The organism is Gordonia sp. OPL2, assembly GCF_003797825.1.
Taxonomy (GTDB): Bacteria; Actinomycetota; Actinomycetes; order Mycobacteriales; family Mycobacteriaceae; genus Gordonia.
The window spans coordinates 1-57,671 of the sequence record NZ_RKME01000028.1; the positions used below are offsets into that span (position 1 = coordinate 1).

Genomic DNA, 57,671 nt, shown 5'->3' on the forward strand with positions numbered 1-57,671 from the left:
GCGGTTGACCAAACGCCGGTCACCGACCACGACCGGCAAAATCGAACGATTCCATCGCACATTGCGCCGGGAGCTTCTCGACGAGACTGGCGCCTTCGACACCATCGAGACCGCGCAAACGGCTATCTGTCAACGGCGGCCGAAAACTGACCCCTTATCGACGGTTGAAATTTGACCCCCTTTTGGTGTGGTTACTGGTCGGCGTTGACGAGTTGTCGTCGGGTCTTGGTGCGGTAGGAGTCGCCGTCGATGGTGATGACCTCGGCGTGGTGGACGAGGCGGTCGATGAGTGCGGCGGCAACGACATCGTCGGCGAAGACTTCGCCCCAGCGGCCGAATGGCATGTTCGAGGTGATCAGGATCGAGCCTTGTTCGTAGCGGCTGGCGATGAGTTGGAAGAACAGGTTGGCGGTATCGGAGTCGAACGGCAGGTAGCCGATCTCGTCGATGATGATCAGCCGGTAGCGGCGGAGCCGTTTGAGTTCGGAGACCAGGCGGCCGGTGGTGTGTGCCTCGGTCAGGTGTGGTTCCCCCGGAATCGTGGAGGACTCCTCTATGCGGCTTCGGGCTCGGTGACTGCGGTGTTCTCGTAGTCGACCGGACTCATCATCCCGATCGCGCTGTGGCGACGCTGGTGATTGTAGAAGCCGTAGCACCACTCCAACACGACCGCCTGCGCCTCCATGATAGTATGGAACTCGTTGCGTGACAACACTTCCCACTCCAAAGAAGAGAAGAATGCCTCCGCTGCGGCGTTGTCGAAACACGATCCGACCCGGCCCATCGACTGCCGGATACCCATCTTCTGGCACAGCCTGGTGAACCGTTTCGCGGTGTACGTCGACCCACGATCGGTGTGGAAAATCAGCTTCTGCGCATCGTCATCACGCCATATCGCCTGCATACCGCCCCGCGTGGCGACCCCCATCTCGATCGCCGCACACGCCAACGCTGCATCCGGGTGACGACTGGTGGCCGCCCCCAGCAGGCGGCGACTGTAGAGGTCGATGACCGTGGCCAGATACAGCTTGCCCGCCGCGGTCGGGATCTCGGTGATGTCGCCGACCCACCGCTGATCGGGGCACTGTGCGGTGAAATCGCGACCCAACAAATCGGGGAACTTCGGGGCGGTCTTGTCCTGACGGGTCAGCCCGTTGCGCCGGCGGATCCGCCGCGCGACCAGGCCCTGACGACACATCGAATCAGCGACAGTCTTCTCGGTCACCGTCCACCCGTCAGCACGCAGATCCGCATGCAGGCGCGGTGACCCGTGCAGGCCGCGGGCCTTGTCGAACGCCACCGCCACGGCCCGGTCGATGGTGTCCCGGCGATAGTCGCGGGTGGTGTGCAAACCCGTTGCCGCACCCGGCGATTGGGTCCGCTTATGCCATTTGTAGAACCACGCCTCGCTGCCCCCGAGCAGCCGGCAGGACACCGCGTGTGGCACCCGATAGTTGGTCCTCTGGTCGGCGATAAAGCGTGCCACGCTCACTTCGTCGCCTCCTTCACCCACAGGACCACTGATCGCTTGAGACCTCCGATGTCGCGATCGTGTCAAGCAGCAACTGCGCCGGCGGGTTCGGTGGCTGCGTGCGGGAAGGCCTTGATCGGGTCGTAGAGTTGGCCGGAGGCCAGACAGTGATGCAGCTGGCCGAGCATCCGATTGAACAAGTGCCGCAGCGCGGCCGGGTGGCCGTCGCCGCGCTCACGGCGGCGTAGGTAGTGATCACGTGTCGGTGACGGTCTCGCGGCGGCGGTGAACGCCCAGGAGTAGCCAATGCCGGCGAGCCGGTTGTTCTTCGTCCGTCGGCGGACCACCGTGCGAGACTTGCCCGATGCTCGGGTGACCGGCGCGGAGCCGGCAAATGCCTGCAACGCGCGGTCGTCGACGAAACGATCTCGGTCGTCGCCGATCTCGGCGAGCACGATGGCTCCCGAGATATCAGCCAGCCCTGGAAAGCTGGTGATGATCTCGTAGTCCGGGTGCTGCTCGAACGCCTCGCGAAGAGCGGCGGCGAGCTGGTCGACCGAGTCGCAGACCGCGTTGAGCACCCCGAGCATCGCCAGCGTCTCGATGCGCATCGCCTGCTCCACCACGGGTTCTTGCCGTAGCTGCGGGACGCGCAGCGCGACGAGGACACTCTCGGCCACGCTGGCGATCCGCCGCTGCCGACCGCCGCGGCGCAGCGCCGTCTCGATCCGCGCTCGCGACAGCTTCTCTGCCTCGGCCGGGCTGGGCGCGATAGCCAGCACCGCACGCGCATCGGCGCTGGCCAGCCGGGTAGTTGACAGTCCGCGCCCAGAGCCCGATCCGGCAGAAAACGCGGCCAGAAAACCAGGGTGATACTCACACAGCCGAGCGCGCAATTCCTGTACCAGCTTTGGTGCGCCGCCACACCGCGTCCTGATAGGCGCGGGCCAGCACAGTGATCGAACGCGCCAAAGCGGTGTCTTCGGGCAGCATCCGATGCAAATGTGCGTCAGTGCGCAGAATATTTGCCAACGCCATCGCATCCACGTGATCACTCTTCTTGCCCGAGACCGACGTCCGTTCCCGATAACGCGCCACCGCCAGCGGATTGATCGGATAGATCGGCCGGCCGGTCGCGCGCAGCACCGCGACCAGCAACCCGCGTGGAGTCTCGATCGCGATCGGGATCGGCTCGTGCACCGTGTCGCCGGCCGCGGCCAACATCGCGGTCAACTCAGCAACGCCATCGATGCTCTCGTCAATGCGCCGCTTGCCGACCAGTGCGCCTTCGTCATCGATCAGGGCGATGTCGTGATGCCCTTCGGCCCAGTCGATCCCGCAGTAGATCGCCATCCAGTCTCCTTACGCAGTAGTGGAATCCGTTACTCCGGTCCGAGGACCGGTGACACCGCGCGGCGACCTAATAGCAAGGCTCGAGGGCCTGACCTCCGATAGAGCCGTTCGCGATCCCAGCAACCAGCGGGGATGTCAATGATCTCAGCAAGAGCTCGCGGCTCAGCACATCAAGGACCTCACCCCGCGGGCGGGCTCGAACCACGACCGACCCTCGCCTACCGCGGTGCCAGAGCCGGACCCGACACGCCGGGCTGCGTCGGTCTCAAGCAAAACCTCAACGGGCTACGACATCACCAGACGTCGTTCCTCGACCTGACCGGACCCGTGCTCTGACACGTCCTATTAGGACATCACGCTCCATGCGCAGCTCAGCGACCTCGTCACGCAACCGTTTGAGCTCAGCAGCGTCATCAACGGTCAGCTCGCCGCGGCCCTCCCGCTCGGCGCGCGCCCGGTTGACCCAGTTACCCAAGGTGCCCTCGTTGACCCCCAGGTCTCGAGCGACCTGGGCGATCGGCTTACCTGTCTCCTCGACGATCCGGACCGCCCCATCACGAAACTCCCGGTCGTACTTCTTCCGCTTCTCTGGCATCGTGCTCCTCATTATCGATGCCTCTACGGTTCGGGGGGAACCTCATTGACCGAGACCACGCAGAACGTCCCGACGACCCCGGCGATGCCCATCGGAATCAGCATCAGCAGATGGCGTCGAGGCGGCATGCGGTCCCAGCCGTAGAGGTAGATCCCGAGGAAGATCGCCTCGACGAAGAACGACAGCCCTTCGAACGCGAATGGCAATCCCAGCACGTCACCGAACCGGCCCATCAAACCGGGCCACAGCAGACCCATCTCGAAGCTGAGGATCGTGCCCGAGACCGCGCCGATCGCGAACAGCACTGCCGACACCTTGGCCCACCGTCGGGCCAGTCCCATTGCGACAGGGCCGTCGCGCACGATGCCGCGACGGCGCATCACGAAGATCATCGTCGGGAACGCCACCCCGAAACACGCAAGGACGATGTGCCAGCCCAGGGACACCGCCATCTGCTGCCGGGCCGGCATCAGACCCGGAGGTTGCTGACCCTCCGCCACAACCAGCAATGCCTCGGCCAGGTACACGGTCGTCACCGTCGAGCAGGGCCGGTTGTTCCAGCCCGACACGTCGTCATCTGTACCGAAGGTAATCGCACGCAGATGAGGTTCCCGCCGGGGGTGGCCGGTAAACGCCACTGCCCCGCCGCCGGCTCGAGCTCGTGTCCGCAACGACGAGGGTGGGTCCGAGTTGCTCGACGACGATGAACAGCGCGTCGGGGACGGTCCGGCGGGTCAAGTCAGCGGCGGGATACGGTGTACCGGAAACCCGATTTCCGGGTGAAAAACTTTGTTTCGTACTCTTTTCCCCGTGAATCCCGCTGCTGCCGATGCGTTCGTGACCGAAACCACTTCGAGTGTTTGCGTGTGGTGCTCGTCCACCGACGAAATCGCGGAGTTCCGCGGCGAGAGGCGCGGACGGTGCTCAACCAGACGCGCACGCAGACTCCCCCGCGTGCTGCTTCCCGGCGGCGAAGCGTCGAACCGCGACGACGACTGCCCACGAAGGCAGGCGGGAAGGCGGTGGCCACCAAGCCGCAGAATGTCAGGTCCGGCGTCGCCGGGCCGGCGAACGTCTCACGACCCGACCGCGCCGAGCTCATGAGCCGGGCGCAGAGCCTCCTGGCGCAGCTCACCGAGATCGAGGAACGTCTGCAGGTCGCGCAGAAGGATGGCGGCTTGAGTGGCAAGGCCAAGGTGTCCGACCTGACCGCGAAGCGCGACTCCGTGTTGCGCACGCTCGCCGCGTTGGAGAAGGCCAAGCGGGCGCTCGAGCCGGCCTGAGGTGGACGCACCACACCCCGTACGCTTCGTGACGGGGCACCTCGCTGCGCGCGGTGCGTCAGCCGCGTAAGGCGGACGCAAAGAGCGACGGCAGCCGGGTGGCCTTCGGATCTGCCGCGAATGCAACCATCTTTCGGCCTACATGGTGCGCATGCGTGTTCCTGACGAACCACGCCGGCTTCGGCGTGATCGACAGCTGGCCGGTGATCAGAGATCGGCTCAGCGGGCGGAACGGGCCGGTCACGACCGTGCGCTCTGTGTCGTCCACCAGTGATGCGTTGTGTACCAATCCGATTCCGCTCTCGACATCGACGAGGGTCGCACCGGGAAAGCCGCCCCATGGTGCTGCTGCGGTGAGATAACCGACCCCCGTCCACGCGTTGATCGCAATCGTGCCGTAGCGGAGCGATTCCACGAACCACTCGAACTCTCGACCGAGCTTGCGGCGGTATCTCGGGTGCACCAAGACGTTGGCGCCGAGAGTGCCCTCGAGCCGCTCATTGACGAAGCGGCTCGCTGCCCGGAGGTAGGCAATCCCGTCTCCGGGGATCTCCACGACGGCCAGCACGGGCGAGAAGTACTCCACGGTGAAGGCCTCGGCCACCTGGTCCGGTGAGAGCCCCTCGATCAGCAGCCGGCCGTTCTCGCGTGCGTTGGCCGTGGCGTGCCGGTCGGCTGCCGCGGCGACCCGTTGGTCGCTTCCGGGGTAATAGGCTGGCCGCGCGGGAGCCTTGTCGATCTGGTCGCGGAGTTCCCGGAGGAACTCCCCTTTCTTGGACCACTCGGACGGGATCACGGCAACCTGGGCGGCGATGCAGTTGTAGCCGCCGTTGTGCAGACGCTGGGTGGCCAGGTGCTCCGCCTGGAAACGGATGTCCTTGGCCGACCACCCGGTGGGGACGACGACGGTGGGTGATACGCCGCCGAGTTCACTGGTGATGGTCTTGCCGAGCTTCGGTACGCCGGCCCGGCGACGGGCCTCGCCTTCCGGGCCGGTGCCGAAGACGATGGCGTCGTGACTTGCCGAGCTTCCGGTGATGTGGACATGCGCCACATTCGGGTGATCGACGAGATACGAGCCGACCTCGACACCGCCCCTGACGACCTCCACGAAGCCGCGCTCGGACAGGGGTCGCAGGACGGCGTTGATCGCGTCGAACATCTCGCCCAAGACGGGGTTCAGTTTGAGGATCACGACGCGATTGTGCGCGATCAGCTCGTACAGGGTGTCCAGCACGGCGATCGAGGTGATGTTGCCGGCGCCGAGGACGACTGACATGCCGTGCGTCGTCGCGGGGTCGAGTTGCGCCAATCCCGCCGCCGACCGCGCCTGGGTGACACTCACCCCCGGCTTCAGCCAGACCTTGGCCGAGACGCCCGACAGCAGTAGCCGATCCCAGATCTGATGGGGAAAGACGTCGAGCGCAACACGACCGCCGGGAGCGACGGAAGTCGGTACGTGGGCGATGGGACTGTCGCCGCTGCTCAGGTCGCGCAGAGAACGGGCCAGCGTGGCAGCGTTCGTGATGACCGGGTACGGCCCCGACAGCCATTCTTCGCCTGCGAGCGGCGATGAGGGCGAGATCCGCTTCGCACGGCACGCGGCCTCAACCCAATCCGATGCCTGCTCGGCCGCCTGGTGCGCCACCTGTTGCAGAAGGTCGGCGCGCCGGGTCAGCGGGAGGTCTGCCCACCGGCGCTCGCCTGCGCTGAGTCGTAGCAGCGCACTGTCGAGCTCCGCGACTGTGGTGAAATCGGTGGTGAGAGTCATGAGTTGTTCTCCATGGTGTGGTGTGGATGGCTCAGGGTTTCCGCGGCTACACCGGTGTGAATTCGGAGATCTTCCAGCGATCGCCGTCCTTGGCCATCTGGACGCGAATGCGGCTGCCGTCGAGTCGCGGCCCCTCAGCGTCCTTCTTGGACGTCGTCTGGTTGACGAAGAGCAGGACGGTTGCGTGATCGGCGTCCGACGCGACGAGTGCGGCGTCGACCACCTCGGCGTTCGTGACGATCTGCTCCTTCTTGGCAGCAGGTTGAATAACTGATTCGCCCAGTTGGGTGTATTCGTCGAGGAACCTGCCGGTCAGCATGGTCTCGGCAGCTTCGGGCAGCGCGGTGTCGACTGTTCGGTAGTCATAACTGAGCAGTTTGGGGATGTCGGTACGTGCCGATGCAAGCGCGGACTGCCCCGCCGATGCCTCCGTCGTCGCCGCGCTCGTCGCGAACCACACGTAGCCGAGTCCACCGGCGCCGGCGATCACGAGTGCCGCCAGCACCCTGACCAACCCGTTACGCGCCTTTGTCGAAAGTCTGGCGGGCCAGCTCACAACGACGGGGCCGAGTCGTTTGACATGACCGCCGCGCACCTTGTCCTGCTTCTCGGCGCCGTCGGTAGGCGCCGCGTCGGTGTCGACGTCGCGATCCACCTCCGCCTCGGCGAACTCGGATGAGATATCTTGCTCCACAACCTTGTTCATGGCTTCCTCCTCGGTTCTGCCGCCTTCGCGTCGGTCGACGCCTCTTGGTCCGCGCTCCCCGCGTTCATGACACGAACTCCACGTTGCTGACCTTCCACGCATGGTCGGCGGCCGTCAGATCCACCTTCATCCGATAGACGCGTTGCTGCCCGTCGGGTGCCTCGGTGTTCTTGACGATCGAGCTGACCGCGGCCAGGACCCGCGCGGCGTCGTCGTCGGCGGTGATGATCCCCGCCTCCTTGACCGATCCAGTCGAGAGGACCTCGCCGGAGGAAAGGACCTGCTCGAACGACGTCGCCAGCTGTTCAAACTGCTGCTGAAAGGATCCGGTGGCGACGGACTTGATCCGATCCAGGTCGGCCTTCGACCGGCGGTAGTCGAGGCTGACGAGTCCGGCGACCACCTCGCGGGTGACGTCGAGTACCTCAGAGTTCCGCTTCTCGTCCTGCTTGGCCTGATAGAGATCGGTGCCCTTCACGCCGAGCAGCGCGAGCACCGCCACGAGGGCCGCCACCAGCGCCCACACGGTGACCACGGACCGGAGTGGAGCAGTGCCCGCCCCTTCGCCGGCGCTCTCCGGGCCGACCGCGTCGTCGTCGACTTCCGGACCGGTGGCCTCTACTTGATCAGTAACGACTGCCATGTCGCCTTTCCTTTCGCCGAAGCTGAGTTGGTGGGTGTTCCCACGAAGTACGTCACCCCGTCGGGCCCTCGGAACCTTCCGGTGGTCTCCGAATACGGCACCGGCTTCGACGCTGTACGTAAGCGCTTCGGCACCCTCTTCGCCCCTGGGTCACCGCCGGCGTCGCCCATAGAGTGCGGACGCGACAACATCTCCGGCCACGTGGACGGAAGTCCCCCGGGGCAATCGGCCACTAAGGGAGTCCTCACGCGGGGGTCGGTCGCGCACGGGACGTTCCGGGCGCCACGCGCCACCTTCGGGTTGTCGGGGCGCGCGTCGCAGTACTGGTCCGGAACCACCGGCACAGTCCGCATGTCCGATGCGTCACGACGTCGGCTGCCGCCATATCCCTCGGTGCACGGGGGCGGGTTCAGCGTGTTTCCGAGCTTGATGTCGAGTGGAGCCTGCGGACTCTGGCCGAGCGCGTAGCCGTCGACCGAGTTCAGGGTTCCCGACGTGAACGCCGGATAGACGGTCAGGATGTGCCGGAGGTTGGGGACGTTGACGCGCAGCACCTGTCCCACGGACTGGAGGTCGGCGAGCAGCGTCGGCAGCGTAGGCGTCAGCTCGGTCAGGGTGGCCGACACCTGGTCGGCTGCCGACGGGGTCTGGGTCAGCAGAGTCCGCAAGTGTTCATCGCTCAGCGCGAGCTGATCGGTGAACGACGCGAGGTTCGCCACCGCAGAGGTCAGGTCGGCGGCCACCCGGTTGCCAGTGGTCAACAGCGGTTCGGCGTCGTCGATCAGCCGGGTGGTGGGGCCGATATCGATCTGCGCCAACTCGAGCAGCCGCTGTGATGCGTCGATCAACCGAGCCAGGCGATCACCGGTCTGTCCTAGCCCGTCGGACACCTCGTCGACGGTCGTCTCCAGATTCTGGGGCGAGATCGTCGCAACGAGGTTCATGGTCCTCTCCAGGACGTCTTTGGTGGGCGTGGGCGCCTCATTGCCCTTGGCCGACAACACGTCTCCGTCCGTCAGCGCGGGCCCGCCGTTGTCGCGGGGAATCAGATCCACGTATTGTTCCCCGACCGCAGACTGACTCCTGATGTGCGCCGCACTGTTTCGCGGGATCGTGTTGTCCGAATCGATGCGCAGGGTGATGCGAACCGGCGCCGACAAGTCGGCCAGATCGACGTCTACCGAATCCACCCGTCCCACGGTTACACCTCGATAGGTCACCAGTCCGGTCTCGTAAATGCCGCCGGCGGTGTCGAACTCGGCGACCACGCGATACGATCCGATGCCGGTGACCCGACCGATGCCGACGTAGGTGACAGTCCCGTAGACTACGCTGACCACGGTGAGGACAGCGAATACGACGAGCTGCCATCGCACCAGTCTGGTGAGTTTCATCGGGGGCCCCCCATCCCGGCGGGCTGCGGTGAGGTCTTTTTCGATGGGCTGTGATCCGTTGTGGGGGTGCGCAGTCCGAATGGAGCGCGGAGTGGGTCCGCGGCTTGCCGCGAGGTCGCCATCCTGGCCAGGGCCACCTTGGGAATACTGCCGAGCACCTTGTCGCGTATGGCGCCCACCGACAGGTCGAGGGTCAGGAAGAGGTTCTGGTAGTCACCCTTCATTCCCTTGTCGATGACGGTCACCGGGAACGGAACGGTGAGCCCGACGATGAGCGAGCCGACCAGGTCGTCGCCGGACTCCTCGAGCCCCTTCAGTGCGGGACGGAGTTCCGCGGCAATGGAGTTCAGATCGGCGTTGCTGCGTGCGATCACGCTGCCCACCTTTGCGCCGAACACTCCTACGCGATCGAGCATCGTGACCAGCTCCTCGCGTTGGTCCGCCAGCACGGTCAGGGCGGGTTCCAGGTTGTCGATGCCCTCCGCCACGGTCGAACTCTGATCGGCCAGCGTGGCGCTGAGCTTGCCGAGCGAATCGATGGCGCGGCCGATGTCATCACGTTGCTTGTGTAGTCCGGAGACGAAGGTCTTGAGTTGAGATATCGCTCGGTTGGCAGCGGCTGTGCGGCCATCGGTGGCGTCGTTGAGCTCGGTCATGATCGACCGGAGCTGTTCGAGGCCACTGCCGTTGAGGATCAGCGACAAGGCCGCCAGCACCGACTCGGTCGACGGATAGGCTGCGGAGCTGTTGACATCGAGTGTGTCGCCGGGCAACAGCTTGCCCGGCGTCTGCTCCGCGGGAGGAATGAACTCCAGGTACTGCGCGCCCAGCACCGAGGTCTGTGCCAGCTTCACGGTCGAACCGTTCGGGATCTCCACTCCCTCGGAGAGCTCCACGTCCACTTCGGCGAACGACTCGCGCACTGTGATGGACCGGATCTGCCCGACATTCGCGTTGTCGAGCTTGACCAGGGAGTTCGACACCAGGTTCTGCACGTCGGCTAACTGGACGGTGATGCTGTAGCTGTCACCGGAGACGGCGTCGCCTGGCAGTGACAACGAGTTGGCGCCGTCGAACCGACAGCCCGCCACCGTCGACATCGCGACGGCCGCCGCGATCAGTCCCGCGCCGACGTGAAAGCGCTTGTGTCCCATCAGCGTCCTCCCTCCTCGGGGCGACCGGTCGAGCGTGCCATCTCGGACGTGATGACCCGGGTCAGGGTGGTCTCGGCCTTCTGGCATTCCGACTTGGGAGCGTCCACGGTTGTCAGCAGTGCACAGATGAGCGACACCGGATCCGGGAAGTCGGCCACCGCGAGACCGGCCGTCAGTGAGTTCGAGTCCGGGTCGTAGATGTTGTAGAGGTTCGACAGCGCGGTCGGCGCCGTGTGCAGGATCTGAGCCAGATCGTCCTGCCTGTCGACGAGCAGTCGGGACACCCTGGTGAGGTCCTTGACGTCACGGCTTAGCGCACCCTGGTTCTGCTTCAAGTAGTCGCGCAGGCGTGGGGCCATCGAGTTGAGGGCACGGATCGCGGCATCGAGTTGCGTCCGATTGTCGTCGAGCACGGCCGACGCGTCGTCGAGTTGCGAGGCGAAACCGACGATCTGCTGGTCGGCGGTGCGCAGCGCGGTGACGACCTGCTGGAGATTGCGGACTGTGCTGAACAGGTCGGGGCCGGCCGCGGAGAGCGTCCTCATCGCGTCGGAGAGCGCATCGACCGACTTCCGGAGTGAGCCGCCGCTGGTGTCGAGCGCACCGGCCGAGGTGTCGATGAGTCGGCTGAGCGCCCCCTTCTCATCGCCGGTGGAAGGTCCGAGTTGGTGCGCGAGGTCGGTCACCTGCTTCTTGATCTCGTCGTACCCGACCGGGACCGCGGTCCGGCCGACCTCCACCACGGCATCGTCTTTCAGCGCACCAGCCGGCGATCGCTTGACCGGGTTGACGAACTGAACATACCGACCGGAGACGAGGGTCGGCGCCACGATCGCCGCCCGTGCCTCGGAGTCCACGTACGCCGAGTCGTCGTACGAGACCTCGACGCGAACCTTCGCCGGTGTGGCCTCCACTGCTTCGACAGTGCCGATGGTGACGCCGCGCATCTTGACCGGATCGCCGACGAACAGCCCGGTGCCGTCCGTGAACCAGATTGTGGCCCGTGAGGTGTGCGTGCTCTCCCATACCTTCGCCGCGGTCACGGCCACCATGGCGACGATGACGAGGGCGATGACCGCGGGCCCGCCGAGTCGGTTGACGGCTGATGACGTGCTCATCGCCCGCCTCCCGGACTGCCCGGCTGCTGGCCGCGGAGATTGGCCGGCGTGATGTTCTGGAGCAGTACTGAGAAGAACGGTCCGCTGCCCAGGACGTCGGCGAATTGCATGACGAATGTGCGCATCCCCTTGATCGACTTTTCGAGGTTGGCGTAGTTGGCGTTGAGCGTGGCCGTCACCTGACGGACCTCCTCGAGCATCTGTGGGGTGGACGATCCGGTGTCATGGACGAACGTCTCTATCTCGGTGGATACTGCGCGCAGGCTGGTGAGCAGCCTGCGGATCACCTCGGCCCGATCGACGAGGGTCTCGAACAGCACCGACCCGTCGTCGATGAGCCTGGTGATGTTGCCCTTTCGCTCGGCCAGCACGTCGGAAACCGAATCGGCCTTCTGCAGAAGCGTCCGGATTCCGGCATCGCGCGACGACACCGTCCGTGCCGCAGCGGCGACGTTCTCCAGGGAGCCGCCGATGTCGGACGGGAGATCGTTCATGACCTTGTCGAGGCTCTCGACCGCGTCGACGACGCTCTTCTTGTCGGTGTCTCCGACGGTCTCGGTGAGCTGGTCGAGTGACTCGGTGAGGTCGAAGCCGGAACTTGTCCGCGACACCGGGATTCGGTCGCCGAGCTCGCCGGGGCCGGCGGTCGTGAGTTGGACGAAGCGACGCCCGAGCGCGGTCTCGACCTTGATCGAGGCCGTGGTCTCGGAACCGAGCTTCTCCCAGCCGTCGGTGAGCCGCATCGTCACGTCGACGTGGTCCTCGGCGAGCTCGATCGACTGCACACTCCCCGCGGCCACGCCGGCGATGTGCACTTCGTCGTCGGGATTCAGGCCACTGGCGTCGGAGAACTCGGCGACCACGACGGTCACGCCGGGCAGGAACGGAATCGAGCGGTAGTTGAACGCGAGCGCGAGAACCGCGAGTATCGCCCCGATTCCGATGAGACCGGCCCGGATTCGACGGCGGGAGTCGTCAGATCTCATGATGTTTTGACCTCATCTGGTTGTCTCCCTCACTTACAGCGCCGAGCTGGGACTTGGACCATCGGTGTGTCCGCATGTCCGCCGTCGAGCGTCGGATAGCGGATCGCGAGGCCGCACACGAAGAAGTTCACAAAACTGCCGTAGCCCGACGACCTGCCCAGAAGCCGATAGGCCTCCGGCATCTTCGCGAGCAGCATGTTGATCGTTGAAGTGTTGCTGTTCAGGTTCTGGGCCAGACCGCGCAGATGCTCGATGTCGGAGGTGAGATCGGGGCGGGCTCGGGACAGCAGCTCGTCGAGCTCGGTGGTCGCGCCCGCGATGTTCGTGAGGCCGTCGGCGATCAGCCGGCGATCACCGGCAAGCTCGGAGACCAGCTCCTGCAACTGGACGACGACGCTGCCGAAGGCCTCCCGGCGATCCGCTACCGTTACGAGCACGGTGTTCAGATCGGTGACCACCGATCCGATCGTCGCGTCGCGATCGGCGATGGTTTCGCCGAGTTCACCCATTTGGGTGATCAGATCGCTGATATCGGCTGTGCGGCCGTTGAGTACCGAGACCAGCGCAGCGGACAGCTTGTTGGTCTGCTCTGGATTCACCCCGGTCAGTAGGGGTTTGAACCCGTTGACGAGTGCATCCATGTCGAGAGCCGGCTTGGTCTGCGATACCGGGATCACGCTGTCGGCTGACCGCCTCCTACCCACGTCTCCGGGGTCGGTCTTCAGCTCGAGGTACCGATCACCGATCAGGTTCTTGTACCTGATGTAGGCGTTGGTGGTGGTCGTCACCGGGATGTGGGAGTCGACGTCCATACGGACCTCTGCTCCCAGACCCGTCTGCGCAGCCGCACCGGAGTCCACGATGTCCACATCGGTGACCTTCCCGACCACCACACCGGCCACCTTGACGTCGTCGCCGGTCCGCAGGCCGGATGCGGACATGAACTGAGCGCGGAAAACCGTTGTCGGACCGAAACGCAGGTCGCCGACGATCACGAACAGAGCCGAGGTGATCAGCGAGCTGACAGCGAGAAAGATCCCCAGCTTGATGGCCGGTCCGGTGATTGTCATTTCGTCATTCCGTAGATCATCGAGGCGAACGGGTTTCCGATGACGTCTTCGATCGACTTCACATCGCGGTACGCGTGACTGCCGTCGTCGAAGTCGACGTGCCCCGGCCCCTTTTCGCCGGGTGCGCGCGGGTAGCCGTAGCAGCTCGGTCCCGCCGTTCCTGCCGTGTGTTCGGGCGCGTCGATGCCCGGTCGGTATGGCGGGTCGCCGATGAGCAGGGTGCCGACGATGTCGAGGCCCGGTCTCGCTCCGCCGAACGCCCGCTCGAGATATTTGCGGCTCGTGTTCAGTCCGTCCAGGAAGCACGGGTAGATCGGTCCGTAGTCTCCGAGCACCTGCGCCGGCGGCGCCAGGGCGTCGGCGGCCTTCACCAGTGGCGTGCCCGCGTTAGTCATGAACCGGTTGCCGGTGTTCCCGAACTCGGTGAAGCTCAACAGGAACGCAGTCAGCTGCGACTGGTTCTCCACAATCGTCTTCGAGGTGGTGGTGAGGTGACGGACGGTGGCCATCAGGTCCGGTGACAGTCCGGCGAATGTGTCGAGATTGTCCGCACCGAGCTCGAGATCCCGTTGCAGAGTTGGCAGTGACTTGTTGAAGGTCGCGAGGTAGGTGTTCACCGAGTCGACCAGCTCGCCGAGCTTCTCGCCCCGATCGACGGTGCCGGTCTGCACAGCGGTCAGGGTTGCATTCACCCGCGCCGGGTCCACACGGTCGAGAATTCCGACAAGCAACTCGAAAGTGTCGTAGACCTCGACCGGCGTTTGCGAGGTGTCGATGGTGGCACCGGCGCTCAACGTCGATGCCGCCGGCTGCTCCGGCATCGTCAGCGCGACGTACTTGCGGCCGAAGAGCGTGGTCGGCTCCATCTCCGCCCGGACGTTCGTCGGCAGATCGCCGAGCTGGTCTTCCTCCACCGCCAGCTCGATGCGAGCGTGATCGCCGTACACGTCGACAGATGCGACACGACCGATCACTACGCCGTACAGCTTGACGTCCGATCCAGGCACCAGCAGCAGCCCCGTGCGCGGGGCGTTCAGGTAGATGGACCCGGTGGCCTGGAACCTGCCGTTGTACGACATCAGCGCAGCCACGACGACGCCCACCACCACGGCGAAGGCGACGAACGCGTACAGCAGGTGTTGTCTGCGTGAGTGTTCGATCATCCCGACACCCGCACAGTCGCGTGGACGCCGCCGTACAAGGCGATACCGACGATGAAGTCGACCATCATGATGATGATCAGTGACGTGCGGACGGCGTGGCCGACAGCGACGCCGACCCCGGCCGGTCCACCGCTGGCGTTGTAGCCGTAGTAGCAGTGCACCGCCATCACGGCGACCGCCATGACGATCACCTTCAACAGTGAGATCGCGATGTCACCGGGCTGCAAGAACAGCCGGAAGTAGTGGTCGTAGGTGCCCGGCGACTGGTCCGACAGGAACACGCTCACGAACTTGGTGGCGGCGTACCCGGTGAAGAGGGCGATCGCGTACAGCGGCACCACAGCGGCGAGTCCCGCCGCGATCCGCGTCGACACCAGATAGGGCAGCGACTGAACCGACATCACCTCGAGCGCGTCGATCTCCTCGCTCACGCGCATGGCACCGAGTTGCGCAGTGAAACCGGAGCCCACCGTCGCCGTGAGTGCGACGCCAGCAATGACCGGGATCGCTTCGCGGGTGTTGAAGAAGGCGGAAATGAAGCCCGACATCGCTTCCACACCGACGCGCCCCAGTGAACTCGATCCCTGTTGACCGACCTCGTATCCGGCTGCAGCCGTGAGGAATCCGATGATCACGACGGTCCCGCCGATGATGGCGAGTGCACCTGCGCCGAGCGACACCTCAGCTAGCAGGCGCAAGGTCTCGCGACGATAGTGGGTCATCGCCTTGGGTACCGCCCGCAGCGCCACCCCGTAGAACGCCAGTTTCTCTCCGAAGGATTCGGCGGGCTTCAGCGCCTTCCCGGCGTCCAACCGGTCGGTCAGTCGCCGCGACGGTTCGGTGGGCATCTGAGTCGATGTCAACGTGGTCCCTGCTCTTGTGTTCGCGCAGTCATGTCGAGGCCTTCAGTGCAGTGCGAGCGTGGTGATGACCGCGTTCGCGAGGAACAGCAGCACAAAGCTGAAGACAACGGTCTGGTTCACGGCGTCGCCGACACCCTTCGGTCCGCCTCCCGCGTTGAAGCCGAGATGGCAGGCCACCAGTGCGGCCAGCAGACCGAAGATGCCGGCCTTGAGCTCGCTGATGAGTAGGTCGGGAATTCCGGTGAGGATCGGGATCGCGGTGATGTATTGACCCGGCGTGGCACCTTGGAGGAAGACGCCGTACACGTATCCCCCGGCCAGGCCGATGGCGGTCACCAGGCCGTTCAGGAACACCGCGACGCCGCAGGAGGCGATCACGCGCGGAACTGCGAGTCGCTGGATCGGGTCGATACCGAGCACCTTCATGGCGTCGATCTCTTCGCGGATGGTGCGCGAACCGAGATCGGCGCAGATCGCGGTGGCACCTGCGCCCGCGACGACGAGAACCGTGACGATGGGTCCGATCTCTCGGATGACGGCCACACCCGCGCCCGCACCGGACAGGTCGATCGCACCGATCTCGTTCAGCAGAACGTTGATCTGGAACACCACCATGACGCAGAACGGGATCGACATCAGCATGGTCGGGACAATCGATACGCTCGCGATGAACCACGCCTGCGCCACCAGCTCACGCCACTGGAAGGGACGCCGTGGGAGCATCTTGACGATGCCCCAGAAGGTGAGGAAGAAGTCGCCGACCATTTCGGTACCGTGGCGCGCCTTCTTGAGAACCGGTGCGAGCGTTGACGATTGGCGTCGTTCCGGGAGCGCTGTTTCGGGGGCGAGTGCGCTCATCGGGCGTCGGAGCTCTCACGCGTTGCGGCCCGCGAGATCTTCTCGTCTGCCACTCGACGGACAGGAATGATGGGCAGTCGCAGCGCTCCAGGCGCCGAGACCGGCACGATCGGCGACCGGGGTTCGGTGGGCTCGATGCGCCGATAACCCGAACCCTGGATCGGGCGAAGGTCCTTCTCCCCCTTGTTCGGCCACAACGCGGCGGCCCGCTCGGCCTGAGCAGCTATGGTCAGCGACGGGTTGACGCCCAGATTCGCGGACACGGCCGAACCGTCGACCACACTCAGCGACGGATAGCCGTACACGCGGTGATATGGGTCGATCACACCGTTGTCCTCATCGTCCCCGATCACGCATCCGCCGAGGAAGTGTGCGGTCATCGGCACGTTGAACACCTCGCCCCACGTTCCGGCGGAGGTGCCGCCGATCTTCTCGGCGATGCGCCGCGTGGCTTCGTTGCCCGCGGGGATCCAGGTGGGATTGGGCTCGCCGTGCCCCTGCTTGCTGGTGAGCCGGCGACCGAACAGACCGCGCTTTGTGAAAGTGGTGATCGAGTTGTCGAGGTTTTGCATCACCAGTGCGATCACGGTCCGCTCGCTCCAGCCCTTCACCGCCAGGACACGTGCTGTGGCGAGTGGATCCCGGAGCGCGACGCCGATGAATCGCAGCCATCGCGGCAACCGTCCGTCGCCGTCGGTCATCGGCGCCTGCAACAACCCCATCGCGTTGGAGCCCTTGCCGTATCGGACGGGTTCGACGTGGGTGTCCGGCGTGGGGTAGAACGACGACGTGATCGCCACGCCCTTGGTGAGGTCGAGGGATTCGTCGACGCGGTAACGGGTGGCCCCGAGGATCGACTCGGAGTTGGTCCTGGTCAACTCGCCCAGTCGCGTCGAGAGCTCAGGAAGGCGGCCGGAGTCCTTGAGCTTGTGCAGCAACTGCTGGGTACCCCAGGTACCCGCCGCGAAGACGACATTGTGAGCGGTGAACGCCTTCTCGCGCTTACGAATCCAGGCACCGGTCTTGACTGTGTCGACTGTCCAGGAGCCATCGGGTCGCTGACGCACGTCGGTGACGGTGGTCAGCGGATTCACCACCACTCCAGCGCGTTCGGCGAGCCCGAGGTAGTTCTTGAGCAGCGTGTTCTTGGCACCGTGACGGCAACCTGTCATGCACTCGCCGCACTCGATGCAGCCGGTGCGATCCGGTCCGACCCCACCGAAGTAGGGATCCGACACGGTACGACCGGGCTCGCCGAAGTACACCCCGACCGGAGTCTGGACAAACGTGTCGCCGACACTCATGTCGTCGGCCACCGACCGGATGATCTCGTCGGCAGGCGTCATGTGCGGGTTGGTGACCACGCCCAGCATGCGACGCGCCTGGTCGTAGTAGGGCGTCAGCTCGTCTTCCCAGTCTGTGATGTGCGCCCACTGCGGATCGCCGAAGAATGCTGATCCCGGCTGGTAAAGGGTGTTGGCGTAGTTGAGAGAGCCCCCCCCGACTCCCGCCCCGGCCAAGATGACACAGTCGCGAAGTAGGTGGATGCGCTGAATCCCGTACGCACCCAGCTTCGGCGCCCACAGGAATCGTCGAACGTCCCAGCTGGTCTTGGCGAAGTCCGCATCGTCGAATCTGCGGCCGGCTTCGAGAACGCCGACCCGGTAGCCCTTCTCTGCCAGGCGAAGGGCGGTGACGCTGCCGCCGAACCCGGAGCCGATCACCAGGACGTCGTAGTCGGTGTCTTTCTCGCTCGCCTCAGCGTTCATTGGATGCTCGCAATCGTCTGTGGGCGTGGGTATTACGTGGCTGATTGAGCCTCTACAGGAACACGTCCCTGTGATGACCGTGTGCCGGTCGCCGCTTCTGTCCGTCCTGGCCAAGCGGGGCGGTGCGGTCGGACACAGTGTGTTGACACTGTGAGATGAACTGTATTGTTTCTACACATAATTGCCTAATGTGTCAAACACTCAGGCGGGCGCCTTAGGCCTGCATGCCAATTCGGGCATGATGGACACATGGCTACGCCCCCGAGCTTCCACGACGAAGTACGCGACCTGCTGCGCGATCGCATACTCGACTCCGCTCGCGATCTCGTGGTGGAACGGGGATGGTCCGCGGTGAACATGTCCCGGGTGGCGCGCGAGGTCGGAATCAGCCGTACGACCCTCTACAACGAGGTCGGGACCAGGGATCAGCTTGCGGCATCGCTGATCGCACGCGAGGCAGACCGCTTCCTCCACGGGGTCGTCGAGGGCATCGCGGACGAACAGGACATCGTTGACGGACTCACAGCCGCCGCGGAGCGCACACTGACCCTTGGTGAGGACAACGAGCTTCTGATGTCGATCATCTCGGGCAGACTCCAGGGCGGCGAACTCCTGTCGCTGGTCACCGTCGACTCAGAGGTCGTCCTCGGGCGGGCGACGCAGGTGGTAGCCGATCAGATCCGTTCTCGGAAGCCCGATCTCGACGAATTCGCGCTGGAGTCGATCACCGAGATCTTCGTACGACTCACCGTGAGCCACCTGCTCCAGCTCCGGGGTTCGCGTGCCGAATCCGTCGTGCAGATCCACGCTGTCATTCTCGCCTTGTTCGCAAGCCCGCCAGCTCCCCCGGCGGGATGACGCGTGGACGGAACAAGCCAAGCCGAGCGCTTTGAGAACACTGATCCCCATCTTCGGGAATCGCTTGTGCAGCCAGGTGGCCAGCGCCATTCCCAGGGAAAGATGGCCTCACGCCGGTTGGTGCGTATCGCCCGGACAGTTCGTCGAGCGACGTCTTCGGGCTCCAGAACCGGAAACCACTGCGACATCCGGGGGTACCACCCCATGTCTGCATCGTTCCGTTCGAAGTAGTCGGTGTTGACCTCCGAAGGGCAGACGAGTGAGACTCCGATGCCATAACGACCGACTTCCTCGCCGAGACTGTTCGAGAACCCCACCATGGCGGCCATAACGGTGGCTAGAACGAACCGGCTGGTGTCCTCGGCGAGGCGGCAGACGTTGAGGTGTGGCTGAGAATTGCCGCGTAGGCGATGCTGGCTGACTTGTAACGACCGTGCGCTTCGGACGGGGCGGGCCCGGGTTACCGTATCGAAACGTTATGAACCAGTCGCGAAATTCGTTGTGGTGTAATCAGCTGACGCCCCGATTGGGCTGGTCGAGCATTCATGCGGCTGGCGGGCGTGCACGTCGAAGTCGAAACTGCGACGGGGAGCAGCCGACCCACCGAGCAAACGCATGAGAAAAGCTTGCGACGTCGCAGTACCCCAGTTCGGTAGCAATCTGGCCGATTCCGACGCCGGGATCGAGAAGTCGGAGGATGGCGTGCTCCTGCATGAATTGCTGTCGTAGGCGGCGCAGGGTGGTGCCCTCGGCGTGTAGGTGCCGTTTGAGTGTGCTTACCGATACCGACAGCTCTGCTGCGATCCGACTAGCGTTGACTCGAGCAGGGTCTGCATCAAACTGGGCTCGGACGCGCTGCGTGTACGAGTTGTGACGCCGCTGATCGCAGAGCCGTCGCAGTTCGGCGGTACCGATCCGGTAGGCGACGGGATCGGAAAAGCGGCACACCTCATGAAGCGCCTCGGCTGGTATGCGAACAAATGACGCTGGCGCATCGAAGACGACTCGATGCCCTATCTCTCCCACGTTCAGCGGCTCGGTCGGCGCCGGGCAGGTCAGGTGTAACTCTGCTGAGGACACATCTCCTGTGAGTATTTTCACCAGACGCAGAACGGTCAGGCCCCCATAAGTGACGGCAAAGCAGTCGGTACCCGCGCTGTCGGTGCGCCCTGCGAGACCGATGGTAAGACCACTGGCGCCATGATGAAAGTCCGCACTTAGCGCCGTCGAGATCAACGGCAGAAAACGAAGCAACTCGACGATGTCAACGACCGACCCGGCACTGACCAGCGGCAGGCTCAGTGGACCGAAGGAGGTCAGCTGAGCGTGCTCAGCGAATGCGAGGCCCAGCCGAAACCCGTCGTGCGGCCCCATCGTCGGATACACGTCATGAAACCATTGCATCGGCACCTGCGCTTCTTGCGTGATCAACGTTCTGAGGTCGGTGCCCTCCTGGGCCATTATCCGACCGAATGCGCTCGTCGCCTCCGTGCCCAGCGCACCGCTGTCGAGAAGCTGTGCAAACGCCAACGGGGGCACACCGGATTCACCGAGGGTCACGTGAGCCAGATTAACAACAGATTGCGACGTTCACACATGGATCGGTCGGGATCCGCACATTCACACTCAAGGGGAACCTCATACGTGCAAGGAGGTGGCCATGGCCACGATCACATACATCACCCACGATGGAGACGACTACGAAGCCGATCTCGTGGAGGGGAAGTCGCTCATGCAGACCGCCGTCGACGAAGCCGTCCCCGGCATCGACGGTGATTGTGGTGGCGAAGCGGCCTGCGGTACGTGTCACGTCATTGTCGACCCGGCGTGGATCAAGACCGTCGGGCGCAGCGGCGAGGGCGAGGAAGAGATGCTGAGCATGCATCCGGAACGGGAAGGAACCTCGCGGCTGTCCTGCCAGATGATCGCGACTGAGGAGTGGGACGGCCTGACTGTTCGCCTCCCGGAATTCCAACTCTGACCCGCAACGACGAAGGAATGCAATCATGAGCATCGCAGCCACCGTCGCCGAGAAGGCGCAATCAATGATCCCGATCGACCTTCAGATCCGGGGGGCGCATGTCTATGACAAGACCCGCCGAATCGTCACAAGGACCGACGGCCAGAAGATCTTCACCGAGACCCCGATCCCGCCGGTGGACGAGGTCGATCTCGCCGAAATCGACCTGAGTAACCCGTTCCTGTATCGCCAGGGTATGTGGCGCTCGTACTTCGAGCGTGTCCGCAACGAGGCGCCGGTGCACTTCCGTTCGGAGAGCCCCTTCGGTCCGTTCTGGTCGGTCACGCGACACGCCGACATCATCGCGGTCGACAAGAATCACGAGGCGTTCTCCGCCGAACCGTTCATCATCATCGGCAGGCCCCCGCGTTTCATGGACATCGCGATGTTCATCGCGATGGATCCGCCCCGGCACGACAAGCAGCGCGCCGCAGTGCAGGGCGTGGTGGCTCCGAAGAACCTTCGTGAGATGGAGGGGCTCATCCGCGCGCGCGTCCGCGAAGTCCTCGACGGCCTCCCACTCAACGAGCCGTTTGACTGGGTCCAGACTGTGTCGATCGAACTCACTGCACGCATGCTCGCGACGCTACTTGACTTCCCTTACGACAAGCGGCACAAGCTGGTCGAATGGTCCGACCTCGCGACCTCGATGGAGCAGGCCAACGGCGGCCCCTCGGACAACGACAGGGTCTTCCGTGAGATGGTCGCGATGGCGCAAGGCCTGAGTTCGCTGTGGCGGGACAAGGCGGCACGTACCGTGGCCGGCGAAGAGCCTGGCTTCGACCTCATCACCATGCTGCAAAGCAACGAGGACACCAAGAACCTCCTCGACGATCGCCCCATGGAGTTCCTCGGTAACCTCGTGCTGCTGATCGTCGGCGGCAATGACACGACCCGCAACTCCATGAGCGGCGGAGTGCTGGCCCTCAACGAATACCCCGAGCAGTTCGAGAAGCTCAAGGCCAACCCCGACCTCATCCCCAACGCGGTGTCGGAGATCATCCGCTGGCAGACCCCTCTTGCTTACATGCGCAGGGTCGCCAAGAAGGACGTCATGCTCGGCGGCCAGTTCATCCGCAAGGGTGACAAGGTGGTGATGTGGTACGCCTCGGGCAACCGAGACGAGCGCGTCTTCGAGCGTCCAGACGAGCTCATCATCGACCGGGCCAACGCCCGCAACCACATCGCGTTCGGTTTCGGTGTACACCGCTGCATGGGCAACCGGCTCGCCGAGCTCCAGCTACGCATCCTGTGGGAGGAGCTCCTCCCTCGCTTCGACAACATCGAGGTGGTGGGTGAGCCGGAGTACGTGCAATCGAACTTTGTCCGTGGGATCAGCAAGATGATGGTTCGCCTGACCCCCAAGGGGGAAATGTGACGGCTGATCAGGTCGTCATCCTCGGCGCGAGCCACGCCGGCGTCCAACTCGCGGGCGCTCTCCGAAAGGAGAAATGGGCCGGGGATGTCTTGCTGATCGGCGACGAGGGCAGGCTCCCCTACCAGCGTCCACCGCTGTCCAAGGCATACCTGGCAGGTGCATCACAGCTTGATGACTGCGCGATCCGCGGACGTCAGTTCTACGACAAGCAGCGGATCGAGCTCGTGGACGGAACGGCGACGGCGATCAACCGTTCCGCGCACACCGTCACCCTCAACAGTGGAGACGTGGTGTCTTACGCCACGCTGGCACTGTGCACCGGCGCGCGCGCCCGCGCGCTGACCGTTCCGGGCGCCGAGTTGACGGGCGTCCACTACTTGCGCACCGCCACCGACGTCGAGGCCATCCGTGCCGCGGTGGTGCCAGGTTGCCGGGCCGTCATCGTCGGCGGCGGCTATATCGGCCTGGAGACGGCCGCCTCACTTCGAGCTCAGGGTGTGGACGTCACTGTTCTCGAGGCTGCGGAACGCGTGCTCGAGCGGGTGACCGCGCCGGTGGTCTCGAGGTTTTTCGACCGTACCCACCGGACCGAGGGTGTCGATGTTCGCACCAGCGCGTTGGTCGAGGGTTTTCGCGGGGAGGGGCGAGTCGAAGAGGTGGTGCTCGCCGACGGTGAGACCCTGGCCGCGGACCTCGTCATCGTCGGTGTCGGCATCATTCCCAACACGGATCTCGCGGTCGCCGCGGGCCTCGAGGTTGACGACGGAGTCATCGTCGACGACCATGCACGCACCAGCGACCCCGACATCGTCGCCGCCGGCGACTGCGTCAACCAACGGATCGCACGGTACGACAGGCGCGTCCGCCTCGAATGTGTGGCGGCCGCCACCGAGCAGGCCAAGGTCGCGGCAGCGACCATCTGCGGCAACGAAGCCGGTCTCACCGCGCTGCCTTGGTTCTGGTCCGATCAATACGATCTGAAGCTGCAGATCGCCGGGCTCAACACCGGGTACGACGAGGTACTGGTCAGCGGTGACCCTGACCACGACCGTGACTTCACCTGTTACTACTTCAACGACGGCGAGCTGATCGCCGCGGACTGCGTCAACAGACCCAAGGATTTCATGAACGCGAAGCGTACGATCGCACAGCGTTCGTCGCTCGACAGGTCCGAACTGATCGGAGCCACACCATGACCACATCACCCGCGGCAGCGGAAAGGCCGGCGGCGGCGCTCACAGCATCGACCTTCCTCGACATCCATCACGCGACCGTGCAGGCCTTCACCCAAGACGCGGTCGGCGACGCGGACACCGATCGCGAGAAGGCGCGGCGCCTCTTCGCCGCAGTCCGAGACCAGATCCGTTACGACCCCTACACCGTCTCTGACAAGCCCGATCATTACCGGGCCAGCCATGTCATCGAGTCCGGACGTGGGTACTGCGTACCCAAAGCGGTCGTACTGACAGCCGCGTTCCGCGCGGCAAACATACCGGCCCGGCTCGGCTTCGCTGATGTACGCAATCATCTGCAGACCGACGCGCTGCGCGAACTCATGGGAACCGACGTCTTCGTATATCACGGATACAGCCACGTCTACATCGAGGGGCGCTGGTTGAAAGCTACACCCGCGTTCAACATTGAATTGTGCACTCGATTCGGGGTCCCACCTATCGACTTCACCGGCGATCGCGACGCGTTGTTTCACGCGCACGCGGCGGACGGCTCCGCGCACATGGAGTACGTGCACGAACGCGGCGTCTACAACGACTTGCCCCTCGAGGAAATCCTGGCGGGCCTGCGGCATGCCTACGGCCCTCTGATCTTCTCGGGACGGCCAGCTCCGTCCGACGCATTCCGCGCATAGTGTGCGCTCCGGCGGGCTACCGCCGCAGGTTACTGCCCGCTCGAACACCCGTGCCACCACCTGTCGGCCAGATCCCGTCGCACAGTGTCCACCACCACTAGGGAGACCATGACAATGTCCGAGTCATTGCTCGACACCTATCCACACCGAATGGGCGGCCATTGCGGCTCCAGCGCGATGCGCGACTTGATGGAGTGGTCGGGACTAGGCTTCGACGGGCCACCGAACGAGGGTCTGGTGTTCGCTCTGGGCGGAGCACTCTCGCTCACGTATGTTCGCACCGACGCCCTCGTGCCGCCGTTGTATCTGGTAGGACGTGGTCCTGACTTCGAGATGGACCTCCCCCGCCGTCTCGGCGCTACGGTGGAGGTCCGGTCCACCGACGATCCCCAGCTAGGGTGGGATCTCGTCCGCGACGAACTCGACCGCGGCCGGCCCGCGCTCGTGTGGGCCGAAATTGCTGAATTGCCCTACCTGCGCGTTCAGTTGCGCATGAGTCGCCACGATATCGTCATAGTGGGCTACGACAGCGACGCAGAAATCGCTTACGTCGCAGACAACGATCGCGTCGAAATTCAACAGGTTCCCTTCGACGCGCTGGCGCGAGCCCGACGCTCGATGACCTTCCCCGAGCCGACCCGACATACGCTCTTCCGCATTGACTGGCCCGAGGCGCTACCGTCAATCGCCGTCGTGGCTGCGGAGGCGTTCGCGCAATCTGCGGCATGCATGCGCGCGCCCGCAGGATCCACGATCGCCGGCCCTGTCGAACACTCGGGGACACACGGAATAGACGCAGCCCTAGCACTATCCTCTGACGTGGTGCTCTGGCATGAGCTGCCCTCCGACGTGCTCGAAGTCCACCTATTCAGTCTTGGTGCATTCATCGAGAAGGCAGGTACGGGTGGTGGCCTGTTCCGACGACTACTCGCGTGTGGCTGCGACGAGATCGCCCGACTGACCGGCGATGCTGCAACCAGCGACCTTGCCAGAGATGCTCACCGAGCGGCTGCAGCATGGACATCAGTCGCTCAGGCGGCCGTACACAAGGGCTCGACCGCTGCTACCCGGCTCGACCACGTCATCGAGGCCGCGGCGGTTCTAACTGACACTGAGTCGAGCCTTGCCACCTCACTGGACTCCGCCGCCAGATCCCTAAGGTCCGCCGTTTAGAAGAACTGCCAGCACCGCATCGGTGAGTGGCTGGCCCTAGCCCGGCCCTTTCGCATCTGGATCGACTGAGGTGGGTCGCTACCGGAGTCCGACGGGGTGAACCACGAGATCGTGGGCATCAGTTCCTACGAGTTGATTCGGTCCTACTGGTCGCGCCAGACCTGGGGCCTGACTGGCTCGCCGGCTTCATCACCGGGGGCGACGTGATGACACTAGATCAGGTGGTAGACGACGAGTCGTTCGACCCGCCCATCCGACACTTGGACAAGTGCTCCTCGCGATAAGGAACACAGTTGTGATCAAATACTGAGGGCGGAGACTGGGGCGGCACCGTCTCTCGCGAGCGGGATCAGTCTAGTCCGAGGCGAGTGGCGAACGCGGGGTCGCCGAAGGGTCTGTCTCTGCGGAAGCGAACGCCCACTGTGGCCGCAGCGCCGTCAATGATCCCCCACGACGTCTGATAGAGGTGCGCGGAGAACAGGTCCTTGCTCATTCCATTGAGCCGACCGTGATCGATCCACCATTGGGTAGCTGATAGGCCCGCCCCCAAGATGGAGGCCACTACGACGGCGACGAGGGACTCGTCGGCACCGACCGATTGGAGGCTACGGGCGAACTCGTCGGAAATAATATCCATTGCCGATCTCAGCTGATCCGCGGCCCCTCCCTCGCCGGACTCAGAATACTGAAACATGTGGTTCGTCATGAGGAAGCGGACGACCGCCGGATGCTCGTCGACCAATGACACGTATGCGGAGATCGCTGACCGGAAGAGCTCGTCGACGGAGTCCTGCTGTCCGGAGAGCAGAGTTGACTGTGCGGACTCCCACATCATCGAACCCAAACGTGCTGCCACAGCGGAATAGAGCCCAGCTCGGTCACCGAAATGGCGATAAAGCTTCGGCTTCGACGCCCCTGCCTCTTCCGCGAAGTCGTCCATGCTCACAGCGTCGCCAAACTTCTCGATCGCGCGTATTGCCGCGTCGACGAGTTCAGCCTTCACGATAGCGCGGTGGTCGTCCCAACGCGTGCTTCGTGCATCGCGCACACGACGTTGCACTTTCACCGGGGCTGCGGAGATTCGACGGACTACAGACATGACCCACCACGCTACCAGGATGGTTGACCGTCGCCCCAATAAGCACGTGGCGCACGCATGCAGTCGGCAGAGACATGGGTCGAAACGAGCTTCAAGCGGATCTGTCTAACCTGGCCACAGCTGAATTGAAGTCTTCAACGGCCTCTAGGTTGGACATGTGACCGACCTTGTCGAGAAGAGTGAATTCAAATAGAACGCCCTGCCGACCCAGTCGCGCTGCGAGATCCACCGAATGGGCCGCCGGGGTCAGTCTGTCGGCATCGCCCACGATGACCGCCGCCGGCACTGTCAGCGAGTCAACACCCCTGCTGACGTCGATTGTCGCCAAAACCGCACCCCACATCCCCCGCACCTGTGGTGGGCATCGCAACACGATGTCGGCGCACTCATCGATTACCTCGACAGTCGCGCCCGGGCCCAGGGTTCCGTAACGAATCAGGCGGCGAGACAAACGCGTGTCCTGCATCTCGGGTCCCGCGACCGCAAGACTAGCCGCGAAGGCCCGTTCAAGTCTCGGTCGTAGCTGGCGGGGAACTTTGAGTAACGTTGACCGATCCACCAACTGTGATGGCCCGGTGCTTGCCAGTACTACTCCGCGGGCCAGCTCCGACACCGAGGCTGGGTACTCAGCTGCCCAGCTCATGATGGACATACCTCCCATGCTGTGTCCGACCACGACAGCCTTGTCGGTGGGAGTGGCTACCGCCCGAACTACGGACTCCAAGTCATCGGCCAGAAGTCTCGCCGAGAACGGTACCCGGCCCCGGTCGCTCCACCCGTGTCCGCGTTGGTCGTAGACCACTACCCTATGCGTCGCCGCGAACTGTTCGATCTGTGGCCGCCAGAAACGCCCCTGACAGGCCCAGCCGTGACTAAAGACTAGAAGTGGAGCATCCCGGCCCGAGCCGAATTCCTGGGCGAACAACCTGGTTCCGTCGGAGGAGAGGACCTCGAGGTGCCGCGATCCTCGCGACTCGCTCGCTATCTCAGAGGTCATCGAAGCTCACCGTGACTGCATCCGTCAGCGGAAGTGCCTGACACGCAAGCCGTTCACCGTCGGCAATGTCATCTTCAACGAGGATGTGGTTTTGTGCCATTTCTACATCACCCTCAACCAGCTTGCATACGCACGCGCTGCAGGCCCCTTCTCGGCAGGAGTACGGGGCATTGTGACCTTGGGCCAATAGCACGTCGAGCAACGGAGTGTTGCGCGGCCACTCAGTCGTGATGGACTGCCCATTCAGATAGACCGTGGCGGTCGCCACACCATCGTCGTCACTGAGCTGACGCATCGTGGCTGTCTCGAATGGATCTCCGGTCAGTGACTGAAAGACTTCTCGATGTACCGAGGCGTGCTCGACACCGCAGGCCTCCGCCGACTTCTGAACCAGATCCATGAACGGCGCCGGACCACAGGTGTAGATCTGTGCACCGCGGTGCTCACGTATGGCGGATTCGACATCCTCAGGTGCCGGAATCCCCATAGCCGACTCCAACCAGTGGAAGACCGTGAAACGCTCGGGGAACTCGGAGGCGATCTGCGCCAGTTGGCCCTCGTACATGATCGACTCGGCATCGCGATTCGCGTAGAACAGTGTGACTTCGCCCCCGCCGCACACAAGCGCCGACTTAATCAGCGACAAGACCGGAGTGATCCCACTTCCTCCTGCAAAGAATAGAAAATCGACGTCGAGATTCTTAGCCGTGAAGTGCCCCGACGGCGGGAGGACGGTCAACTCCATTCCCGTCATCGCGTTGTCGCACAGCCAGTTCGATGCGTAACCGTTCTCCGTCCGCTTGATCCCGATCTCGAGACGGAAGTCCTCGACGTGAGGCGAGCTGCTCAACGAGTAGCATCGTGCGACATGACCGGTCCGATCAGATGGGATCTTCACGGTGATGAATTGCCCTGGGACATGCTTGAACTCCTCGACCATGGCATCGGGGATCTCGAACGAAATGGTGACGGAGTCTTTCGTTTCCTGGGTCACTTCTGAGACGCGCAAGGTGCGTGAGCGGGCTGCGGCAGCCGGACGTGCATCGGGTTCGACGGTCACTTGAGGATCCCCTGTCTACGTGCGACCGCGTAACCCGCCCGTGTCAGTGGCGCCGCGATGTCCTGGTAGCGGGGACCGATCACCCGTGCCACGAAGTCGAAACCGCGGGCGTCCGCACCGATCAACACTCGTGCCTTCTTCTTGTCCATACCTTTGAGGATTGTCGCCGCTGCTTTATCCGGGGTGCTTCGTGCGATCCTGTCGAACAGCGAGGCGACAGTCGCGGTGTCTGCCCCCATGGCGGAAACGCCTCGGGCATTGTTGACGATGTTGGTTTTTACACCCCCCGGGTGCACACATGTCACTGTGACCGGGTATCGACTGATTTTCATCTCCTGTCGGAGCGCCTCGGTGAAGCCTCTGACGCCGAATTTCGCGGCATTGTATGCGCTCTGGCTGGGGATTCCGATCAAGCCGAAGACGCTCGACGTGTTAATGAGATGTCCGTCCCCGGACGCGATCAGGTGAGGCAGAAACGCCTTCGACCCGTTAACGACTCCGCCAAAGTTGATGCCCATGAGCCAGTCGAAGTCTTCCCAGGTCATGTCGACCACGTCGACGCCCAAGGCCACGCCGGCGTTATTGAACACCATGTCGACGTGGCCCGACTCTGACCGCACTCCGTCGGCATAGTCCTGAAACGCACTGCGGTCCGCAACGTCTAGTACGGCGGCGGTTACCGTCGCCGCATACGTGGTGCGGCAAAGTTCTGCAGTCTCCTTCAAGTGCATCTCATCAATGTCGGACAGTGCCAGTGCGGCACCTCGCTCCGCCAACTGGAGTGCCAGAGACCGACCGATCCCTGACGCGGCACCGGTGATCACTGCCACCTTGCCTGTGTAATCATGCCGGTCAGAATTGCTCACTGTCGTCTCACCATTTCTACGAATCGTGTCTCTCCGTGCGTTCGGGCTCAGGCGATGTCGTACTCGGCGGGGTCGAAATCTTTTGTGGCGCGCCAGTACTGCCATGTGAAGCCCGGCCACACGGTCCGGTTGACGCCCTGCGAGTCGAGATACCAACTCGTGCAGCCGCCGTTGGTCCACACTCCCTTGGCCAGCTTCCGCTGGATGTCGGTGTTGAACTGTTCTTGCACGGACGGGCGTACGTCAACCTTCTCAGCGCCTCGGCTTTCTACTGTGTCGATGGCCTTCATGATGTATTTGATCTGTTGCTCGATCATGAACACCACTGAGTTGTGGCCGAGGCCCGTGTTGGGTCCGAGGAGGAAAAACAGGTTGGGAAAACCCTTGGTCGTGATGCCCAGGTGCGTGTTAATCCCCGTCTGATGCCAGTGGGACGGGAGATCCTCGCCAGTGGCACCTTTCAGGGCGAGCTGATCGAAACCATCAGTCACGTGAAAACCGGTCGCATAAATAATTACGTCGATGAGGTGCTCGACGCCGTCTGAGGTGATGATGGAATCAGCGGTGACCCTCTCAATCCGATCGCTGATGACGGTGGTGTTGGGCGCCGCAAGTGCAGGGTAATAGTCGTTTGATCCCAGAATTCGCTTACAGCCGATGCGATATGACGGGGTCAGTTTCTTGCGTAGTGCCGGATCAGAGATGGAGCGTTCAATGTTCCACCGAGCGACCCGTTCGATTGGCCGCATAAGGTTGGAGTGACCGTTGAGGCCGAAGGCTAGGCTCTCCGCACCCCAGTACACCGACCACCTGGCGATACGACGTGCAATCGGGAGTCTGCTCAGAAGAGTCCGCAGGGCCGGCGGAACGGTGAAATTCTTGCGGGGTAGGACCCAGGCAGGGGTTCGCTGGAAGACCTTGAGGGACATGGCCTCCTTCTGTACGAACGGCACAAACTGGATAGCGCTGGCACCAGTGCCGATCACGGCGACACGCTTGCCCTCCAGATCCACCGAATGATCCCACTGTGCGGAGTGAAACGCTTCGCCTTTAAAGTCCTCAATCCCCGAAATTTCGGGAAAATTGGGGATATGCAGCGCACCGACTCCTGAAACTACGAACTGAGCAATGTACTCACGTCCGGACTCAGTACGCAGGTGCCACCGCGACTCTGACTCGCTCCAGTATCCGGAAACCAACTTCTGACCGAAATGAATCTTTTGTGTCACGCCGCGCTTGTCCGCGACGTCTTGTAGATACCGCTCAATTTCTGGTTGTGACGACCACACCTTCGACCAGCTACCTCGACTTTCGAATGAGTACGAGTACATCAGCGACGGGACGTCACATGCACAGCCCGGATAGGTATTGTCGCGCCAGGTTCCACCGACGGAGCTTGCCTTCTCCAGGATTAGAAAGTCGCTGTACCCGCGACGTCTTAGCTGTGCGGCCATCCCGAGACCAGAGAACCCGCTTCCGATGATCAGAATCTTGGTCGAAATCGGGTCGTCGGTTGAGTCGGTTTTGGCGGCGGCGCGCGAGGCGCGCCGGGTAGTTGAAGATGCCATGTTTATGCTTTCTCCCTCGTGGGTTCGTTGGCACAACACATCACCTGCGCACAGTGGCAGCGGGTGATCTGTTGAGGCGGAAGTGATCGCGAAGCCATCGAGAATGCTCCGCACAGGTCTAACTGATGTCGACCGTGACGGCTCGGCCGCGTGAACGGAGATCAGCGGAGATCGTCGGGAAGGCTCCGCGTCGCGCGCCACATGGCCATTGTGAACTTGCCTTCCAGCATTCCCGCCTCATGGAAGAACCGAATCATGGGCTCCGACATGAACTGCAGGTTGGTCCGATAGTTTGGGCTGGTTTGTTGTGCCCATACGCCACGCCAGCGGCTAATTCCCACTGCGGGGTACACTTTCGGATTAATGAGCAGCGGGTACGCCAGGTTCGCGATGACGGCAAGCACCCCTCGGTGCCAAGCGCGCGTCGCCTTACGTCGACGCTGCATGCCTTCGATCATCTCCAGTCGCGCAAAGGTAATGTGACGGGCTTCCTCGAGGACATGGATCTTCATGAGCTGGCGAAGCTGAGGCTGCATACTGGGGTCGTTCATCGCCTCGCGCTGGGCGCGGTCCAGGATTTCCTCGATCAGCAGCGTGGCTCCGGACACCGACGGTCCGAGCGGGACGAAATGCAGGATCTTTGCGAAGCTCAAGAAGCCCTTAGGGAGCTTGTAAGGGGGCACGCCTGTTTTGTTAATGAGGCGCGCGAACATAGTGGAATGGCGGGACTCATCGCCGATTTCTGTTAGCGCGTATAGGGACTTCTGATCGGTTAGGGCCCCCTTTGCCGACATGCGCAGGAGCGCCGAACTCAAGAGGTTCTCTGCGTAGATGCCGAAACTGAGGATGCTCACGATCTCGTGGCGTCCCAGCTCGCGACGCTGCTCCTCGGTCATCTTGTTCCATAGTTTGGTGCCGTATAGCGACACCCGGTGCTCTGGCAGAAAGTACTTGCCTTCCTCCCAGGGCGACTCCCAGTCGATGTCGATCTCCGCGTCGTAGAACTTCTCCGCGGAAGACCGCAACAGACGACCTGCAGATCGTTCCATGTCGACGGGCTTGCGCCCGTTCACCCGGGCCATGCCCTCCTGTGAAAAGTCGGGCTTGATATGGGCATCCTGCACGGTCATGTCTTCTCCTCGGTCGTTCAAGGCTGGGAGTCGGGGCCTGGCGCCCAGTACCCATTACTCGCAGTATCTGGTACTGCTAGTATCCACGAACCGCGTTATTTGTCAACGCTCAATGCGAAGAAGGTAGGGCTGCATGTCTGACGACCATGACCTCGACTACTCCGGCGAAGGAACCCTGGTGTGCCGTGGGACGGAGATCCATGTCGAAGCGAAAATAAGAGGTTATTTCCAGCCGCTGAACGGCTTATACACCTGGTATGGCCGGATTCAGAAGAATGATGAGCTCGACGGGCTCCTGAAAGGCGCCCGCGCGATCGCTGTATTTACGACCGCTGAGGGGCGGGCGGAGTGTGTCGTCGGGGATCCCGACTTCTGGGGCCGATACCGCATCTCAGGTAAGAGCACCCCCCCATACCACCTGCCCACCACTCTCGAGGAGGTCGAAGACATGGCCGAGCACCACCACAAGTGACAATCATCCACCGCACGGACGTTCGCCAGACGGATCCGAACGATTGGGTCGCCCACTTCAGGTCGAGAGGATATTGCACATGGTGAGTTCGTCTCCCATTCGAACCCGCTCGTCGAGAGGGGGCGAGAAACTCGGCGAATACAGTCCGACCCTTGAGCGGGTTGCATGGTTTACCCTCCGCCGCAAAGGGATTGTGACGCTGGTTTGGCTCGGTGCCGCTATCGGCTTAGGCCTTCTCTTTCCTCAACTGGAGTCAGTGGTACGGGAACAATCTGTGGATCCGATCCCGGCCGGAGTCCCGTCTTTTCAGACCTTGGACCGTATGGGCGCCTCTTTCGACGAGCGCGGCGCCAAGACCACCGTATTCGTTGTGATGGAGAACAGTGCAGGCCTGTCCGACAACACCCGCGATCGATACCACGTGCTTGTCGACACCCTGCGGGCGGACGACAAGCACGTCATCGCCGTCCGAGACCTGCTGAGCGATCCCCTCACTGCGAGTCAGGCTCTCAGCAAAGACAAGCAAGCCTGGTATCTGCCCGTGGGAGTGACCGGCACACTCGGGGGACCCGATACCGCGGAGGCGGTCGCAGCGGTACGCGACACCGCGGAGAGAATCTTTCGCGACACTGAGACGAGAGTCCGTGTGACAGGCCCACCCGCGACCTTTAGCGACCAACTCGCCGTGGGCGAGTCGGATCTGGTCCTGATCACTGTCGCCACCGTGCTGCTGATCGCCGTGATCCTCCTCGTCGTCTACCGTTCGGTGTTCACCGCGCTGATGCCGCTGCTTGTCGTGGGCATGAGTTTGGCCGTGGGTCGCGGAGTTCTATCTGGACTAGGCGAGCTGGGCATGCCGGTATCCCAGTTCACCTCGATGTTCATGACCGTCATCATCTTCGGTGCCGGAGTTGACTATTCGGTGTTCCTCATCAGCCGCTATCATGAGGGTATTCGAGCAGGCAACTCTCCTGATGCCGCTATTGCCCACGCGAATGCAACTATCGGCCGCGTGGTTCTCGCATCGGCGGGCACTGTGGCCCTAGCCTTCCTGGCTATGGCCTTCGCCAAGCTCAGTGTGTTCAACACTTTGGGGCCGGCCTGCGCAATCGCCATAGCATTCGCATTCTTGGCGACGGTGACATTGTTGCCCCCCGTGCTCTCCTTCGCTGCCAAGAGAGGGGCCGGCCTTCCCCGCCGTGACCTGACGCGGGATTACTGGAGAAGAGTCGGAGTCATGGTTATCCGGCGGCCGGTCCCTCTGCTCGCGATCAGTGTAGTCGCGTTGATTGGCCTCGCCCTGGTCGCCGCAACAATCCAGATCACCTACGACGATCGAGAGGGGCAGCCAACTGACACAGGGAGCAACGAAGGCTACGCGCTGCTCAACCGCCACTTTCCGAAAGACATCATTATCTCGGAATTCTTGGTGGTGGAGTCCGAGAACGACATGCGCACGGCTCAAGGCCTTGCCGACCTCGACCAGTTGGCATCCCGCGTCGCGCAGATTCCCGGCGTGACCAGGGTCATTGGCGTGACGCGGCCAACCGGTGAGAAGCTGCAGCAGGCGCAATTGTCTTGGCAGAACGATCAGATCGGTACCAAGATCACCGAGGAGACCGGAGATGTACAGGCCCGCAAGGGTGATCTGGCCGTCCTGAAGACCGGATCAGAGCAGCTCGCCGGAGGCCTGGCACTGCTAGAAGACCAGATCTCATCCAATCTCGCTCCGCTGTCGGGGTTGCTAGACGAGGTGTCGTCATTTGGCCCACAACTCGATGAGTACCGGCCGTTGGTGAACCAACTCGCGAGCGCCGCCCCAACGCTTCGACAGTTCTCCCAGCGAGCGCCTGAGCTGTCTCAACTCGCACGTCGGGCCCAGTCTGCGGCAGACGCGGTCGCGCCAGCGTTGTCCGCATTGGAAGCTCCGTGGTGTCAGCAGATCGCGCAGTGCTCGGCACTGCGCGCGCAAACGGCCGACATCCGGGCACTCGCGGATGATCAGTCGCTCGCGAGGGTGGCTAACTTTGCCGCGCAACTCGGCCGCGTGAGTGCGCCAGGCTCTACCGACATGGCACAGCTGCAGCGTTCTCTTCAAACGCTGAATTCTGCACTACAGACCATCGGTGGACAGGACCTCGGGAACAGGGTCTCGCAACTCGAGTCCGGCGTCGGCGCACTCGCCGACGGCGCACGTCAGTTGTCGAACGGAGTCGGGGCTTTGGTGGACAGCAACGTTCAGCTACTCGGTGGACTAGCACAGGTCGCCGCACAGCTTCGGGCTCCCGCCCGCGAGATCGGCGATTCTGATTCGGCAACCGGCTTCTATCTCCCCGCGGATGCGTTCAAGGACCAGCAGTTCAGTCAGGTCGCTCGACAGTTCATCTCGCCCGACGGGAAAACCGTGCGCTATGCGGTACAGACCTCCTACGACCCATACTCTGCCGATGCAATGACGCTGGCGAACGAGCTGTCTAGCGTCGCCGAGAACGCGATGCCGAACACCACTCTGGAGGGCGGACGTGCTTCGGTCGCGGGCTTTCCTGCGATCAATGCCGACGTCCAGCGGTTGTTGTCGTACGATTTCAAACTGCTTGGCATAGCCACACTTCTCATCGTGGGTCTGATCCTGATGCTGTTGTTGCGGGCCGTCGTTGCACCGGTCTATCTCCTTGCAACCGTCGTCTTGAACTATATGGCGGCTCTTGGTATCGGTGTGCTCGTACTTCAACACATCCTCGGTGCCGGGATCGCCTGGCCAGCTCCACTGGTGTCGTTCATCGTCTTGGTGGCGGTGGGCGCTGACTACAACATGCTGCTGGTCTCACGCCTGAGAGAGGAGACGAGAGCGAGCGTGCGGGTCGGAGTAATGCGTACCGTCGCCTACACCGGTTCGGTGATCACCTCGGCCGGGTTGATCTTCGCAGCCAGCATGTTCGGGCTGATGGTCGGCTCCATCGATGTGATGGTGCAAATCGGGTTCATCATCGGTGTCGGTTTGCTGCTCGACACGTTCCTGGTGCGGACCTTAGTAGTCCCGGCACTAGCGGTGCTGCTGGGCACTGCAAGCTGGTGGCCGGGTGACATCGACCGCTTCCGGCGCGCCCCGGGACCATCGCAAAAGACACGCGGACGAACCCATGGGGATCTGACAAGCGTCGGTCCCTGAACTTCCCGACCATCCCGTCAACAGGTAAGGATCGGCATAGGGCATGACGCGGCACGGTCGCTCGTGATAGACGAATTGCGTCCGTACAACGCTAGACGGTATGGGTGACTCCACGGCGATGTGTTGGGGGTTGCGGGCCGGAGCCTCACGCACAGGGACTGAACGACCCGAGGTTTTGTGCCGCCTCCATTGTGGGCTGGTCCTCGGGCCGAGGCCAGAGTAGTGGAGCGTTTCGAACTCGGTCGGGGGGATCTGGCCGATACTCGAGTGCAGCCTGCTGTTGTTGTACCAGTCGACCCAACCAGCGGCCGCGAACTCGACGTCGGAGACGGTCTTGTACGGGCTGGAGTGGAAGATCGTGGTCCCGCTGTACGCCGGCGGCATGACGTTGCGCGATATCCAACACCATTTGGCCGCCACGATCGGCACCGATCTCTCGCACGAGACGATCTCCAAGATCTGCGACGAGGTCCTCGACGCGGTCGACGAATGGCAGAACCGGCCGCTGGAGCCGTTGTGTCCCGTCATCTACCTCGACGCGCTGGTGGTGAACGTCAAAGACAGTTCTCATGTTCGAAACAAGCACGCCCACATCGCTATTGGCGTCGACATGGCCGGCGTCAAGCATGTGCTGGGAATCTGGATACAGGCCGAAGAAGGCGCCAAGTTCTGGGCCGGGGTGTGTGCGAATCTGGCCAACCGCGGCGTCAAGGACGTGCTGATCGTGTGCTGTGACGGGCTCACCGGATTCCCCGAGGCAATCGAGGTGACCTGGCCGCTGGCCACCGTGCAAACCTGTCTGGTGCATCTGATCCGCAACTCGATGCGGTTCGTGAACCACAAAGACCGCAAAGACGTCGCTCGGGCGATCAAACCGATCTACACCGCCCCCGACGCCGAGACCGCCCGCCGCGAGTGGGAAGCCTTCCGCGACTCGGAACTAGGCGCCAAATATCCGAGTGCGGCAATGGCTTTCGACCGAGTCTGGGATCGGTTCATCCCCTTCCTGGCATTCCCGCCCGAGCTGCGCAAAGTCATCTACACCACCAACTCGATCGAGTCATTGAACTACCAGCTCCGCAAGGTCATCAAGAACCGCGGACATTTCCCCAACGACATCGCGGTCCGCAAACTCTTGTGGCTGGCCATCTGCGACATCGAAGACAAACGAGCCGCTCAACGCCTCAAAGAACGCGGGACCAGGCGGTCACAGCCCCGTAAGGCCCTCGGACGACTGGTCGAGGGACAGGTCGTCACCAACTGGAAACAGGCCCTCGGACAACTCGCACTGGCCTACCCCGACCGGATCGAACCCCACCTCAGCTAGACCCCACAGACCACAAGAAAATCAGGAGCCACGTTCTTACACAGACATCTTGACAAGCTCTCGAGCCCCCGCGCACCAAGAGACCGCCCCGCGGCAGAAGCCACGGGGCGGTGTGTTCTTCTGTGAAGCGCTCAAGCGGTAGCTTCGTCTGATCCGGACTCGATCGATCCGGTGACCAGTTCGCCGACGATGTCGGTAATGATTGCGCCCACGATAGCCTCGGCCATGATGGTGGCCCCTTCGATGTTGTGTGCTGATGACTGCGAATGTGGAGCGCTGGCTGCGATGTCCACCTCGCAAACTCTACGACGCTCGATAAAACGGCGCCCAACGAACGATGAGTGAGAGATGAATGGCCGCGCAATTCCCAGTGACGGTTCTGTCTTTCCCACCGGGGCCATCGGGCAGACGGATCGCTCCAATAAATACGTGCCCACCGAACGCTGAGGACGTTCGGTGGGCACATCTGTGCCTTACCTCGGCGGTGTCCTATCTCGGCCAGTGCGGACGCGAAGCCGACCCCGTGCGGCGCTAGTTCGATACAACCGGCAGCTCGCCCTGCTCATGCTTCGCGCGCAACACCTTCTTGTCGAACTTGCCCACGCTCGTCCGTGGTATCTGCTCCATGAACGTCCAGTTGTTCGGGATCCACCAGTGCGGGATCTCCTCCGGGCAATTTCTTAGGCACCACTCGTGGAGCGTGTCAGCCGACACTTCGCGACCCGGTGCCGGAACCACAACAGCGAGAGCTGTCTCCTGCCATCGGGGGTCGGGCATCGCGACAACCGCGGCCTCGGCGACATCCGGGTGCGACATGATCCAGTTCTCGAGCTCCACTGACGAGATCCATTCGCCCCCGGACTTGATGACGTCCTTGGACCGGTCGGTCAGCGTCAGATACCCGTCCGGACTGATGTGTCCCACGTCGCCGGTCCGCAACCAGCCATCCCGAAACCTCTCGGTGTCCTCGAGTCGGTAGTAGCTGCCTGTGACCCACGGACCCCGCACTTCGAGTTCACCGACGGACTTGTCGTCACGGGGAACAGGCAGGCCGCCCTCGTCGATGAGGCGCATCTCCACCCCGCAAATTGCCCGTCCCTGTCGCTTGCGGTAAGATATTTCCTTTGTGGGGCTGATCCCGGCGGGAGGCCGACCTACCGCTGCAAGCGGGGACGTCTCAGTCATACCCCACGCCTGAATAATCTGTACGCCGAAGCGGTCCGCAAACCCCTCGATCAACGACTGCGGGACGGGAGCTCCACCACAGGCGACAAGGTCGATCGATGACAAGTCGACACCCGGATTCGCGATACCGTACTGAAGAAGATCGTTCCAGATTGTCGGTACTGCTCCTGCCTTCGTGGGGCGATGTTGTTGGATCATGTCAGCGAGCGGCGCTGCTTGAAGGTATCGATCAGGCATCAGCAAGTCCGCGCCGGCCATCAGCGACGCGTAGGGCAGACCCCAGGCGCTGGCATGAAACATCGGCACGACGGGAAGTACACGATCGGCTTCTGCGATCGCCAGAGCGTTACCGGTACACGCTGCCATGGAGTGCAGAAACACCGAGCGATGACTGTAGACGACCCCCTTGGGATCGCCTGTAGTGCCGCTCGTATAACACATACCCGCAGCCGACCGCTCGTCGGGATCGACCCAAGAGAACACTGGGGATTCCGCTGCGAGCGCGTCATGATATCGCATCACGGTCACGCCGTGCCCGTCGAGCGGGGAGGTGTCGCCGTCGCCGGTAACGAACACAACCCGAACCGTCGCCAAGCCCGGTAGGACCGCCGCCAACAACGGAACCAGCGACCCGTCCACGATAATGACCTTGTCTTCGGCGTGGTTCGCGATGAACTGCAGCTGAGCCGGTGACAACCGGATGTTCAGCGTATGCAGCACCGCGCCCATCGCGGGTACCGCAGCGTACGCTTCGAGGTGCTCCTGGTTGTTCCACAGCATCGTTGCCACGCGGTCGTCGCCGACCACGCCGACCCGACGCAGAGCATTCGCCAGACGTGCGCATCGCTCTTCAAGATCGCCGTAGGTCGCATACCGGGCAGAGCCGTTCACGGAATAGGTAATCACCTGCCTAACAGTGTGATTGGTTGCGACGTGGCGCAGTATCGATGACACTGTCATCGGCACCTCCTGCATGGTGCTTTTCATCTAACTCTCCTTTCGCGGCGGACGCTGGATCATTCGGCAGGTCCGTAATCCTGGATCTGCCAGCCGTTATCGGTCTTCAGCACGACGACTTTCAACAGTGTGGGGAGTTCGCTCGGCTGAGGGTTCTGAACATTCTGGGTCTTCTGGGTGGCGAAGACCAGCACCGTGTATTCCCCCCGGTTCTCGCTGGCGCTGCCGGTGACGCTGGTCGCCAGTACGCGTCCCGCCGCTTGGACCTTGGCCTGTTTCATGATTTGGGTCAGGGTGGGTTCGACATCGTCGTATCGCTTGACCAACGCATCGCTGGCATTCTCTTTCACTTCGGTAAAGAATGCGTCGGTGTTTTGGTAGCTGTACGTGAGCGACTTTGTGGTGTAGTCCGATGCTGCCTGCGCTGCCTGCGCTCGTTGTGTGGCGGCGTCCTCCAGGGACGTCTTTGCTTGCCGCATGTCAATGTAGAGGTAAGCAAAGAGCCCGGCCAGCACCGCGAGTACTACCACGAGAGCACCGACGGCCACCACCTGGAGGCGTGCTGATCCCCAGCGCTGCTCGGCCTCGGACGTCGGGGGGCTTGCCTCGGCCGAGGCGGAAACGTCCTGTGACGTCGCAGGTTCTGTGGCACTAGTGGCGTCGCCGCGGTCTGCCTTATCGGAAGCCGTAGTCAGCTCATTTTCGGTGCCGCTGTCCTCGGATTCTGATCCGTTGTCGTGTGCGGTCATTTGCTGCCTTCTGTAAATGCTGGGGTAGGGGGGGGAGACATCGGGCGTCAGCGGGGTGATGGTGTGACGGCGATCGGGATTTGCGCCTGTCCCCGATGGGACGCGGGGAATGTTCGCGCCAGGAGATCACCGATCGATCCGAAGTCGACGTATGTGTCTGCGACTTTCGCCGTCGCCGGTTTGACCGCGCGGGTGATGGCGACAATGTCGGGCTGAAGTATCTGGATGTAACCGCTGAGCTTTTCCACTAGCTTCAGGATTGGTGGCCATTTGTCGTAGGACGTAGAGGTGAAAACGATGAACGCACGTTGGATTCTCGCCAAACCGTCGACGGCATCCGGGGTCCGGACCGACGCGGTACTGAGCACACCGCCCACGTTCGACATGAGGCCCAGGAGGAACTCGGCATTGTCCGCGGTGGTACGGACCGCACCGTCGTCACCGACGAAGTCCACGAGGCGGTGCATCATGTCTCCGATCGTGTCGAGGTCCTTTTGCCGGCCGTCGACTGCAGCCGAGATCGTTTCGTTGATGGTCTGAATCGATGCTGGATCGAGCGCGTCGGCCACTGCCGACATTTTCGGGAGCACCTGGGGAACGGATTGGGACACGTGGATGGCGCTGGCGGGCACTAGGTCCCCACTACGCAAGTACTCACTGGTGGTGGTATCCGGTGGGATGAAGTTGATGTATTGCTCTCCCGCGACCGAGAGGTTCTGGATCGTCATGACACTGCCGCGAGGGATCTTGTAGCCGGAGTCGATGGACATGTCGACGGCGAGCTGATTATCTGTGACGCGAATAGATGTCACCTTGCCCGCCGGCACCCCCTCTAGCATCACCGGCGATGTGTCGAGCAGGCCGCCCGAGCTCTTGAGTATGGCCGAGATCGTGTAGTCGGAGCGGAACGGGTTTATTCGTGCCACGTCGATGGTCAGGTATGTTGCTCCGACGAGGAAGACGACGACAAGGGCAACCAGGGATACGACGGTGCTGCGGATCATGGCATCATTCCGATCGCTCGCAATACGTTAATGAACGACCCGGCATCACGTCGGGCTAGATCTTGGCCGTCGATAGACACGTCGGAAACGTTGATATCTGGCGAGCTGACGAATGGGATGAGCTTCTCGCGTATTACACGCGTCGCCTTGTCGGAAACATCCTTGGAGTAGATGTCCGAGTACGCGATGGACGCGATTACCGGCGCGATCGCTCCTACCGTTTCCTTGATGCGGGAATACTCAGGGTCGACGATACGGCCGGCAGATACTGCGAAGTCGCGCAGGTTGGCGATAAGTAGCGCGACGTCAATTAGCGAATAGCCCAGACCATAGAAGTTCACTCCCCCCTTGGTCAACATTCGGTCAGTACCTGACGGGTCGGCCAGGATCACTTTCAGTGTGCGATCGGCCGACTGCAGGACTACGTCGAGTTTGTCGGTGTTGGCGGACACCTCAGACACGGTGCGCAACGTCGTGCGGTAAAGCGTATCGAATTGGGCGGGGTCACTCGGAAAGGTCGAGTTCAGTGTCGATATCGCGGTATGGATTTTATCGAGTTCACCCCCGCCCAGTACATTAGCCATCCCCCGCATCACGTCCTCGACGTTGGCAGCCGGTTCGGTGCGTGAGAGAGGTATTACCGATCCCGCGTGCAGCAAGGCTTGGGTGGACTGCTGTGCGGGGGGAAGGATGGCCACATAAATCTCGCCCAGGAGAGTGTCTTGGCGGAGTTCCGCGCGCGAATCTTCCTGCAGTTGGGCGTCTTTATCAATTCGGGCGGCAACCAGCGCGTGGCCTCCGTCGTACGTGACGCTGGTGACGGCACCGACGTCAATCCCTCGAGAGAGGACTTTGGCACGGGCAGGCAAGTTCAGAGCACTCGTGAACTCGATCTCGATGTCGTAGCCGTCTCGGGCGGATGATCCGCCGATGGTCGGCGGGTTGTCGGCGTTGATGCTGCAGGCGGCGAGGGCGATGGTCGCTGCGAACAGCGTCACGATCGCGGCCGTGACACGGCGAAGGTAGCCGTAGGTCATCATTGAGATTGCCCTCCGATCAAGTTAGCGATCGTCGCCACTTCGTTACCCGTCCTGCAGACGCCGTTGACGGGGGGAGAGGCACACGCCGTTCTTAGGGTCTGCAGTGGGACAGACACGGCGAATGCCCGCAGGATCGACTTCGCATCCGGATGCTTGACGATGAGGTCAGCCGTTCGAGCGGCGACGGTCGCCAGGATGTTCTCTTGCTTGCCTACTTGCGCGAGGAGTGGAACCGCAGCATCACCAATTGCGAAGATCGGTGGACCGAAGTCGGACGCCAATCGCGACAGGATGGGGACGAAGGTACCTGCGTACTCTGTTGCGGCGCCGAATGTTTGACCGAAAGCAACAATCACCTCGATTGCGCCGACGAAGTTGTCGAACAGCTGGGTCACCTCAGCACTGTTCTCGGTGGCAACACCGGTTAAGGTCGCGAGGTTGGCTACAATTCTGCGTATCTGACCATCACGCCGGGTCGGATCGTTGATCAGCGTGGCCGAGTCCTTGAGAATGCCAGAGATATCGCCCTGGGTTCCCTCCATGTTCTTGGAGACGAGCGTGAGCGCCTGGAGAATCGCATCGGTGTCACGTCCGCCGTCCTTGACGAGTTCATCGGAAAGAGTGCTGATCGCGTCGAGCGTTTGACTAATCCCCAGTGGAGTCCTGGTTTTGTTCAGTGGTATGCACTTGGCCGACTCGTAATGCTCTCCGCCGCGATAGGGATGGGTGAACTCGATTTGTCTTTCGGTGACAATCGAGGTGGACACCAGGGTGGCCCCCACATCCGCGGGAAGCGGCACGGTCTTGTCGATCCGCATGTCGACACGCACGCCCCTCTGGCCCTCCTCGTGAATGCCTACGACCCTGCCCACCTTCTTGCCGAGCATCGCGACGGAGTTGCCTTCGTACAGACCTGATGCGTCGGAAAACTCCGCACATAGTGGCCGCGTGTCGTCGTCGGCTGTCGCATAGTTGATTCCTACGGCCGCGATCACTACTGCCAGTGTGACGATGGTGGCGATCGGGATCAGATGCTGACGCATCCGCTCTGTCAGCATTCTTGATCACCACTCGGGATGCAGATGCGGACAGTCGGTCCAGGACTCGCTGGACCGACCTCTGGAGCGTCGAGAAGAATGCTCAGTCGTCTGGTGATCTGATCGACCTGGGTCAGCGCGTTTGCGTAGGCGGGCATCTGGGCCGACACCTTGTTCAGAAGGGTCTTGAACTGTTGTACCGATGGTTCTATTCCGTCGCGGTACGCGACAAGCGGTCGGGTCAGTAGCTTGAAAAGACGGCGCAGATAATCGAATCCGTTCTGGACGTTGGCGATGTCTGGTCCAAGGGTGCGGGCAAGGAAGCTGAGCTGGCGGAGGAAGTCCACGAGTACCTGCTTGCGGTTTGCGAGGGCGGCGACGTACTCATCGGACAACGTCATCGTCTTGTCGAGTTGTGCGTACTGACGTTGCAGTAGGTCCATCAGGCTGCTCGCGTTTTGCAGGGCATCAGGGATATTGGTGTTTCCGTCGGAGAAAGCATTCTGTAGCAGCGCCGCTGTGCGCCGTAGATCAACACCACGCACGTCACGGAACACCGGTGTGGTTGTCTCAAGCGTGCTGGAAATGTCGTAGGTGCTGCTTGTCTGCTCCAGTGGGATTGCACCGTCGAGGGCCGACGGGCCTGAACCTGGGTCGAGGTCCAATACACGTCCACCAATAGGGGTGATGAGACGGACGTTCGCCGTCGCGTCCGACCGAACGGCAATCGAGTCATCCAGCCGGAATCGCACGGTGATGAACGTTCCGGTCAGGTCGACTGACGCGACCTTGCCTTTCCTGATCCCGGCGATACGTACCTGGTCGCCGGCTTCCAATCCGCCGGTATTGACTAACTTGGCACTGTAGATAGTTTGTCCGGGCGGTGAGATGTACACAGCACCCGCCACGACGAGGCCGGCCACCGTGACCATCGTAACGACTCCCGCCAGGATGAGGTCGCGCCGACGCTGCGGGCGGTGATGCGGACGCTTATCGAAGAAGCGGGTCACTGGCACACCACCAGTCGTTGACCCATCAGGGCGATCTGCGCTGTTCTCGGTAGGTCGAGCACTCCTCGGGCGCACCCTGCCGCCGAGGACGAAGGTGTCGCTTTGGATGTAGTTTCCAGGGCGTCCAGGAGTGGCTTCAGGAGAACGGCACCGTTCAGTAAGCTTTCTGTATCCCCTGGCTCCCGCACCAATCTCTGATAAATGGCCGCGAAGCTGGTGTCGTAGGTCGACTCGATCTGCTCACCGGAGAGCACAGTCTTCGCCATCGAACGGTTGACCTCCCGCAGCGAGGCCCTCAGGCGATCGCTCACGCGGCTGAACGCATCGACGATTGACCCCAATTTGTCTATCAACTCGACCAGTTCGGCGGAGCGCCCCATCAACTGATCAGACACCTGTCCCAGGCTCGTCACAATGTTGGTGATGATCTCTGAACGCTGGTTCCCGTACTCGGTGATGTTCGCGACTTGCTTCATGACTGGTGCGATACCTCGACCGTCCCCCTGGGCGACCCGTAGCAGGTTCGACTGAAGCTCATTGATCTCGGCCGTATTCAATGTATCGAATACTGGTTTGAAACTGTTGAATAGTGTCGATACGTCGAACGACGGGACGGTCTTGTTGAGTGCCACCTGTGTGATCGACTCCTGGTCGGCGCCTTGTCCGGCATTGATGAGCTCCACATACCGCTGCCCCAGCAGGTTTTGGTAACGGACGGCGGCAGTCGTCGCGGGGGTAATCGAGACGCCGTCGTCCAGTTGGAAACGGACGATCGCTGTTGATCCCTTCAGGTCGACAGCCGTTACATATCCCACCTTCACTCCAGCGAGTCGTACCCCGTCGCGGGGCTTGAGTCCGGAAGCGTCGGCAAAAACCGCGGAACGCTGCGAACTGGAGGATCCTTCGTTGGTCGGCTGCAGAATCGCGATGATGACATACGTAAGGACGCCGATGACAGCGGTGAACGCGGTGATCTTAATGATTGTGGGTGTCAGAGACCTCAGAGTCATCCCGTGGGCCCCCCCATTCTCAATGCGCTTTGTAGAGCAGGTGAGGTCTGGACCACCAGTGCTAGCTGGAGCTGGACTCGGTCGCCGAATTTCGGCAAGGCTTTGTCGATGCCATCGAGGATCTGCGGGATCGTGTACACCGTGCGAACGAGCCCCGAGGCGGATCTGGCGACGGGCCGCGCTAGATCAAGGCCGACGTCTAACAGCGAACTCAGGGCCGGGTAATTCTTGTCGAGCAGTCCGCCGAGTGCACCGAACAGAACCTTTCCCGTGTCGCCGAGATTGCTTTTCGTGCGATCGATGTTCTGTTGAGTGGCGAAAAAGTCAGCGATATCGACGTTCTTCAAGACGCCAGGGACGAACGGCGTCATGAAGTCGGCGACTCCGGTGGACAGATTGGCTGCAATTTCTAGGTCCTCCCCGACCGGCCGTTTCTGGACATCCCGCGTGAGCTTCGCGATCTGGAATACGAGTTTTCCGCTATCAGACATTGCCTGCGAATCCTCGACGATGAACCTCACCACCGCTTCGAACGAGGGCTGGTCCAGTGCCTCGACCAGCGTGGAGATCTTGCGAACAAGTGTTGACACCGAGGTCTGTTCAGACTGCAACCTGCTTACGTAGACACTCCCGCCGGAACCGATGGGCGGTCCGTGTCCAGGATCTACGATTTCCAGTGCCGTCGGTCCCAGTGCGTTTGCCGAAGTGTAATTCACCGTCATGCCCTGCCGGAGATCTAGGTCGTTGCCGGAACCGGTGAAGTTGATTTTGACCGTCGCGCCACGGTCTCGAACCGAGATGCTCGAGACCTCGCCCACGGTGAACCCAAGGTACTTCACTTCCGATCCCCCCTTCAATCCGTCGCCTATCGCGTCGGTGTTGATGGTCAACGACGTGTGATCGCTGAAGTCACCGTTAGCGTCACTTATCAGTAAGTAGGCAGCTATCGCGCCGAGGATTAAGAGGGCGACCCCCCGAAGGACCAGGTTCCCGTGCGATGGTTCGCGCCCGGACGGATCATGAAAGACAGCCACTGAACCCCCCTACCCAGAAATCCGTACGCCGGAATCGAATCCCCACATCAGAAGTGTCAGAATCATGTCCTCCACGACGATGACGATGAGGCTCGTGCGGATCGCTCGGCCGGACGCCCGGCCTACCCCCTCAGCTCCGCCTGTGGCGAAGTAGCCCTGATAGCTATGGATAATCACTACGGAAACGACAAATACAAGAACTTTGATGAGCGAGAAGATAAGGTCCTGAGGTTTGAGGAACTGGTCGAAATAGAAATCATAAGTGCCGCCGGATTGGCCGTGTACCTGTGTGACGACGAGCTTAGCGGCCGCGAATCCGAGAATAAGCGCGATGATGTACAAAGGAATCACGGTCGTGATCGACGCCACTACGCGAGTGCTGACGACGAAGGGAATGGGACGTACCGCCATAGCCTCGAGAGCGTCGATCTCCTCGGAAATGCGCATCGAGCCTATCTCAGCTGTCAACCGGCAGCCGGCTTGTGCTGCGAACCCGATCGCAGCGATCATTGGCGCAAGCTCTCGGGTGTTAGCGTAGGAAGAGATGAATCCAGTCAGTGAACCCATCCCTACGAGGTCCAGCGAGGCGTAACCCTGGATACCGATTGAGGCGCCGACGGCGATGCCGAGGATGGCGAGGACGATGGCCGTTCCACCACCGACCAAGACTGCACCTCTACCCCAGGCGAATTCTTGTATGTAGAGCAGGGTTTGGCGCCGGTATGTGGTGATGACATGGCGGATGCCGAGGACCGCGGCGATCACAAAGGTCGCGACGTGCCCCAAGCGTTCAGGTACTTGTGCAACGGGCGCGATCACGGCACCGACCGGCCGGGTGGCGGCGGAGAACCTCCGGGAGGGAACGGTGGTCACGAGGCGTTTCTCATCCAATGGTTTGGGGGACGAACATGGTTGTTAGTTGCGTGATAAAGACATTGATCACGAAGCACGCGACGACACCCAGCACTACGGTGGCATTGACCGAGGTTGCGACGCCTTTAGGGCCGCCCTTCGTCGACAGCCCGCGGTGACAAGCAATCGTCACCACGACAAGTCCGAACACAAGCGATTTGCATAGAGCGACAACGATGTCGGTTACCGATGCGAACGACGCGAACGATGCGACATAGCTGCCGGGTGTGATGCCTTGGACATCGACGCTGATGGCGTAGCCCGCCAGCAGCCCGGTGAAGACGATCAGCATGCAGAGCATCGGCGCAGTGATCAACACAGATACGAACCGAGGTGCTACGACGCGCCTGGTGGGGTTGAGTCCGAGTGTCTCCATGGCGGCAATTTCTTCGCGAATCGTTCGAGCGCCCAAATCAGAGGCAATCGCTGATCCGGCCGCGCCCCCGAGTAGAAGGGCGGTAACGATGGGCGCTCCCTGTTGAATGATCCCGAGGCCCCCAGCGGCGCCAGCAATTGACGTGGCCCCAACTTGCTGAGTGAGGCTTCCCACTTGTACCGACACGATGACACCGAATGGCACAGCTACCAGAATCGCGGGCAGAGTCGTCACGACAATAACGAACCAAGTCTGCGATACGGCTTCGCGAAACGGAAACCGTCCCGTAGCAATGTCTACCGCTACCCACCGCAGGGCCTGGCCAGCCAAGCCGAGGGTGCTACCGAAAGTGGCGGCGCCGTCCAGGAAACGGTTGGCGCCGGTCCGAGTGGTGATGGACCTCTCCTTCCCTCGTACACGGGGTATGCGCCGCTTAATGCTGGTGCGCGTTATGGACGGTACCAGGTACTGGCAGTATTACCTATAGTGTTTACAGAAAGACCGTGTCGGGACCTGCTCCCACACCTCATCGACCCCCGCACCCTGTTTGAGTAGGTGGCGGCTTAGTAAGGACAACGATCAGAAGATGACCTCAGAAGCAAGACTGCCGGCGCACTCGTCCCAGTGCATGGGCTGCGGAAGCGAAAACCCCCACGGACTTCAACTTGAGGTCTACCGGAGTGGCGAGCGGGTGTACGCCGATCACACCTTCGACGAGAGGCACCTTGGCGCGCCCGGGTTGGCGCACGGCGGAGCGATCTCGGCCGCTTGCGACGACATCATGGGTTTCACCCTGTGGATCGCGCGGACCCCCGCGGTGACCCGCACCCTGACCGTCGAATACCGTCAGCCGGTCCCTCTGCACACTCCCATTCGCCTCTCTGCTTGGATTGACCACGAGTCGGATCGCCTACTGCACATCGCGGCCGTTGGATCGTTCGATGATCGAACGTATTTCACCTCTAGCGGTGTCTTCGTCAAGGTCGACGTCGCTCATTTTCGACGGTATGCCGACCTATCAACAATCGATGACTTCTTCGCCAACTTCACGCGTACAGACTGACGCCGCAGGGGGGACTGTCGCTGATTCGGTGTAAGTGGTTTGATCGCCCCCGGCGTGGGGCAGGAGGAATCACGACGATGACCGACACAGTCGAGGGCGTGGATGCCCTGGTGGCAGGGCCAGTTGAGACTGGTCAAGAACACGATGTCACCACCGCGGATGAGGTGCGTGAGTGAGTAGCCGGCCGATCTACGCCGCGATCGGGGTTGATCTCGATGGGCACAAAGACATCCTCGGCATGTGGGCTGGCGACGGCGGCAGCGAGTCGGCCACGTTCCGGCGGGCGGTGCTCACCGACCTCAAGAACCGGGGTGCCAGGGGCATCTTCTCCCTTGTCTGTGACGGCTTGAAAGGGTCGCCCGACAGTGTGTCTGCCGCGTTTCCGTTGGCCACGGTACAGACGTGCATCATCCATTTGATCCGGAACACCTTCAAGTACGCCTCCCGCAAGTATAGGGACAAGATCAGCGCCGATCTCAGACCGATCTACACCGCGCTGACCGCCGCTGAGGCCCGGCTGCGATGGGAGGAATTCGCTGAGAAGTGGGGCACGCCGTACCCGGCGATCGTGACCCTGTGGGAGAGTGCGTGGGAGGAGTTCATCCCGTTCCTTGACAACGACGTCGAAATTCGACGAGTGTTGTGCTCCACCAACGCTATCGAAAGTCTCAACGCCCCGCTAGCGGCGTGCGGTGCGCGCTCGAGGGCACTTCCCGAACGAGCAGTCCGCACTCAAAACGCTCTACCTGGTGACGCGGTCGTTGGATCGATCCCGAAGGGTATGTTGACGGCGCCTGAAAACTGACCCCCTGACGACGGGTGAATTTTGACCCCCGTCTTGTTAGGAGGGTGATTTCAGTGGAGCAGTGGGCGGAGATCCGCCGTTTGCATCGCAGTGAGGGTGTGCCGATCAAGGAGATCGCGCCGGTTGGGGGTGGCCCGTAACACGGTGCGGGCGGCGTTGGCCTCAGACACCGCGCCGAAGTACTCGCGACCGGCGAAGGGCTCGGTGGTCGATGCGTTCGAACCGCAGATCCGGGCGTTGTTGCGGGAGTATCCGACGATGCCGGCGACGGTGATCGCGGAGCGGATCGGGTGGACGAGATCGTTGACTGTGAATCACCCCAAGTTTTGTGCCGCCTCCAATGTGGGGGTTTGCTCGGTGGTGAGTCCAGCGTAGTAGCTGGCCTCGTACTCGTTGGGTGGGATCAGGCCGATGCTCGAGTGCAGCCGGCTGCAGTTGTACCAGTCGACCCACGCTGCGGTGGCGTACTCGACGTCGGCGATGGTCTTGTAGGGGCCCTGGTGGAAGATCGTCGTGCGGATGCACTCGGTCTTGTAGAGGCCGTTCGCTGATTCGATCAGCGCGTTGTCGTAGGCATCTCCCACCGATCCGATCGACGCAGAGATACTCTCCAGTGAGAGTTTCTGCGTCAACCGTGTTGACGTGTACTGCGATCCTGCATCCGAATGGTGTATCAGCTCACCATCTTTGACAGGATGACCATCGCGGTCACGTTGCCATAGCGCCATCCGTAGAGGGATGGTCACCAAGGTGGCGTCCTTGCTCGTGGAGGCATGCCAGGCCACGATCTTGCGGGAGAACACATCGATGATGAACACGACGTACACCCATCCGGACCACGTTCGGACGTAAGTGAAGTCGGTGACCCACACACGGTTCGGTTCGGCAGCACAGAACGTGCGGTTCAACAGGTCTCCGGCCCGGATTCCATCCGTGGACGGGATCGTTGTTCGGATACCTTTGGAACGACGAATACCATTGAGGTGCAACATCTTCATCGCGCGGTCCACCGCACCGTAGGACACCCCTGGCATGCTGGTGCGGTCCAGAAGTGCACGCATCTTCACGCGTCCGTAGAGCCCTTCCGGGGTGAGCCGCCGCCGTCCCTGGTGATCGACCCGCCACGCGACCTCACGCACCGCATCGACAGTCTGGGCGTCGCTGATGGTGCGTGCGGCGGGCCGACGCGAACGCCAGGCCCGATAGGTGCGTGCGGCGATCTGGCAACCCTGCTCCCGCAGGACTCGGCAGATCGACTCGACCGCTACACCTTCAGCTCGCATCGTGTCGATGAACGCGATGATCATCGATTGCGGGGGTCGAGTTCCCCCGCGAAGAAAGTCGTCGCCGCTTTCAACACCGCCACGTCCTCACGCAGTTGCCGGTTCTCGGCCTTGAGCTTCTTGATCTCGGCCGATTCCTCCGAGGTCACGCCCGGGCGTTGCCCGGTATCGACTTGATTCTGCACCGCCCACCGGCGGACCGATTCCTTCCCAACGCCGACCTGCTTGGCCACAGCCTCGGCCGCCGCTGTCAGCGACGCATACTCACCACCATGGGTCTGCAACAACCGCAACGCCCGCTCACGGTGAACGTCCCCGGGTTTGGTGCACACCTCTTGTGGTTCCCCCGGAATCGTGGAGGACTCCTCTATGCGGCTTCGGGCTCGGTGACTGCGGTGTTCTCGTAGTCGACCGGACTCATCATCCCGATCGCGCTGTGGCGACGCTGGTGATTGTAGAAGCCGTAGCACCACTCCAACACGACCGCCTGCGCCTCCATGATAGTATGGAACTCGTTGCGTGACAACACTTCCCACTCCAAAGAAGAGAAGAATGCCTCCGCTGCGGCGTTGTCGAAACACGATCCGACCCGGCCCATCGACTGCCGGATACCCATCTTCTGGCACAGCCTGGTGAACCGTTTCGCGGTGTACGTCGACCCACGATCGGTGTGGAAAATCAGCTTCTGCGCATCGTCATCACGCCATATCGCCTGCATACCGCCCCGCGTGGCGACCCCCATCTCGATCGCCGCACACGCCAACGCTGCATCCGGGTGACGACTGGTGGCCGCCCCCAGCAGGCGGCGACTGTAGAGGTCGATGACCGTGGCCAGATACAGCTTGCCCGCCGCGGTCGGGATCTCGGTGATGTCGCCGACCCACCGCTGATCGGGGCACTGTGCGGTGAAATCGCGACCCAACAAATCGGGGAACTTCGGGGCGGTCTTGTCCTGACGGGTCAGCCCGTTGCGCCGGCGGATCCGCCGCGCGACCAGGCCCTGACGACACATCGAATCAGCGACAGTCTTCTCGGTCACCGTCCACCCGTCAGCACGCAGATCCGCATGCAGGCGCGGTGACCCGTGCAGGCCGCGGGCCTTGTCGAACGCCACCGCCACGGCCCGGTCGATGGTGTCCCGGCGATAGTCGCGGGTGGTGTGCAAACCCGTTGCCGCACCCGGCGATTGGGTCCGCTTATGCCATTTGTAGAACCACGCCTCGCTGACCCCGAGCAGCCGGCAGGACACCGCGTGTGGCACCCGATAGTTGGTCCTCTGGTCGGCGATAAAGCGTGCCACGCTCACTTCGTCGCCTCCTTCACCCACAGGACCACTGATCGCTTGAGACCTCCGATGTCGCGATCGTGTCAAGCAGCAACTGCGCCGGCGGGTTCGGTGGCTGCGTGCGGGAAGGCCTTGATCGGGTCGTAGAGTTGGCCGGAGGCCAGACAGTGATGCAGCTGGCCGAGCATCCGATTGAACAAGTGCCGCAGCGCGGCCGGGTGGCCGTCGCCGCGCTCACGGCGGCGTAGGTAGTGATCACGTGTCGGTGACGGTCTCGCGGCGGCGGTGAACGCCCAGGAGTAGCCAATGCCGGCGAGCCGGTTGTTCTTCGTCCGTCGGCGGACCACCGTGCGAGACTTGCCCGATGCTCGGGTGACCGGCGCGGAGCCGGCAAATGCCTGCAACGCGCGGTCGTCGACGAAACGATCTCGGTCGTCGCCGATCTCGGCGAGCACGATGGCTCCCGAGATATCAGCCAGCCCTGGAAAGCTGGTGATGATCTCGTAGTCCGGGTGCTGCTCGAACGCCTCGCGAAGAGCGGCGGCGAGCTGGTCGACCGAGTCGCAGACCGCGTTGAGCACCCCGAGCATCGCCAGCGTCTCGATGCGCATCGCCTGCTCCACCACGGGTTCTTGCCGTAGCTGCGGGACGCGCAGCGCGACGAGGACACTCTCGGCCACGCTGGCGATCCGCCGCTGCCGACCGCCGCGGCGCAGCGCCGTCTCGATCCGCGCTCGCGACAGCTTCTCTGCCTCGGCCGGGCTGGGCGCGATAGCCAGCACCGCACGCGCATCGGCGCTGGCCAGCCGGGTAGTTGACAGTCCGCGCCCAGAGCCCGATCCGGCAGAAAACGCGGCCAGAAAACCAGGGTGATACTCACACAGCCGAGCGCGCAATTCCTGTACCAGCTTTGGTGCGCCGCCACACCGCGTCCTGATAGGCGCGGGCCAGCACAGTGATCGAACGCGCCAAAGCGGTGTCTTCGGGCAGCATCCGATGCAAATGTGCGTCAGTGCGCAGAATATTTGCCAACGCCATCGCATCCACGTGATCACTCTTCTTGCCCGAGACCGACGTCCGTTCCCGATAACGCGCCACCGCCAGCGGATTGATCGGATAGATCGGCCGGCCGGTCGCGCGCAGCACCGCGACCAGCAACCCGCGTGGAGTCTCGATCGCGATCGGGATCGGCTCGTGCACCGTGTCGCCGGCCGCGGCCAACATCGCGGTCAACTCAGCAACGCCATCGATGCTCTCGTCAATGCGCCGCTTGCCGACCAGTGCGCCTTCGTCATCGATCAGGGCGATGTCGTGATGCCCTTCGGCCCAGTCGATCCCGCAGTAGATCGCCATCCAGTCTCCTTACGCAGTAGTGGAATCCGTTACTCCGGTCCGAGGACCGGTGACACCGCGCGGCGACCTAATAGCAAGGCTCGAGGGCCTGACCTCCGATAGAGCCGTTCGCGATCCCAGCAACCAGCGGGGATGTCAATGATCTCAGCAAGAGCTCGCGGCTCAGCACATCAAGGACCTCACCCCGCGGGCGGGCTCGAACCACGACCGACCCTCGCCTACCGCGGTGCCAGAGCCGGACCCGACACGCCGGGCTGCGTCGGTCTCAAGCAAAACCTCAACGGGCTACGACATCACCAGACGTCGTTCCTCGACCTGACCGGACCCGTGCTCTGACACGTCCTATTAGGACATCACGCTCCATGCGCAGCTCAGCGACCTCGTCACGCAACCGTTTGAGCTCAGCAGCGTCATCAACGGTCAGCTCGCCGCGGCCCTCCCGCTCGGCGCGCGCCCGGTTGACCCAGTTACCCAAGGTGCCCTCGTTGACCCCCAGGTCTCGAGCGACCTGGGCGATCGGCTTACCTGTCTCCTCGACGATCCGGACCGCCCCATCACGAAACTCCCGGTCGTACTTCTTCCGCTTCTCTGGCATCGTGCTCCTCATTATCGATGCCTCTACGGTTCGGGGGGAACCTCATCTTTGTGAGGAAAGGTTGGCATCATGCCGAGGAAGTACGACGAGGCGACCCGGGCCAAGGCTGTGCGGTTGGTGGTCGAGCATCGTGATGAGTATCCGAGTGAGTTCGCCGCGATCACCGCGACTGCCAAGCGGTTGAAGTTGACGCCGGAGACCTTGCGTAAATGGGTGCGTCAGAGCGAGGTCGACGCCGGTGAGAAGCCGGGGGTATCGCGGGCGGAGGCTGCGGAGGTTCGCGCGCTGAAGCGTAAGGTTGCCGAGCTGAGGACACGGTCGAAATCCTCAAGGCGGCAACGACTTTCTTCGCGCGGGAGAGCGACCCGCGACAGCTGTGATGTGTGCGTTCATCGCCGAGCATCGCGCTCGGTTCGGGGTCGCTCAGATCTGCCGTGTGCTCACCGAGCACGGGGCGTCGATCTCCCCGAGAACGTTTTATGCGTGGGTGGCGCGGCCACCGTCGAAACGGGCGCTGTGGGACACCGCGGTCACCGGGATCCTGGCCGGCTACTACGAACCCGATGCCGACGGGAAACGTGCCCCGGAGTCGCTGTACGGGGCGGTGAAGATGTGGGCCCACCTGCAGCGTGAGGGTATCCCGGTGGCTCGCTGTACGGTGGAGCGGCTGATGCGCGCCAACCGGTGGCGGGGAGTGACCCGGCGTAAGAAGGTGCGTACGACCATCGCCGATCCGCAGGCGGTGCGCGCGCCGGACCTCGTCGAGCGCCAGTTTCAGGTGCCGGCACCGAATGTGCTGGTCGTGGCCGATTTCACCTATGTGCAGCTGGCCAACGGGTCGTTTGTGTACACCGCACTGGTCATCGATGCATTCGCTGGGCGCATCGTGGGCTGGGAGTGTTCGACCTGCAAGAGCGACCGGTTCGTCCGGACCGCGATCCGCCAGGCGGCACAGCTGCGTGACCGGGAAGGTAACCCGTTGGTGGGTAACACAATTCACCATTCGGATGCCGGTTCGCAGTACACGTCGGTGCGGTGCGGGGAGACGTTGGAGCTGTCGGGTCTGGTCCCCTCGATCGGAACGGTCGGCGACGCGTACGATAATGCGCTCGCCGAAACCACTATCGGTCTGTTCAAAACCGAAGCGGTACGCGATGATTCACCATTCCGATGCGGTCCTCTCGAGCGCCTCGGGGACGTCGAATACCTCACCGCATCCTGGGTCGGCTGGTACAACTCCAGCAGACTCATGCACCGACTCGGACGCATCCCGCCGATCGAGGCCGAACGCAACTACTACACTCAACATGCCGCCACATCCGTGGAGGCACACCAGTAACCAGGTGTGCACCAAACCCGGGGTGATTCACGGACCTCTGGATCGATCTTCTTCGGCATAACGCTCATCCTTCCTAACTCAGAAGGAAACGGCATCAAACCTAGGGTGATTCACGTCCTTGATTGCACACAGATAGAGCTTGCCCTCACGGGTGTGGTGTTCGGTGATACCAGTGAGCCACAACCGATGTGGCTCCTCGGCGGTGAAGTCGCGCTGGACCAGATCATCGTGGACTGGTGGTCCCGGTCGTCGGCCGTTACGACCTCGCTTCTTGCCGAACACCGACCACCAGGCGTTGTCGCGGCAGATCCGCCACGCGGTCCGCTCGGCCATCGACTCACCCACGGTGGCGGCTTCCCCGGCGAGGAATCGGTAGCCGAATTCCGGGTCCTCGCGGTGGGCATCGAACAGGGCATTCGCCCGATACGCCGCGGCCAGCTTGGCATTGGTGACCGGGCTGGCCAGCCACCGGTAGTAGGGCTGGCGCGAGAGCTGAAGTACCCGACACGACACGCGACGGCAATCCCGTCGGCGGCGAGCTCTTTCACGAGCGGGTACAGCCTTTTCCCGGCAGGTTCGCCTGCGATAGATACGCCGCCGCTCGACGCAGCACCTCGTTCTCCTGCTCAAGCAGGCGGATCCGCTTACGGGCCTCGCGCAGTTCAGCGGACTCGGTCGAGGTCACGCCAGGGCTGCGGCCCCCATCAATATTCGCGCGTCGCATCCACTTGTGCAGCGTCATCGGGTGCACACCGAAGTCGTTGGCGACCTGCTCGATCGTGACGCCTTCTCCACGATCACGAGCCACCCGGATCGCATCGTCTCGGAGCTCCTGGGGGTACGGCTTGGGCACAGCTACATCCTTCCCGACCGCCCGAAGGCAAGCCAGATCAGATGTCACCTATCCGTGCAGCAGTCCCTAGCGACAGTCCCGCGCGGATACTGGGGAACTAAACCAGGAGTGCGTTAAACGGTTTCGTTGTTCGGCCACCAGCTGGTTTTGCCTAGTAGTGTCGCGATGGCCGGCACGACGATGGTGCGCACTATAAAGGTGTCGAGCAGTAGTCCGATACCGATGATCAGTCCAACTTGGGTCATGATGGAGATCGAGCCAGCCATGAGGCCGAACATGCTGGCAGCGAAGATGAGGCCGGCCGAGGTGATGACCGATCCGGTGTTGGTGACGGTTCGTAGAACGCCGATTCGTATGTTGTTCTGGGATTCCTCGCGTAGGCGAGAGATGAGCAGCATGTTGTAGTCTGCGCCGACGGCGACGAGGACTATGAAAGCCAATAGCGGTACAGGCCAGGCGATCTCGGTTTTGAGGATGTGTTGGAAGATTAGGACGCCGATGCCCAGTGCCGCGGTGTAGTTGAGGACGACGGTTCCTAGGAGATACAGCGGTGCGATGAGTGCTCGGAGGAGAAGGATTAGGATCAGGCCGACGATGATGAGGGTTGCCAGTGCCAGGAGTTGAAAGTCGTCGGCGAGTAGGCGTTGCAGGTCGGCGTTGATGGCGGGGAATCCGGCGATTGCGATGTGGGAGTCCTCCAGGGTGGTGTTCGGTCTGGCGGCGTTTGCAACATCGGTGATGGTGTTGGTCAGTTGTATGGCTTCGGTGCTGTAGGGGTCGAAGCTGGTTTGTATTGCGTAGCGCACGGTATGGCCGTCGGGCGAGACGAATTGGCGAGCGACATCGACAAAGCGGCGGTCTGCGTTGGCTTGAGGTGGCAGGTAGAAGCCGGTCGCGGAGTCTGTTCCGGCGGTTTCGCGGGCGGAGGTTTGGAGTTGCGTGGCTAGGGTGGCCATCCCGGCTAGTTGCTGAAGGTTGCTGTCGATCAGCGCGGACACGCCGTCGGCGAGTTGTCGTGATCCTGCGGCGAGCTGACTCACGCCAGTTTGGAGTTGAGTGATCTTAGCGGGCAGGTCTTGGTTGTTGATGGTGCTCAGGGTGGAGTTGAGGGAGTTGACGGTTGCGGTGAGTTGGTCGGTGACCGTCGTGAGGGGTGTGTCTAGTTGTGCGAGTTGTGTTGACAGGGTGGTGATCTGGTCGAGCAGTCCACTCCCTAGTGTGGCGTTGAGGTCGCGAATCTGTGCGCGCAGGGTTGCGCACTGGGGGACTTGGGCGCACCAGGGCGCTGAGTCGAGGAGGGGTAGGATTGAGGTCACTGTTGTCAGCGCCGCGGATGTTTGGCGGGTCAGGGCGGCAAGTTGTGGGGCGTTCTGTGAGGCGCGGTCGAGTGCGGGCGCGGACGCGGCGAGCTGGCGCAGGAGTGGTTGGTACTGCTGGATTTGTTGACCGGCGGTGCTTGCTTGGGTGAGGATACCGGCGAGTGGCGTCAGGTTGAGGCGTAGCTGGGTGTCGAGTTGGGCCAGCCCGTCGGCGAGCTGGTTGGCACCGGAGCGCAACTGCTCGAGGTCGCCTTTTCGTTGCTGGCCGTCTGCGACGGCGC

General features: G+C 62.5%; 49 protein-coding genes and 9 pseudogenes (1 of these 58 running past the window's edge). 15 read left to right on the plus strand and 43 right to left on the minus strand.

The window, feature by feature from the left end:
- Positions 1 to 127, plus strand: a pseudogene (locus EEB19_RS21250) (integrase core domain-containing protein); the annotation flags it as partial.
- A 64-nt stretch (positions 128 to 191) separates the two neighbouring features.
- Here EEB19_RS21250 and EEB19_RS21255 read toward each other — a convergent pair.
- The 5 genes and pseudogenes from EEB19_RS21255 to EEB19_RS21275 all read right to left on the minus strand — a co-directional run.
- A pseudogene (locus EEB19_RS21255) lies at positions 192 to 512 on the minus strand (ATP-binding protein); the annotation flags it as partial.
- A gap of 41 nt (positions 513 to 553) precedes the next feature.
- On the minus strand, positions 554 to 1,492 hold the full coding sequence (locus EEB19_RS21260) for an IS3 family transposase (protein WP_187589355.1): 939 nt from the start codon (positions 1,490 to 1,492) through the stop codon (positions 554 to 556).
- Between the two features lie 62 nt (positions 1,493 to 1,554).
- Positions 1,555 to 2,824, minus strand: a pseudogene (locus EEB19_RS21265) (IS110 family transposase).
- A 277-nt stretch (positions 2,825 to 3,101) separates the two neighbouring features.
- On the minus strand, positions 3,102 to 3,419 hold the full coding sequence (locus EEB19_RS21270; RefSeq protein ID WP_187589356.1) for a transposase: 318 nt from the start codon (positions 3,417 to 3,419) through the stop codon (positions 3,102 to 3,104).
- Positions 3,420 to 3,442: 23 nt separating this feature from the next.
- The gene (locus EEB19_RS21275; RefSeq protein ID WP_005201356.1) at positions 3,443 to 3,988 is read right to left on the minus strand and encodes a cytochrome ubiquinol oxidase subunit I; all 546 of its coding nucleotides are present in this window, start codon (positions 3,986 to 3,988) and stop codon (positions 3,443 to 3,445) included.
- 351 nt (positions 3,989 to 4,339) lie between these two features.
- On the opposite strand from EEB19_RS21275, the gene EEB19_RS21280 reads away from it, so the two are divergent.
- Complete coding sequence (locus EEB19_RS21280; protein WP_262365841.1) at positions 4,340 to 4,702, plus strand: hypothetical protein; 363 nt, start codon at positions 4,340 to 4,342, stop codon at positions 4,700 to 4,702.
- 58 nt (positions 4,703 to 4,760) lie between these two features.
- On the opposite strand, the gene EEB19_RS21285 is transcribed toward EEB19_RS21280, so the two are convergent.
- From EEB19_RS21285 to EEB19_RS21340, 12 genes are all read right to left on the minus strand, one after another.
- Positions 4,761 to 6,473: an aldehyde dehydrogenase family protein gene (locus tag EEB19_RS21285; RefSeq protein ID WP_020169775.1), complete on the minus strand. Its 1,713-nt coding sequence runs from the start codon at positions 6,471 to 6,473 to the stop codon at positions 4,761 to 4,763.
- 46 nt (positions 6,474 to 6,519) lie between these two features.
- On the minus strand, positions 6,520 to 7,179 hold the full coding sequence (locus tag EEB19_RS21290; RefSeq protein ID WP_005201351.1) for a hypothetical protein: 660 nt from the start codon (positions 7,177 to 7,179) through the stop codon (positions 6,520 to 6,522).
- 64 nt (positions 7,180 to 7,243) lie between these two features.
- A complete protein-coding gene (locus EEB19_RS21295; RefSeq protein WP_026919819.1) occupies positions 7,244 to 7,822 on the minus strand; it encodes a hypothetical protein in 579 nt (192 codons plus the stop codon).
- Positions 7,798 to 9,216, minus strand: coding sequence for an MCE family protein (locus EEB19_RS21300; RefSeq protein WP_005201346.1), 1,419 nt, complete (start codon positions 9,214 to 9,216; stop codon positions 7,798 to 7,800). The genes EEB19_RS21295 and EEB19_RS21300 overlap by 25 nt, the downstream gene beginning before the upstream one ends.
- Positions 9,213 to 10,370, minus strand: a complete 1,158-nt coding sequence (locus EEB19_RS21305) for an MCE family protein (RefSeq protein WP_006369841.1) — start codon at positions 10,368 to 10,370, stop codon at positions 9,213 to 9,215. The genes EEB19_RS21300 and EEB19_RS21305 overlap by 4 nt, the downstream gene beginning before the upstream one ends.
- Entirely contained in the window at positions 10,370 to 11,488 is a 1,119-nt protein-coding gene (locus tag EEB19_RS21310; RefSeq protein ID WP_020169772.1) for an MCE family protein, read from the minus strand. The genes EEB19_RS21305 and EEB19_RS21310 overlap by 1 nt, the downstream gene beginning before the upstream one ends.
- Entirely contained in the window at positions 11,485 to 12,474 is a 990-nt protein-coding gene (locus EEB19_RS21315; protein WP_005201341.1) for an MCE family protein, read from the minus strand. Before EEB19_RS21315 ends, EEB19_RS21310 begins: the two co-directional genes overlap by 4 nt.
- A 29-nt stretch (positions 12,475 to 12,503) precedes the next feature.
- On the minus strand, positions 12,504 to 13,544 hold the full coding sequence (locus EEB19_RS21320; RefSeq protein ID WP_005201339.1) for an MCE family protein: 1,041 nt from the start codon (positions 13,542 to 13,544) through the stop codon (positions 12,504 to 12,506).
- Positions 13,541 to 14,707, minus strand: coding sequence for an MCE family protein (locus tag EEB19_RS21325; protein ID WP_005201337.1), 1,167 nt, complete (start codon positions 14,705 to 14,707; stop codon positions 13,541 to 13,543). Before EEB19_RS21325 ends, EEB19_RS21320 begins: the two co-directional genes overlap by 4 nt.
- Positions 14,704 to 15,555 (minus strand): ABC transporter permease, encoded by an 852-nt coding sequence (locus EEB19_RS21330; protein ID WP_006369842.1) that lies wholly within the window; start codon positions 15,553 to 15,555, stop codon positions 14,704 to 14,706. Before EEB19_RS21330 ends, EEB19_RS21325 begins: the two co-directional genes overlap by 4 nt.
- A gap of 57 nt (positions 15,556 to 15,612) precedes the next feature.
- The gene (locus EEB19_RS21335; protein ID WP_005201333.1) at positions 15,613 to 16,428 is read right to left on the minus strand and encodes an ABC transporter permease; all 816 of its coding nucleotides are present in this window, start codon (positions 16,426 to 16,428) and stop codon (positions 15,613 to 15,615) included.
- A complete protein-coding gene (locus EEB19_RS21340) occupies positions 16,425 to 18,197 on the minus strand; it encodes a GMC oxidoreductase (RefSeq protein WP_005201331.1) in 1,773 nt (590 codons plus the stop codon). Before EEB19_RS21340 ends, EEB19_RS21335 begins: the two co-directional genes overlap by 4 nt.
- A 249-nt stretch (positions 18,198 to 18,446) precedes the next feature.
- Here EEB19_RS21340 and EEB19_RS21345 point away from each other — a divergent pair, with 249 nt between their 5' ends.
- On the plus strand, positions 18,447 to 19,055 hold the full coding sequence (locus tag EEB19_RS21345) for a TetR family transcriptional regulator (RefSeq protein ID WP_005201328.1): 609 nt from the start codon (positions 18,447 to 18,449) through the stop codon (positions 19,053 to 19,055).
- 543 nt (positions 19,056 to 19,598) lie between these two features.
- On the opposite strand, the gene EEB19_RS21350 is transcribed toward EEB19_RS21345, so the two are convergent.
- Positions 19,599 to 20,615 carry an AraC family transcriptional regulator gene (locus tag EEB19_RS21350; protein ID WP_005195135.1) on the minus strand — a complete coding sequence of 339 codons (1,017 nt, stop codon included), beginning with the start codon at positions 20,613 to 20,615 and terminating at the stop codon, positions 19,599 to 19,601.
- Between the two features lie 100 nt (positions 20,616 to 20,715).
- On the opposite strand from EEB19_RS21350, the gene EEB19_RS21355 reads away from it, so the two are divergent.
- The 5 genes from EEB19_RS21355 to EEB19_RS21375 all read left to right on the plus strand — a co-directional run bounded on the left by EEB19_RS21355 (position 20,716) and on the right by EEB19_RS21375 (position 25,493).
- Complete coding sequence (locus tag EEB19_RS21355) at positions 20,716 to 21,036, plus strand: 2Fe-2S iron-sulfur cluster-binding protein (RefSeq protein ID WP_005195134.1); 321 nt, start codon at positions 20,716 to 20,718, stop codon at positions 21,034 to 21,036.
- Between the two features lie 25 nt (positions 21,037 to 21,061).
- Positions 21,062 to 22,453: a cytochrome P450 gene (locus tag EEB19_RS21360; protein WP_005195133.1), complete on the plus strand. Its 1,392-nt coding sequence runs from the start codon at positions 21,062 to 21,064 to the stop codon at positions 22,451 to 22,453.
- Positions 22,450 to 23,649, plus strand: a complete 1,200-nt coding sequence (locus EEB19_RS21365; RefSeq protein WP_005195132.1) for an NAD(P)/FAD-dependent oxidoreductase — start codon at positions 22,450 to 22,452, stop codon at positions 23,647 to 23,649. Before EEB19_RS21360 ends, EEB19_RS21365 begins: the two co-directional genes overlap by 4 nt.
- Positions 23,646 to 24,320, plus strand: a complete 675-nt coding sequence (locus EEB19_RS21370; protein WP_005195131.1) for a transglutaminase family protein — start codon at positions 23,646 to 23,648, stop codon at positions 24,318 to 24,320. The genes EEB19_RS21365 and EEB19_RS21370 overlap by 4 nt, the downstream gene beginning before the upstream one ends.
- 108 nt (positions 24,321 to 24,428) lie before the next feature.
- The gene (locus EEB19_RS21375; protein WP_026919815.1) at positions 24,429 to 25,493 is read left to right on the plus strand and encodes a BtrH N-terminal domain-containing protein; all 1,065 of its coding nucleotides are present in this window, start codon (positions 24,429 to 24,431) and stop codon (positions 25,491 to 25,493) included.
- A 349-nt stretch (positions 25,494 to 25,842) separates the two neighbouring features.
- On the opposite strand, the gene EEB19_RS21380 is transcribed toward EEB19_RS21375, so the two are convergent.
- The 6 genes from EEB19_RS21380 to EEB19_RS21405 all read right to left on the minus strand — a co-directional run bounded on the left by EEB19_RS21380 (position 25,843) and on the right by EEB19_RS21405 (position 32,213).
- The gene (locus EEB19_RS21380; protein ID WP_026919816.1) at positions 25,843 to 26,592 is read right to left on the minus strand and encodes a TetR/AcrR family transcriptional regulator; all 750 of its coding nucleotides are present in this window, start codon (positions 26,590 to 26,592) and stop codon (positions 25,843 to 25,845) included.
- 91 nt (positions 26,593 to 26,683) lie between these two features.
- Complete coding sequence (locus EEB19_RS21385; protein WP_006369630.1) at positions 26,684 to 27,589, minus strand: alpha/beta fold hydrolase; 906 nt, start codon at positions 27,587 to 27,589, stop codon at positions 26,684 to 26,686.
- Entirely contained in the window at positions 27,579 to 28,649 is a 1,071-nt protein-coding gene (locus EEB19_RS21390) for a ferredoxin--NADP reductase (protein WP_005195189.1), read from the minus strand. Before EEB19_RS21390 ends, EEB19_RS21385 begins: the two co-directional genes overlap by 11 nt.
- Positions 28,646 to 29,515 carry an SDR family oxidoreductase gene (locus tag EEB19_RS21395; RefSeq protein ID WP_006369629.1) on the minus strand — a complete coding sequence of 290 codons (870 nt, stop codon included), beginning with the start codon at positions 29,513 to 29,515 and terminating at the stop codon, positions 28,646 to 28,648. Before EEB19_RS21395 ends, EEB19_RS21390 begins: the two co-directional genes overlap by 4 nt.
- Positions 29,516 to 29,562: 47 nt before the next feature.
- The gene (locus EEB19_RS21400; RefSeq protein ID WP_005195187.1) at positions 29,563 to 31,083 is read right to left on the minus strand and encodes an NAD(P)/FAD-dependent oxidoreductase; all 1,521 of its coding nucleotides are present in this window, start codon (positions 31,081 to 31,083) and stop codon (positions 29,563 to 29,565) included.
- A gap of 161 nt (positions 31,084 to 31,244) precedes the next feature.
- Entirely contained in the window at positions 31,245 to 32,213 is a 969-nt protein-coding gene (locus EEB19_RS21405; RefSeq protein WP_005195186.1) for a diiron oxygenase, read from the minus strand.
- Positions 32,214 to 32,346: 133 nt separating this feature from the next.
- Here EEB19_RS21405 and EEB19_RS21410 point away from each other — a divergent pair, with 133 nt between their 5' ends.
- Both EEB19_RS21410 and EEB19_RS21415 read left to right on the plus strand, forming a co-directional pair.
- Positions 32,347 to 32,685, plus strand: a complete 339-nt coding sequence (locus EEB19_RS21410; protein WP_005195185.1) for a DUF4873 domain-containing protein — start codon at positions 32,347 to 32,349, stop codon at positions 32,683 to 32,685.
- 79 nt (positions 32,686 to 32,764) lie between these two features.
- The gene (locus tag EEB19_RS21415) at positions 32,765 to 35,854 is read left to right on the plus strand and encodes an RND family transporter (RefSeq protein ID WP_006438828.1); all 3,090 of its coding nucleotides are present in this window, start codon (positions 32,765 to 32,767) and stop codon (positions 35,852 to 35,854) included.
- Between the two features lie 204 nt (positions 35,855 to 36,058).
- On the opposite strand, the pseudogene EEB19_RS27070 reads toward EEB19_RS21415, so the two are convergent.
- A pseudogene (locus EEB19_RS27070) lies at positions 36,059 to 36,217 on the minus strand (integrase core domain-containing protein); the annotation flags it as partial.
- Here EEB19_RS27070 and EEB19_RS21420 point away from each other — a divergent pair.
- A pseudogene (locus tag EEB19_RS21420) lies at positions 36,195 to 37,181 on the plus strand (IS256 family transposase); the annotation flags it as partial. The pseudogenes EEB19_RS27070 and EEB19_RS21420 sit on opposite strands and share 23 nt — an antisense overlap.
- Before the next feature lie 131 nt (positions 37,182 to 37,312).
- Here EEB19_RS21420 and EEB19_RS21425 read toward each other — a convergent pair.
- From EEB19_RS21425 to EEB19_RS21475, 11 genes are all read right to left on the minus strand, one after another.
- A complete protein-coding gene (locus EEB19_RS21425) occupies positions 37,313 to 37,474 on the minus strand; it encodes a hypothetical protein (RefSeq protein WP_005195129.1) in 162 nt (53 codons plus the stop codon).
- A gap of 238 nt (positions 37,475 to 37,712) precedes the next feature.
- Positions 37,713 to 39,353: a long-chain fatty acid--CoA ligase gene (locus EEB19_RS21430; protein WP_187589357.1), complete on the minus strand. Its 1,641-nt coding sequence runs from the start codon at positions 39,351 to 39,353 to the stop codon at positions 37,713 to 37,715.
- Positions 39,354 to 39,382: 29 nt separating this feature from the next.
- Complete coding sequence (locus EEB19_RS21435; RefSeq protein WP_187589358.1) at positions 39,383 to 40,072, minus strand: hypothetical protein; 690 nt, start codon at positions 40,070 to 40,072, stop codon at positions 39,383 to 39,385.
- 47 nt (positions 40,073 to 40,119) lie between these two features.
- The gene (locus EEB19_RS21440) at positions 40,120 to 41,076 is read right to left on the minus strand and encodes an MlaD family protein (RefSeq protein ID WP_005195126.1); all 957 of its coding nucleotides are present in this window, start codon (positions 41,074 to 41,076) and stop codon (positions 40,120 to 40,122) included.
- The gene (locus EEB19_RS21445) at positions 41,073 to 42,116 is read right to left on the minus strand and encodes an MlaD family protein (protein WP_005195125.1); all 1,044 of its coding nucleotides are present in this window, start codon (positions 42,114 to 42,116) and stop codon (positions 41,073 to 41,075) included. The genes EEB19_RS21440 and EEB19_RS21445 overlap by 4 nt, the downstream gene beginning before the upstream one ends.
- Positions 42,113 to 43,174, minus strand: coding sequence for an MlaD family protein (locus EEB19_RS21450; protein ID WP_005195124.1), 1,062 nt, complete (start codon positions 43,172 to 43,174; stop codon positions 42,113 to 42,115). The genes EEB19_RS21445 and EEB19_RS21450 overlap by 4 nt, the downstream gene beginning before the upstream one ends.
- Positions 43,168 to 44,163 carry an MlaD family protein gene (locus tag EEB19_RS21455; RefSeq protein WP_187589359.1) on the minus strand — a complete coding sequence of 332 codons (996 nt, stop codon included), beginning with the start codon at positions 44,161 to 44,163 and terminating at the stop codon, positions 43,168 to 43,170. The genes EEB19_RS21450 and EEB19_RS21455 overlap by 7 nt, the downstream gene beginning before the upstream one ends.
- Positions 44,160 to 45,173 carry an MlaD family protein gene (locus EEB19_RS21460; RefSeq protein WP_005195122.1) on the minus strand — a complete coding sequence of 338 codons (1,014 nt, stop codon included), beginning with the start codon at positions 45,171 to 45,173 and terminating at the stop codon, positions 44,160 to 44,162. The genes EEB19_RS21455 and EEB19_RS21460 overlap by 4 nt, the downstream gene beginning before the upstream one ends.
- On the minus strand, positions 45,170 to 46,207 hold the full coding sequence (locus tag EEB19_RS21465) for an MlaD family protein (protein ID WP_005195121.1): 1,038 nt from the start codon (positions 46,205 to 46,207) through the stop codon (positions 45,170 to 45,172). Before EEB19_RS21465 ends, EEB19_RS21460 begins: the two co-directional genes overlap by 4 nt.
- A gap of 9 nt (positions 46,208 to 46,216) precedes the next feature.
- Positions 46,217 to 47,080, minus strand: a complete 864-nt coding sequence (locus EEB19_RS21470) for an ABC transporter permease (RefSeq protein WP_006369623.1) — start codon at positions 47,078 to 47,080, stop codon at positions 46,217 to 46,219.
- Positions 47,081 to 47,090: 10 nt separating this feature from the next.
- Positions 47,091 to 47,825, minus strand: a complete 735-nt coding sequence (locus EEB19_RS21475; RefSeq protein WP_005194985.1) for an ABC transporter permease — start codon at positions 47,823 to 47,825, stop codon at positions 47,091 to 47,093.
- Positions 47,826 to 48,081: 256 nt separating this feature from the next.
- Here EEB19_RS21475 and EEB19_RS21480 point away from each other — a divergent pair, with 256 nt between their 5' ends.
- From EEB19_RS21480 to EEB19_RS21490, 3 genes and pseudogenes are all read left to right on the plus strand, one after another.
- Positions 48,082 to 48,558 carry a PaaI family thioesterase gene (locus EEB19_RS21480; protein WP_005194983.1) on the plus strand — a complete coding sequence of 159 codons (477 nt, stop codon included), beginning with the start codon at positions 48,082 to 48,084 and terminating at the stop codon, positions 48,556 to 48,558.
- Between the two features lie 172 nt (positions 48,559 to 48,730).
- Positions 48,731 to 49,325: pseudogene (locus EEB19_RS21485) on the plus strand (IS256 family transposase); the annotation flags it as partial.
- An 82-nt stretch (positions 49,326 to 49,407) separates the two neighbouring features.
- A pseudogene (locus tag EEB19_RS21490) lies at positions 49,408 to 49,675 on the plus strand (IS21 family transposase); the annotation flags it as partial.
- A 2-nt stretch (positions 49,676 to 49,677) separates the two neighbouring features.
- On the opposite strand, the gene EEB19_RS21495 reads toward EEB19_RS21490, so the two are convergent.
- From EEB19_RS21495 to EEB19_RS21510, 4 genes and pseudogenes are all read right to left on the minus strand, one after another.
- A protein-coding gene (locus EEB19_RS21495) for an IS3 family transposase (RefSeq protein ID WP_187589360.1) occupies positions 49,678 to 50,978 on the minus strand; the annotation gives its coding sequence in 2 pieces (ribosomal slippage) (positions 49,678 to 50,705 and positions 50,705 to 50,978; 1,302 coding nt in all).
- 35 nt (positions 50,979 to 51,013) lie between these two features.
- A complete protein-coding gene (locus EEB19_RS21500) occupies positions 51,014 to 51,952 on the minus strand; it encodes an IS3 family transposase (protein ID WP_187589361.1) in 939 nt (312 codons plus the stop codon).
- 62 nt (positions 51,953 to 52,014) lie between these two features.
- Positions 52,015 to 53,284: pseudogene (locus EEB19_RS21505) on the minus strand (IS110 family transposase).
- Between the two features lie 277 nt (positions 53,285 to 53,561).
- A complete protein-coding gene (locus tag EEB19_RS21510) occupies positions 53,562 to 53,879 on the minus strand; it encodes a transposase (RefSeq protein ID WP_187589356.1) in 318 nt (105 codons plus the stop codon).
- A gap of 69 nt (positions 53,880 to 53,948) precedes the next feature.
- On the opposite strand from EEB19_RS21510, the pseudogene EEB19_RS21515 reads away from it, so the two are divergent.
- Positions 53,949 to 55,218, plus strand: a pseudogene (locus EEB19_RS21515) (IS3 family transposase).
- A gap of 78 nt (positions 55,219 to 55,296) precedes the next feature.
- Here EEB19_RS21515 and EEB19_RS21520 read toward each other — a convergent pair.
- The 3 genes from EEB19_RS21520 to EEB19_RS21530 all read right to left on the minus strand — a co-directional run.
- Positions 55,297 to 55,731: a hypothetical protein gene (locus tag EEB19_RS21520; protein ID WP_187589362.1), complete on the minus strand. Its 435-nt coding sequence runs from the start codon at positions 55,729 to 55,731 to the stop codon at positions 55,297 to 55,299.
- Between the two features lie 31 nt (positions 55,732 to 55,762).
- Complete coding sequence (locus tag EEB19_RS26765) at positions 55,763 to 56,071, minus strand: IS3 family transposase (RefSeq protein WP_005194694.1); 309 nt, start codon at positions 56,069 to 56,071, stop codon at positions 55,763 to 55,765.
- 113 nt (positions 56,072 to 56,184) lie between these two features.
- A protein-coding gene (locus tag EEB19_RS21530) for an RND family transporter (protein WP_005194693.1) crosses the window boundary here: on the minus strand, positions 56,185 to 57,671 show its 3' end. It continues 1,537 nt past the right edge of the window; only the last 1,487 of its 3,024 coding nucleotides appear in the window; its start codon lies off the right edge, out of view; the stop codon is at positions 56,185 to 56,187.

Bases quoted from the DNA above. Each gene is read 5' to 3' on its own strand.
- EEB19_RS21270 (WP_187589356.1), bottom strand. From the start codon at position 3,419: ATGCCAGAGAAGCGGAAGAAGTACGACCGGGAGTTTCGTGATGGGGCG.
- EEB19_RS21285 (WP_020169775.1), bottom strand. From the start codon at position 6,473: ATGACTCTCACCACCGATTTCACCACAGTCGCGGAGCTCGACAGTGCG.
- EEB19_RS21290 (WP_005201351.1), bottom strand. From the start codon at position 7,179: ATGAACAAGGTTGTGGAGCAAGATATCTCATCCGAGTTCGCCGAGGCG.
- EEB19_RS21295 (WP_026919819.1), bottom strand. From the start codon at position 7,822: ATGGCAGTCGTTACTGATCAAGTAGAGGCCACCGGTCCGGAAGTCGAC.
- EEB19_RS21300 (WP_005201346.1), bottom strand. From the start codon at position 9,216: ATGAAACTCACCAGACTGGTGCGATGGCAGCTCGTCGTATTCGCTGTC.
- EEB19_RS21305 (WP_006369841.1), bottom strand. From the start codon at position 10,370: ATGGGACACAAGCGCTTTCACGTCGGCGCGGGACTGATCGCGGCGGCC.
- EEB19_RS21310 (WP_020169772.1), bottom strand. From the start codon at position 11,488: ATGAGCACGTCATCAGCCGTCAACCGACTCGGCGGGCCCGCGGTCATC.
- EEB19_RS21315 (WP_005201341.1), bottom strand. From the start codon at position 12,474: ATGAGATCTGACGACTCCCGCCGTCGAATCCGGGCCGGTCTCATCGGA.
- EEB19_RS21320 (WP_005201339.1), bottom strand. From the start codon at position 13,544: ATGACAATCACCGGACCGGCCATCAAGCTGGGGATCTTTCTCGCTGTC.
- EEB19_RS21325 (WP_005201337.1), bottom strand. From the start codon at position 14,707: ATGATCGAACACTCACGCAGACAACACCTGCTGTACGCGTTCGTCGCC.
- EEB19_RS21330 (WP_006369842.1), bottom strand. From the start codon at position 15,555: ATGCCCACCGAACCGTCGCGGCGACTGACCGACCGGTTGGACGCCGGG.
- EEB19_RS21335 (WP_005201333.1), bottom strand. From the start codon at position 16,428: ATGAGCGCACTCGCCCCCGAAACAGCGCTCCCGGAACGACGCCAATCG.
- EEB19_RS21340 (WP_005201331.1), bottom strand. From the start codon at position 18,197: ATGAACGCTGAGGCGAGCGAGAAAGACACCGACTACGACGTCCTGGTG.
- EEB19_RS21345 (WP_005201328.1), top strand. From the start codon at position 18,447: ATGGCTACGCCCCCGAGCTTCCACGACGAAGTACGCGACCTGCTGCGC.
- EEB19_RS21355 (WP_005195134.1), top strand. From the start codon at position 20,716: ATGGCCACGATCACATACATCACCCACGATGGAGACGACTACGAAGCC.
- EEB19_RS21360 (WP_005195133.1), top strand. From the start codon at position 21,062: ATGAGCATCGCAGCCACCGTCGCCGAGAAGGCGCAATCAATGATCCCG.
- EEB19_RS21370 (WP_005195131.1), top strand. From the start codon at position 23,646: ATGACCACATCACCCGCGGCAGCGGAAAGGCCGGCGGCGGCGCTCACA.
- EEB19_RS21375 (WP_026919815.1), top strand. From the start codon at position 24,429: ATGACAATGTCCGAGTCATTGCTCGACACCTATCCACACCGAATGGGC.
- EEB19_RS21380 (WP_026919816.1), bottom strand. From the start codon at position 26,592: ATGTCTGTAGTCCGTCGAATCTCCGCAGCCCCGGTGAAAGTGCAACGT.
- EEB19_RS21385 (WP_006369630.1), bottom strand. From the start codon at position 27,589: ATGACCTCTGAGATAGCGAGCGAGTCGCGAGGATCGCGGCACCTCGAG.
- EEB19_RS21400 (WP_005195187.1), bottom strand. From the start codon at position 31,083: ATGGCATCTTCAACTACCCGGCGCGCCTCGCGCGCCGCCGCCAAAACC.
- EEB19_RS21405 (WP_005195186.1), bottom strand. From the start codon at position 32,213: ATGACCGTGCAGGATGCCCATATCAAGCCCGACTTTTCACAGGAGGGC.
- EEB19_RS21410 (WP_005195185.1), top strand. From the start codon at position 32,347: ATGTCTGACGACCATGACCTCGACTACTCCGGCGAAGGAACCCTGGTG.
- EEB19_RS21415 (WP_006438828.1), top strand. From the start codon at position 32,765: ATGGTGAGTTCGTCTCCCATTCGAACCCGCTCGTCGAGAGGGGGCGAG.
- EEB19_RS21430 (WP_187589357.1), bottom strand. From the start codon at position 39,353: ATGAAAAGCACCATGCAGGAGGTGCCGATGACAGTGTCATCGATACTG.
- EEB19_RS21435 (WP_187589358.1), bottom strand. From the start codon at position 40,072: ATGACCGCACACGACAACGGATCAGAATCCGAGGACAGCGGCACCGAA.
- EEB19_RS21440 (WP_005195126.1), bottom strand. From the start codon at position 41,076: ATGATCCGCAGCACCGTCGTATCCCTGGTTGCCCTTGTCGTCGTCTTC.
- EEB19_RS21445 (WP_005195125.1), bottom strand. From the start codon at position 42,116: ATGATGACCTACGGCTACCTTCGCCGTGTCACGGCCGCGATCGTGACG.
- EEB19_RS21450 (WP_005195124.1), bottom strand. From the start codon at position 43,174: ATGCTGACAGAGCGGATGCGTCAGCATCTGATCCCGATCGCCACCATC.
- EEB19_RS21460 (WP_005195122.1), bottom strand. From the start codon at position 45,173: ATGACTCTGAGGTCTCTGACACCCACAATCATTAAGATCACCGCGTTC.
- EEB19_RS21480 (WP_005194983.1), top strand. From the start codon at position 48,082: ATGACCTCAGAAGCAAGACTGCCGGCGCACTCGTCCCAGTGCATGGGC.
- EEB19_RS21510 (WP_187589356.1), bottom strand. From the start codon at position 53,879: ATGCCAGAGAAGCGGAAGAAGTACGACCGGGAGTTTCGTGATGGGGCG.